This window comes from Paraburkholderia aromaticivorans (assembly GCF_002278075.1).
Lineage (GTDB): Bacteria > Pseudomonadota > Gammaproteobacteria > Burkholderiales > Burkholderiaceae > Paraburkholderia > Paraburkholderia aromaticivorans.
In genome coordinates this window covers 799,511-856,524 of sequence record NZ_CP022989.1, presented here as the reverse complement: position 1 = coordinate 856,524, position 57,014 = coordinate 799,511, and the positions used below count along the sequence as shown (strand labels likewise).

Here is a 57,014-nt window from a genome sequence, read left to right as displayed (position 1 = left end):
CCGCGCCAGCGTGACTCCACATGGACAGCACAACACTTTCCCAAACGCCCGGTAGCCGGGTCTCCCAGTACATCGCCCTGACGAAGCCGCGCGTCACGCAACTCGCCGTGTTCTGCGCCGTCATCGGCATGTTCCTGTCGACGCCAGGCATGGTGCGGTGGACCGTGCTGATCGGCGGCACGGTCGGCATCTGGTTGCTGGCCGGCGCGGCGTTCGCCATCAATTGCCTCGTCGAACAGAAAATCGACGCGAAGATGCGGCGCACCTCGTGGCGGCCGTCCGCGCGCGGTGAAATTACCACCGCGCAGATCCTGCTGTTTTCGGCCGTGCTCGGCGGCCTCGGCATGTGGACGCTGTACACGTTCGCCAATCCGCTCACCATGTGGCTCACGCTGGCCACGTTCGTCGGCTATGCCGTTATCTATACGCTGCTGCTCAAGCCTGCCACGCCGCAGAACATCGTGATCGGCGGCGCTTCGGGCGCCATGCCGCCGGCGCTCGGCTGGGCGGCGGTCACCGGCCACGTGCCGGGCGACGCGTGGATTCTGGTGCTGATCATCTTCGTGTGGACGCCGCCGCATTTCTGGGCGCTCGCACTGTATCGCCGCAAAGACTACGAAAACGCCGGCCTGCCGATGCTGCCGAACACGCACGGCGAGAAGTACACGCGCCTGCATATTCTGCTGTACACGGTGATCCTGTTCGCGGTCACCATGATGCCGTTCATCTCCGGCATGAGCGGCGTGGTGTATCTCGCTGCGGCCGTGCTGCTGGGCGCCGTGTTTCTTGCCTATGCGTGGAAGATCTATCGCGAGTACTCGGACGATCTGGCGCGCAAAACCTTCCGTTATTCGATCGTCTATCTGTCGCTGCTGTTTGCCGCGCTGCTGATCGACCACTATGCGCGCGTCCTGATCGGCGCGTAATACCATGCTCAATAACCGCTTCGCGCGTACGGCGCGCGCTGCCGTGATAGCTTGCGCGCTTGGTGGCGCCTTGCTGGTGACGGGCTGCGGCAAGCAGGCGCCGGCGTTTCAGAATCTCGACATCACCGGCAATACGCAATTCGGGAGCAACTTCTCGTTGCCCGACACGTCCGGCCAGATCCGCACCATGGCGGACTACAAGGGCAAGGTGGTGGTGCTGTTCTTCGGCTATACGCATTGTCCGGACGTTTGCCCGACCACCATGGCCGAACTGTCGCAGGCATTGCAGCAACTCGGCCCCGAAGACGCGAAGCGCGTGCAGGTGCTGTTCGTCACCGTCGACCCCGAGCGTGATACGCCGGCTCTGCTCGCGCAATATGTGCCGGCGTTCAACCCGACGTTCGTCGGCTTGCGTCCGGCCGATCAGGCGCAACTCACCAGGATCACGAAAGACTTCCGCGTCTACTACGCGAAGGTGCCGGGCAAAACGCCCGACAGCTACACGATGGATCACACGGCAGCGAGCTATGTGTTCGACACGGACGGCAAGCTGCGTCTGTTCGCGCGTGACGGTCAGGGCGCAACGCCGTGGGTGCACGATATCAAGCTGCTGCTGGACTGACGCTCCGATCCAGGCGGGCGCATCTCACATCGCGCCCGTTTTCAACGCTCCTCGCCGTACCGCTCTCAAGCCGGAATCGGCAGGTTCAACCCCGGCGCAAGCCGCGTCGTCTTGAACTCCGTCACCTCGTAACGCGCTAGGTTCTGTTGCGCGAACGGGTCGCTGGCGAGAATCGCATCCAGCTTATCGCGCTCGATCCGCACCGCCAGGATGATGCCGCCGTTGCGCGGCACTTTCGGTCCGGCGGCGACGAACACGCCTGCTTCAAACTGTCGCGCCAGAAACGCGCGATGTGCTTCCAGCGCGTCGTCGATGCGTTCGAGCAATGCGGTGTAGATGAGGTCGATGACGTACATGGTTGTTCTCTCGAGCAAGGGAATGATCCGCCGAAACGGGTGGCCGCAGCCCCGGATTATCGGCCAGAGCGCGATTCATTGCGCGCGATCAACCAGCGTGCATAGCGCCGGGCCACACCGGCGCTTCCCCTTCAGAGTCTCTCAAGTTGTCGGTAAATCATGCCGTTATCTCGCTAGCAATCGTTTGCGCACGCTGCCGAACCTAGTCCCTGCGATTGCGAACGAAACACGAATTACACGAAGAGAGACCACAACAATGTGCAGGATGAGTTTGAATCGCAAACTATGGCTGTCGCTCGCGCTCGTCTGGCTAGGACTGCTGGGTGTCGGGCTGTGGAGCGCGGTGGAAACGCGCGGCACCATGCTGGCCGAGCGCAAGGCCGGCATGGTGAATCTGGTCGATGCGGCGCAAGGCATCGTCAACGGCTATTACGCGCTCTCGCAAAGCGGCAGGATGAGCGCGGCGGATGCGCAGCGCGAAGCGCTCGCCCGTCTCGCGGCCATGCGCTACGGCGAGTCCGGCTATCTGTTCGTGATGGATTCGAAGCCGGTCGTGCTGATGCATCCCACGCTGCCGCAAATGACCGGCAAGGCCGTCGGCGACTTCAAGGATCCGGACGGCAAGCTGCTGTACGTGGCGATCGTCGACGCGGCCAAGGCAAGCGGACGCGGCTTCGCGCAGTATCGCGGGCGTCTGCCGCACAGCGAAACCGCCGTGCCGAAACTCAGCTACGTGGTGCGTTTCGCGCCTTGGGACTGGAACATCACGAGCGGCGTGTTCATCAAGGACATCGACACGGTGTACTACGAAACGTTGCTCGGCCACCTTGCCGTCGTGCTGGTGATCGGCGCGATCATCTCGCTGGCGATGGTGCTCATCATCCGCAACGTGCGCGCGAGTCTCGGCGGCGAACCGGATCAAGCGGCACGGCTCGCGGCAAGTATCGCGCAGGGCGATCTGACGCAAGCGGTCAGCGTTCGTCCGCACGACAAGACCAGCATGATGGCGGCCATGCATGAGATGCAGAACCGTTTGCAGCGAACCATCGGCGAGATTCGTCGCTCGGCGGAATCCATCGCGTCGGCTACGCAGCAGATTGCGGCGGGTAACGGCGATCTGTCGCAGCGCACCGAGCAGCAGGCCGCTTCGCTGCAAGAGACGGCGGCGAGCATGGAAGAGCTCACCGCGACGGTCAAGCAGAACGCCGACAACGCGCGGCAGGCGAGCGGACTCGCGCATAACGCGTCTGAAATCGCGACGCGCGGCAACGACGTGGTGAGCCGCGTGATCGGTACGATGGGCGAGATCAACGACAGTTCGCGGCAGATTGCCGACATCATCGGCGTGATCGAAGGCATCGCTTTCCAGACCAACATTCTTGCATTGAACGCAGCCGTGGAAGCGGCGCGCGCCGGTGAAGAGGGCCGCGGTTTCGCGGTCGTCGCGGGCGAGGTGCGCAGCCTCGCGCAGCGCTCGGGAACGGCGGCCAAGGAGATCAAGCAGTTGATCAGCGCGTCCGTCGAGCGCGTGCACAATGGCTCGGCTCTGGTGCAGCAGGCCGGCACGACGATGGGCGAGATTCTGCAAGCCGTGCAGCGTGTGACCGACATCATGGGCGAGATCGCGGCGGCATCCGAAGAGCAGAGCAGCGGCATTTCCCAGGTCGGGCGCGCCGTCACGCAGATGGACGAAGTGACGCAGCAAAACGCGGCGCTGGTCGAGCAGGCGGCGGCTGCGGCGGCTTCGTTGCAGGATCAGGCGGCGCGTTTGCGTGACTCGGTGAGCGCGTTTCGCGTGAACGGCGCGGAAGGTGCTTCGCCAAGTTCGGCTGCAGTGGCGGCGCGCAGAGTGACGGCTGCCGCGCAAGCCGCGGCCGTGCGCGAAGTCGGCGCGGTTGCGCAAGCGGCACCGGCATCGCCGCGAGCGCAACCGAAGCTGCCCGCACTCGCCGACGGGGCCGCGGCGCCGGTCGGCGCAACGCACGCGGCCGGCGCGAGCGCAAAGCCGGTTGCTGCGCCGCGTGCCGCGGCCGAAACAGTCAAGGCCACCCGGCCCGACGACGACTGGACCACCTTCTGATCGACCTGCGCGGGCCGCGCGCCGTTTTGACGCGCGCGCGGTCCTACGCCGCTCAACGCGCATAACCATATGCGATCGTGGTATTTCCCATCCCGCGAGGCATATGAGACCATTTGCGGTCCAGTTGGCGGCGCCTTGCCAAAAGCACCGTTTGCCGCCGGCTTCCACCCGAATCTGACATCGATCAGAAATCGATCAGTCGTCGACACCCGTCATCGACACCGTCATCGATTAGAAACAGCGAGAATCACATGCAGCGCAGAAACATCCTCAAAGCCCTCTCGGCAGTGGTCGCCAGCGCGGCGATCGTCACCAGCTTCGGCGCGCACGCCGACGACAAAGCAATCAAGGTCGGCACGATCAGCGGCCCGGACGCGCAGATCTGGGAAGTCGTCACGAAAGTGGCGAAGCGCGAAGGCCTGAACGTGAAGGTCGTCGAATTCAACGACTACGTGCAGCCGAATGCCGCACTCGACGCGGGCGATCTCGACGCGAACAGTTTCCAGCACCAGCCGTATCTGGATAGCCAGATCAAGCAGCGCGGCTACAAGATCGTCAGCGCCGGCCTCACGTACATTTCGCCGCTCGGCATCTACTCGAAGAAGCTGAAGTCGCTGAAGGACCTGCCGCAAGGCGCGAAGGTCGCAGTGCCGAACGACCCGTCGAACGAAAACCGCGCGCTGCTGTTGCTGCAAACGCAAGGCGTGCTCAAGCTGAAGGCCGGCGCGGGTACGAACGGCAACAATGCGACGCCGCTCGACGTGGCCGAGAATCCGAAGAAGATCAAGCTGGTCGAACTCGACGCCGCGCAACTGCCGCGCTCGCTGTCGGACGTCGAGGCCGCCGCGATCAACACGAACTTCGCGTTGGCCGCCGGCCTGCAGCCGACCAAAGATGCGATCGCGCTCGAAGACGTGCATAGCCCGTACGCGAATCTGATTGCCGTGCGCACGCAGGACAAGGACAAGCCGTGGGTCAAGAAGCTGGTTGCCGCGTATCAGTCGGAAGACGTGCGCCAGTTCATCAAGACGCAGTTCAAGGGTTCGGTGGTGCCGTCGTTCTAAGCAGCGACGCGTTTTACAGATCCAGCTCCCATCGCTCGATCGTCAGGTCCTTGCCAAAACGGAGCTCAGGCGCCGCGCTGGCAAGCCTGAAACCGGCGCGCTCGCACAGGCGCCGCGGTTGTTCCAGCGAGCTCGCCGTTGTCAGCGTGAGCTTCGTGTAGCCCGCGCGCCTCGCAAAGCGCATGCATTCGCTCAGCAACTGGGTGCCGATACCCAGCCGCTGCACATCCGGCTCGACCCACAGGAGCCGCACCCCCGCCACCGTCGTCGACACCGCGACGACGCAGACCGAGCCGACCACCATGCCTTCCTGATCGGCGACCCAGCACATCTCCCGCACCGGATCGCTGCGTTGCGTGTAATCGGCGACGACCCGCGCGAGCAGTCCTTCGAACGACTGATTCCAGCCGTATTGCGCGGCAAACCACTGCGCCTGCCGATGCACGAGCCAGCCGCAATCACCCGCGCGCGGTGGGCGGAGCATCACGAGTTCATGCTTCGGCTCGTTCCCGAGCAGCCGTTCGATGATTTTCATCGCGGCGATCAGCTGATCCTGGGAGAGGTCCGAGAGGCCGGCGAGCAATATCGACACTTCTTCGATCGCCGCGGTGTCGAGTGGCGCGTACGCCGCGTGGCCGGTGTCCGTGAGGGCGATCAGCGACTGGCGCGCGTCCGTGTCGGACGGGCGGCGCGTGATCAGATTGCGTCGTTCGAAACTGGTTAGCAGGCGGCTGAGATAACCGCTGTCGAGACCGAGGGCGCGCCCGAGCACCGAGGCCGTTTGCGCACGTCCGCGATGGAGCTCGTGCAGCACGCGTACCTCGGTCAGAGAGAACGCGCTTTTTGCCAAATGCTCGTGGAGTGCGCCAATGTGCTGGGTGTAGAAGCGGTTGAAATGGCGGACGGCCTGAGCGCGCCGCAGCGCCTCGGAATCTGTCAAATGCTGCTCCCCGGGGGAATTTTATGGCTTGCCATCCAGCACTATATTGGAACGCCCCTCTTTACAAAAGCCGTCCCGGCAAAGGGTTGCGCGAACTGGTATTTAAAAGGTATCGATCCTGCCGTATTTCCGCTGCGGTTAGAACCGCGGTTCGACCACCTGGCAGCCTTTCAGAGGGCGAATACGGGTAAGTCCTGGTTCCCTGAAACGGCGCTCCAGATGCTTCCGCGACCCCTTCCAGCCTTACCCGGCAAGGCTTTGCGCCCCATCGTACCAGCATGGAACCAGTTGATTGACTGGTATTATGTTGGTTATATAATGGGCTCTTATTTTTCGTAGGCCTACCTTTTCGCGACGGCCGCCGGAGTCCCATGGAAACTCGCTGGTCCGCACTGATGCCTGACGCCCGCAACGTCACGCCGCTCTATTTGCAGCTCGCGCGCAATCTCGCGACGGCGATCCACTGCGGCGTATGGTCCGCGGGTGAGGCGCTGCCCTCGGAGCGCACGCTCTCGGACGCCATTGGGGTGTCGCGCATCACGGCGCGCAAGGCAATCGAGCTGCTGGTCGAGCAAGGCCTGATCCGGCGTGCTCGCGGCGCGGGCAGTTTCATCACGCCGCGCGTCGAAGACCCGCTCTCGCGCCTCACCGGTTTTACGAAGAAGATGCAGCAGCGCGGGTTCCGGCCGGACTCGGTGTGGCTCGAGCGCGATATCCGCGCCGCCAACCGTGAAGAGCTGGTGCATCTCGGCCTGTCGCCCGGCGCGGCGGTGACGAGTCTGCGGCGCTTGCGGCGCGCGGACGGCATCGTCATGGCGGTCGAGCATTCGGCGCTGCCGGCCGCGATCGTGCCCGACCCGCAAGCCATCGGCGACTCGCTGTACAGCTATCTCGAACACCGCGGCGCGGCGGTCGTGCGTGCCTTGCAACACTTTCGCGCGGTCAACGCGTCGAGCGAGATCGCTGCGTTGATGGACATCGAACCACGCTCGGCACTGCTGGTCATTACCCGCATCGGCTATAGCGCCGACCAGCGCGCCATCGAGCTGACCGACACGTATTGCCGCGACGATTACTACGACTTCGTCGCCGAATTGCGCACCTGAGGGGCCCGGCCGGGCGGCGCACAGCCTGCACATTCAGGCGCGCGGCCGCCGTCAGGCGCCATTCAGTCACGCCCCGAATCACGCCTCACCAGAGAGACTCATGCTGACCGGAAACATACTCACCACCGATGGGTGGATTCACGGCACGCTCGAATACGAAAACGGCCGCATCACGGCGCTCACCGGCGAACGCGTCGATCCGTCGACCAATCACGCGCCGTACATCCTGCCCGGCTTCATCGATCTGCACGTGCATGGCGGCGGCGGCTCCGACGTGATGGAAGGCGGCAATGCAATCGAAACCATCACCCGCACGCATGCGCGTTACGGCACGACGAGCCTGCTCGCCACCACCATGACCGCGCCGCGCGACGAACTGATGAGCGTCGTCGCGGACCTCGGCCACAACGCGCGGATTCGCACGCCCGGCGGCGCACGCGTGCTCGGCGTGCATCTGGAGGGGCCGTATATCAATCCCGGCAAGCTCGGCGCGCAACCGGACGCGGCGGTCTCGGCGGTGATGGACGAAGTGCTGAAGTATCTGTCCATCGCGCCGATTCGCGTGGTCACGCTGGCGCCGGAAATTGCCGGCCACATGGAGATCATCTCCGAGATGGCGGCGCGCGGTGTGCGCGTGCAACTGGGCCATTCGCTCGGCACCTACGACGATGCCGTCGCCGCGCTCAAGCACGGCGCCTGCGGCTTCACGCATCTATTCAACGCGATGTCGCCGCTGCACCATCGCAATCCCGGCCTCGTCGGCGCGGCGCTCGCGCACGCCGAGTTCGCCGAAATCATTCCCGATCTGCTGCACGTGCATCCCGGCGCGATCCGCGCGGCCCTGCGCGCGATTCCGCGTCTCTACGTGGTCACGGACAGCACCTCGGCCACCGGCATGCCCGACGGCGAATACCGCCTCGGCAGCCAGCATGTGACGAAGTGCCTCGGCGGCGTGCGTCTTGCCGACGGCACGCTCGCCGGCAGCACCCTGACGATGGATCAGGCGCTGCGCAATCTTGTGTCGATCGGCTTGCCGATCGCCGATGTGTCGAACCGTTTGTCGCGCTACGCCGCCGACTACCTGGGCATTGAAGACCGCGGCCGTATCGCGCGCGGTGCATGGGCCGACGTGGTCGTGTTCGATCGTGAACTGGCGTTGAGCGCGACTTACGTCGAAGGAGAAGCAATTGTCGAATATGCTTAAAGAGGCGCTGGCGTCCGCTGAAACGGTCGCCGCGCAACTCACGGATACCTCGTGCGTCGAGGCGTTGGCGGCGAAGCTTGCGGAGCAACCGCGCCATGTCGCGCTGACGGTCGCGCGCGGCAGCTCCGACCATGCGGCGAGTTACTTCGCGAGCCTGACGATGAGCCGCCTCGGCGTGCCGGTCGCCTCGCTGCCCATGTCGGTCGCGACGCTCCAGCAAGCGCCGCTGCAGGTGCGCGATCAGCTCGCGCTGGCGTTCTCGCAATCGGGCAAGAGCCCGGATCTGGTCGGCACCATGGAAGCGCTGCGCAGAGCGGGCGCATTGACAGTGGCCGCCGTGAATGTGTCGGGCTCACCCCTGGCCGACGCGTGCGAATTCGAGTTGCCGCTCGTTGCCGGCCCGGAATTGAGCGTCGCGGCCACCAAGAGCTACGTCGCGATGCTGTCGATTTCCGCGCAGCTCGTCGCGCATTGGCAGAAAGACGCCGACCTGCTTGCGGCGTTGAAGACGTTGCCCGAAGCACTGCGAGCCGCGGGCAAGCTCGACTGGTCGAATGCCGTGGCGGAATTGCGCGGCGTGGAGCGCATGATCGTGATCGGCCGCGGTCTGGGTCTTGCCATCGCGCAGGAAGCCGCGCTGAAACTGAAGGAAACCTCCGGCATTCAGGCCGAAGCGTTTTCGAGCGCGGAAGTGCGCCACGGTCCGATGGAACTGATCGACCGCGACTACCCGCTGCTGGTCTTCGCACCGCGCGGCCCGGAACAGGCCGGCTTGCTGCAACTTGCGCGCGACATGCGGGCGCGCGGCGCCCGCGTGCTGCTCGCGGCGCCGGCCGACGTGTCCGAAGCGACGCTGCCGCTCGCCACCACCGCTCATGCGGCGCTCGACCCGATCGCCGCCATCCTGTCCTTTTACGTGATGGCCGCCGGCCTTGCCGCCGCGCGCGGGCGCAATCCCGATGCGCCGCGCCATCTCAACAAAGTCACCGAAACTCACTGACGAGAAATCAGATGCGACGTGTCGAGGAGTCCCGCTTGATGAGCCATTCTGAAGGCCATATTGTTTTACTCGCGCCCATGACCGGTCCGGTCGTGCCGCTCGCGAACGTGCCCGACCCTGTGTTTTCGGGCGGCATGTTCGGCGACGGCATCGGCATCGATCCGCTCGAGGGCCGCCTCGTCGCGCCGTGCGACGGCACCGTGACGCATCTCGCGCGCACCGGTCACGCGGTGACGCTGGCCACCGCCGAGGGCGTCGAGATTCTGCTGCACATCGGTATCGATACGGTCGCGCTGAATGGCAAGGGCTTTGCGCCGATGGTCGCGCAAGGCGCCCATGTGCGCGCCGGCCAGGTGCTGATCGAGTTCGATCAGGATCAGGTCGCGCTGAAGGCGCCGAGCCTCGTGTCGGTGGTCGCGATTGCCAATTCCGACGCGTTCGAGATCGTCGAGCGTGTGCAAGGCGGCCTGCTGAAGGCGGGCGAAACGCCGCTGCTGGTGCTGCGCGCGCGCAGCGGCGCGGCGGCCGAGGCGTCGCGCCAGGCCGGGGCGACGAACGTGACGGAAGAAGCCCGTCAGCAGGTCACGCTGGTCCACGCGGGTGGCCTGCATGCGCGTCCGGCGGCGCGTGCCCGTGAAGCCGCGCGCGGTTTCGATGCGCGCGTCGAAGTGCGCTACGAAGGGCGCAAGGCGGCGATCGAAAGCGTGGTCGGTTTGCTCGGACTCGGCGCGGGTGAAGGCGCGACTGTGGAATTGCTCGGCGTCGGTGCGCAAGCCAAGGCCGCGATCGAAGCCATCGCTCACGAACTGACGCGCGAAGCACATGGCGAAGCCGAAGAAAAACCCGCGCGCGAAAGCTCGCCTGCGCCGCAAGCCGTGGCGCGTCCGGCAGGCGAAGCGCTCGACCCGAATACGCTCGCCGGTGTCTGCGCCGCGCCGGGCATCGCGGTCGGCAAGCTGGTGCGCTGGGACGACGCGGACATCGATCCGCCGGAGAAGGCGAGCGGCACCTCCGCTGCGGAGAGCCGCCTGCTCGACAAGGCGATTGCGACTGTCGACGCGGACCTCGGCACGACCGTGCGCGACGCATCGCAGCGCGGCGCGGTCGGCGAAGCGGGCATTTTCGCGGTGCACCGCGTGTTGCTCGAAGATCCCACGCTGCTCGACGCCGCGCGCGATCTCATCAGCCTCGGCAAGAGCGCCGGTTTTGCATGGCGCGAAGCGATCCGTGCGCAGATCGCCATCCTGACGAATATCGAAGACGCGTTGCTCGCGGAACGTGCCGCCGATCTGCGCGACATCGAAAAGCGCGTGCTGCGCGCGCTGGGTTACACGAATGCCGCGGCGCGCACGTTGCCGGAAGAAGCCGTGCTCGCGGCGGAAGAATTCACGCCGTCCGATCTGTCGACGCTGGATCGCTCGCGCGTTACCGCACTCGTGATGGCGCGCGGCGGCGCGACCTCGCACGCGGCGATTCTCGCGCGTCAGGCGGGCATTCCCGCGCTGGTGGCAGTCGGCGACGCGTTGCACGCGATTCCCGAGGGCACGCAAGTGGTGCTGAACGCCACGACCGGTCGCCTCGAATTCGCACCGACCGCACTCGACGTCGAACGCGCGCGGCTGGAGCGCTCGCGTCTTGCCGGTGTGCGCGAAGCCAATCGCCGCACCTCGCAGCAAGCCGCGGTCACGTCCGACGGCCGCGCGATCGAAGTGGCCGCGAACATCGCCACGCTCGATGACGCGAAGACCGCCGTCGAAAACGGCGCCGATTCCGTCGGCCTGTTGCGCACCGAGCTGCTGTTCATCCACCGCGCCGCGGCGCCGACCACGGACGAACATCGTCAGAGCTACCAGGCAATCGTCGACGCGTTGAGCGGCCGGACCGCGATCATCCGCACGCTGGATGTCGGCGCGGACAAGGAGGTCGATTACCTGACGCTGCCGCCCGAGCCGAATCCCGCGCTCGGCCTGCGCGGCATCCGCCTCGCGCAAGTCCGCCCGGATCTGCTCGACGATCAGCTGCGCGGCCTGCTCGCGGTGCAACCGTTCGGCGCCGTGCGCATTCTGCTGCCGATGGTGACCGACGTCGGCGAATTGATCCGCATCCGCAAGCGTATCGACGAATTCTCCCGCGAGTCGGGCCGCACGGAGCCGATCGAAGTCGGCGTGATGATCGAAGTGCCGTCGGCGGCGCTGCTTGCCGATCAACTGGCGCAACACGCGGACTTCCTCTCGATCGGCACCAACGATCTGACGCAGTACACGCTCGCCATGGACCGCTGCCAGGCCGACCTCGCGGCCCAGGCGGACGGCTTGCACCCGGCTGTGCTGCGCTTGATCGCCGCCACCGTGCAGGGCGCCGGCAAGCACGGCAAATGGGTCGGCGTATGCGGCGCGCTGGCGGGCGATCCGCTCGCGATGCCGCTGCTCGTCGGTCTCGGCGTGACCGAGCTTTCGGTGGACCCGGTGTCGGTGCCGGGCATCAAGGCGCGGGTGCGCCGCCTCGATTATCAGCTGTGCCGTCAACGCGCCCAGGATGCCCTGGCGCTCGAATCGGCGCAGGCGGTAAGAGCAGCAAGCCGCGAAACCTGGCCTTTGGACTGAACCCCACACGGTCCGCAGCCGGCTTCGCTCAGTTATCAACCCGAGCTACAAGACGCGACGACGACGTTCGATAGCGACGTTCGACAAAGACGGTCAACAAAGACGTTCAACAAAGAGACAAAGGATTGGAGGTATCAATGGATGGGAATCCGTTTCTGAAGATTCAGCGGCTGGGACGCGCGCTGATGCTGCCGATCGCGGTGCTGCCGGTTGCCGGCCTGCTGCTGCGACTCGGCCAGCCCGATGTGTTCAACATCAAGATGATCGCCGACGCCGGCGGCGCGATCTTCGACAACCTGCCGCTGCTGTTCGCGATCGGCGTGGCGGTCGGTTTCGCGAAAGACAACAACGGCGTGGCGGGTCTGGCTGGCGCGATCGGTTATCTGATCGAAGTCGCCGTGATGAAGGACATCAACGACAAGCTCAACATGGGCGTGTTGTCCGGGATCGTGGCGGGTATCGTCGCGGGCTTGCTGTACAACAGGTACAAGGACATCAAGCTGCCCGACTACCTCGCGTTCTTCGGAGGGAAACGCTTCGTGCCGATTGTGACGGGGGTGGTCTGTCTCGCGCTCGGTATCGTGTTCGGTTATGTGTGGCAACCGGTGCAGGCCGTGATCGATACGGCAGGCCACTGGCTCACCACCGCGGGCGCGCTTGGCGCGTTCGTGTTCGGCGTGCTGAACCGTTTGCTGCTGGTCACGGGTTTGCATCACATCCTCAATTCGCTGACGTGGTTCGTGTTCGGCACGTTCACGCCGCCGGGCGGCGCCGCGGTGACGGGCGACCTGCATCGCTTCTTCGCGGGCGACCCGACCGCGGGCACCTTCATGACGGGCTTCTTCCCGGTCATGATGTTCGGCCTGCCGGCGGCCTGTCTGGCGATGTTCCATGAAGCCCCGAAGGAGCGCCGCGCGGTGGTCGGCGGCCTGCTGTTCTCGATGGCGCTCACGTCGTTCCTCACGGGCGTGACCGAGCCGATCGAGTTCAGCTTCATGTTCCTCGCGCCGGTGCTGTACGTGATCCACGCGCTGTTGACGGGCCTCTCGCTCGCCATCTGCTCGGCGCTCGGCATTCACCTCGGTTTCACGTTCTCCGCTGGTGCAATCGACTACGTGCTGAACTACGGCCTGTCGACGAGAGGCTGGTGGGCGATTCCGATCGGCCTCGTGTATATGGTGGTGTACTACGGCCTGTTCCGCTTCTTCATCCGCCGATTCAACATGGCGACGCCGGGCCGCGAACCGGCTGCAGCGGACGAACAAGTCGACTCGTTTGCCGCCGGTGGTTTCGTTTCGCCGGTCGCCGGTGCGGCTGTGCCGCGCGCGCAGCGTTATATCGCCGCGCTGGGTGGTGCGTCGAATCTGTCGGTGGTGGATGCCTGCACGACGCGTCTGCGTCTGTCGGTGGTCGATTCGAACAAGGTCTCCGAAAACGAGCTGAAGACGATCGGCGCGCGCGGCGTGCTCAAGCGCGGCTCGACCAACGTGCAGGTGATCATCGGACCGGAAGCGGATATCATCGCGGACGAAATCCGCACGGTGATCGCGCAAGGTGGCGGCGCGGTGAAGCCGGTGGTGGCTGCTGCGGCTCCGGCCGCGGCTCCCGCTGCGGCGGCCGCGCCGGTTGCGGCATCGGGCGCGCAAGGCGGCCCGCTCGATCCCGATCCGCTGCGCTGGCTCGCCGTGTTCGGCGGCGCGGGCAACGTGGTGTCGCTGGATGCGGTGGCGGCAACGCGTTTGCGTATCGTCGTGCGCGATCCTTCGTCGGTCGATCGTCAACGTCTGGCGACGCTCGATACGGCATGGGTCGCTGCGGACACGTTCCATATCGTCGTCGGCGATGCAGCGCAGCGCTACGCTGAAAAGCTGGCGGCGCGTCTGTCGCCGGGTTCGGACGCTGGCGTGGCGCCGCAGCCCGCGTAATTTTATCGTCGCTCAGAACCGCGCTGACTTCGGTCCGCCGCACGGTTCGCGAGCCACGATAGTCGAGAAGCCTCCGGAAATCCCGGAGGCTTTTTTTATGTCTGTCTTTGGCAGCTGGATGGCGGTGCGGCGCAGTAGCGCAGCGGCGGTCTATTCTGAAAATAATTGGGTAAGCTAACTAATGACATTCGAACGCCTTGTCATGCTGGCAACGCGTTTTCGTTCACGCTCAGGAGTTACCCATGTCAATGCGATCAGCAGTCTGCCTCATGTTGTTCCTGCCGGCTGGCGTTGCCTACGCCGGTGGCCAGTTCAATGTTCAATGCGCGTATTCGCATACGTTGCCGGACGATGCGATCGTCTTTCCCGGGCAACCCGGCCGAGCCATGGTGCACGATTTTTTCGGCAATACAGGCGCCGATGCGTACAGCACGTACTACTCGCTGAACGACAACAAGGTCACCACCTGCAATGCCGCGGCGGATCCTTCGTCGTACTGGGTTCCGCAGTTAAGACGCGCGTCGGGGATTGTCGTGCCGAGCTATCAGAAGACCTACTACAAGAACGACCAGCCGGTGATTCCGCTGCACACGATTCCCGCAGGGCTGGAAATGCTGGCGGGCGATCACCGTTCATCCGTGCCCAAGCCGCAGATCAACTATCTGTGCCGCGGCGGTTCATACACGCAAATCGCGCCGACTAGCTGCCCTGTCGTAACGGACAGCAGCGGCACTTACGCGCAGCTCGATATCTCGGTCCACTTTCCGGATTGTTGGGACGGCCGCACTCTGGTGCCGAACATGGCCAGCCACATCATGAATATGGCCTACCGGCAGGCCGACGGGAAATGTCCGGCTGCTTATCCGGTCAAGATTCCGGAATTGCAACTCAACGTTGCGTACGACCTCGGGCAGGATCCCGATCTCTCGACCGCGCAATTGTCGATGGATCCGATATTCGTGAATGGCACGTGGGTGCCGCAATGGGGAAGCCTATATACCGCGCACGCCGATTTCATCAACACGTGGAAGACCGATTCGCTGCAGTACGCGGTCGACAACTGCTCCAATGCGAATATCGCGTGTAGCAACAGCATCCCGACCTACTACTCGAAGGCCAGTGCCGACGTGTGGGTGGATGGCGGTGGCGTCACGCATGCGAGCGATAGCACGATGACTTCGGACGCCGGAAGCGTCGTGTTGATTAAATTCCCGACGCCTGCCAATCTGAAGGATTATCCGTACACCAACTCGTATCTGCAGACGCTGGCGCAGAACGTCACGGACACGAGTGCGGTGACGCTGGATATCTACGCGGCTTCCACGAACTGGGATGACACCACCCACCTGCCAACGGCTGCAGTCTGCAACACGAACCAGCGAATCGGCGGCATCTACCTGGATAATGCGTTGCAGCCGCGCATCAACGACATCACACGCTATGTCGCATCGCAAGTCGCGGCGGGATCGTCGCAAATGGGCGTGTGCATTCGCAATGCAACCGGCCGCACCATTCAGATCTCTTCACGCGACGGCGCACGAACACCTGCGCTATTCATGAAGTAATGCGGCCGGCGTGAAAAGCGGGCGCGCGCAGTATGCCGTCGAGTTGCGCAAACAAAAACGGCACCTCGAATTCTAGGTGCCGTTTCTCAGGTTGACCGGCGCACGACCGGTTGAGGATGCATCAATGCGTCTTATGCTTGCCTGCTTCCAGTGGCCGGCGCGATTCGAGCCACATCACATTGATGATGCCGAAGGCCAGCGCCACGCCGATCCCGAGAATCCAACTGAAATACCACATCACAAACTCCTGTTAAGCGTATGGTCGATCAATACATCGAATGGTGATTTTCTTCGAGCGCGGCGGCGGTCACCTTGCCGCGCATCACGCGATACACCCAGCTCGTGTAGATCAGGATGATCGGCAGGAACACGATCACGGCGATCAGCATGATCTGCAGCGTCATGCGGCTCGAGGTCGAGTCCCAGACGGTGAGGCTGCTGCGGCCGTCGAGCGAGGAGGGCATGATGAACGGGAACATCGAGAAGCCCGCTGTCAGGATCACGCCGATGATCATCAGCGAGGTCGCGAGAAACGCGCTCTTTTCAAAGCGCGAACGCGCGAGCAGCGCGGCCAGCACGCCGCCCACCACACCCGCGACGGGCGCGGCCGCCATCCACGGATAGGTGGCGTAGTTGGTCAGCCACAGGCCCGGTGCGCCGATCACGCTTTTCAGCAGCGGGTTGGCGACCGTGTCGAGCGGCGCCTCGTTGATCAGCTGATAGCCGCCGATCATCGTGGCGATCAGCGCGCCGGCAATCAGGAACAGCACCACGGCCGAGAACGACGCGATGCGCAGCGCCAGCGACGCGCGCGCGGCCACGATATCGTCCGCCTTCATCTTGACGAAGGCGGCGCCATGCGCGGCCAGCATCGACACGCTGACGAGCCCGCACAACACCGCGAACGGGTTGAGCAGCGCGAAGAAGCCGCCGTGGTAGGTCACCCGCAGGTCGGTATCGAACGAGAACGGCACGCCTTGCAGCAGGTTGCCGAACGCGACGCCGAACACCAGCGCCGGCACGAAGCCGCCGGCGAACAGCGCCCAGTCCCACGCGCTGCGCCAGCGCGGATCCTCACGCTTGCTGCGGTAGTCGAAGCCGACCGGCCGGAAGAACAGCGAGAACAGCACGAGCAGCATGGCGAAGTAGAAACCGGAGAACGAGGCCGCGTACACCAGCGGCCACGCGGCGAACATCGCGCCGCCGGCGGTGATGAGCCAGACCTGGTTGCCTTCCCAGGTCGCGCCCACGGTGTTCACGACGATGCGCCGCTCGGCGTCGGTCTTGCCGATGAACGGCAGCAGAATCGCCGCGCCCATGTCGAAGCCGTCGGTGAGCGCGAAGCCGATCAGCAGTACGCCGATCAGCACCCACCAGATCAGTTTGAGGCTTGCATAATCCATGATGATGTTTCCCTTGAAACCCGGTGGCGGCCAGTCAGGCGAGCGTGTTGGTCGGCAGCGGCTGGTTCAGCGGCCGCTCCGGCGACGGTTGTTCGTGGTGATAGCGGCCCGTGTGCAGCGACGAGGGACCGAGCCGCGCGTACTTGAACATCAGCATGATTTCGATGATGAACAGCACCGTGTAGAACACCACGAAGCCCGCGATACTCAGATACAGGTCGCCCGCGGTCAGGCTCGAGGCCGACAGGCTGGTGGGCAGAATGCCCGCGATGGTCCACGGCTGGCGGCCCACCTCGGCGACGATCCAGCCGAATTCAGCCGCGAGCCAGGGCAGCGGAATCGCCCACAGCGCCCAGCGCAGGAACCAGCGGCGCTTTTCCAGCAGCAGCGAGCGCTGCGCGCAGAACCAGAACGCCAGCACGAAGGTGGCGAGGAACAGGATGCCGAGGCCCACCATCAGGCGAAACGAGAAGAACACGGGCGCCACGGGCGGGATCGTTTTCTTCGCGGCCTGCGCGATCTGATCCGGCGTGGCGTCGGTGACGTTCGCGGTGAACTGCTTGAGCATCAGGCCATAGCCCAGATCCTGCTTGTGCGCGTCGAAGGCGGCTCTGGCTTCGTCGGTGACGTCGCCCTGTTTCAGCTTCTGCAGCGCGGCGTAGGCCAGCATGCCGTTGCGGATGCGCGCCTCGTTGCGCACCATGAGGTCCTTCAGGCCGACCACGGGTTCGTCGAGCGAGCGCGTGGCGATCAGGCCGAGCGCGTAAGGGACCCGGATCGCGTAGTCGGTGCGCTCTTCCTTCTGGTTCGGAATCCCGATGATCGTGAACGGGGCCGGCGCGGGGGCGGTTTCCCATTCGGATTCGATCGCGGCGAGCTTGACCTGCTGGACTTCGCCGGTGCGGTAGCCGGATTCGTCGCCGAGCACGATCACGCACAGCGTGGACGCGAGGCCGAACCCGGCGGCGATCGCGAACGAGCGCAGCGCGAATTCGGTGTCGCGGCGCTTGAGCAGATACCACGACGACACGCCGAGCACGAACATCGAGGCCGTCACATAGCCGGCCGAGACGGTGTGGACGAACTTGACCTGCGCGACCGGATTGAACAGCACGGAGAAGATGCTGTCGAGTTCCATGCGCATGGTCTGGTAGTTGAAGGTGGCGCCGACCGGATTGTTCATCCAGCCGTTGGCCACCAGAATCCACAGCGCCGACAGGTTCGAGCCGAGCGCGACGAGGAAGGTCACGGCCACGTGCTGGACCTTGGAGAGCCGCTTCCAGCCGAAGAAGAACAGCCCGACGAAGGTCGACTCGAGGAAGAACGCCATCAGGCCTTCGACGGCGAGCGGCACGCCGAAGATGTCGCCGACATAATGCGAGTAGTAGGACCAGTTGGTGCCGAACTGGAATTCGAGCGTGAGACCGGTGGTGACGCCCATGGCAAAGTTGATGCCGAAGAGCTTGCCCCAGAACTGGGTCATGTCCTTGTAGATCTGCTTGCCGGTCATCACGTAGACCGACTCCATGATGACGAGCAGCCAGGACAGGCCGAGCGTGAGCGGGACGAACAGGAAGTGATAGAGCGCCGTGATGGCGAACTGGAGGCGCGACAGTTCTACGACTTCGCTAACGGGCATGTTGATCACCTTGGGACGGATGCGAAGCAGGCACGGACAGCAGCGCCTGCGCGACTTGCTCAGGCGGGAGCGACATGTGCTCCGCCTGTGGATGATTGAAGAAGGTGTATTTGAGCGCCATCAGCAGTGCAAATTTGACGGCGAGGACGATGGCGATATCCCGCGCCAGCGTCGGACCGCGCACCCAGCCGTGGAACCTCTTGCGCAGGCTCGGGCGGCGGACGGTAGGGCGATTGAGGGCTATGGTCATGATCGGTAGAAGGCCACTTCACACCGGTGAATCCGGCTGGCGCCAAACCGCGTCAACGGTCTGGCGAGTGCATCCCGATTCTAGGAGTAGAACCTCGCGCGCAACGGTTCGGTGCTGCGGCATTGGGTCGCGAGACTTGCTCCGTTTAGCCAGTATTGCTATCTGCTTTGTGTTACGTCAAGAAATGCGTCGACCGTGCATTCTGTCGCGTGAATGCGCGCGCGTGCGCCCACGCAACCACGTAAGCGAAAAAAAACCCGCCGTCTTACGAGGGCGGGGCTTGGCGGCTGGCTGCCGCGCGCCGGGCGAACCGGCATGCTGAAATACTTCAGGCTTTACGCATATTCGGTGAGTGCGCCGCGCATCTTCTTCATTGCGCTCGCCTCGATCTGGCGAATACGTTCGGCGGATACACCGAACTCGTCGGCCAGTTCGTGCAGCGTCGAGCCACCCGAGCCGTCGTCTTCCACCTTCAGCCAGCGTGCCTCGATGATACGGCGGCTGCGGGCGTCGAGTGCGTCCAGCGCGCTCGCGATACCGTCGCTTTGCAGCTTGTCGCGCTGACGCGAGGCCAGCACGGCCGTCGGTTCGCTATGCGAGTCGGCCAGATAGGCGATCGGCGCGTACGACTCTTCGCCGTCTTCGACCTGGCCTTCCAGTGCGATATCGCCGCCCGAGAGGCGCGTTTCCATTTCGGACACTTCTTCGCGCTTCACATTCAGCTCTTTGGCGAGACCTTCGATCTCGTCCGGCGTGAATGCGCCCAGACCCTGTTTGTGGCTGCGCAGGTTGAAGAACAGCTTGCGCTGCGCCTTGGTCGTGGCGACTTTCACCATCCGCCAGTTGCGCAGAATGTATTCGTGGATCTCGGCCTTGATCCAATGCATGGCGTACGACACGAGGCGCACGTTCTGCTCCGGATCGAAGCGCTTCACGGCCTTCATCAGGCCGATATTGCCTTCCTGGATCAGGTCGGCGTGCGGCAGTCCATAGCCCAGATAGTTGCGCGCGATCGACACGACCAGCCGCAGATGCGACAGGACGAGACGGCGTGCGGACTCGAGGTTGTCCTGCTCGCGAAATTCGGTGGCGAACTGGCGTTCTTCCGCCGGCGTCAGCATCGGAATCCGATTGACGGCCTGGATGTAGGCGTCGATATTGCCCAGCTGACCGGGCAGCAGAGAGGAATGCGAGAGCGCCAGTGCACCTGCCGAAGCGGCCTTAGCCGACGACGGGCTCAAAGTACTCGGAAGGGTCATTGCATGGCTCACGTAAGAAACTCCTTTGGAATCAGACAAAAGCTTGTTCAGGTAACGACTCCAGCGTTGGATGTTAGCACTCTGATTTACCGAGTGCTAATACTTAGAGGGCGTAGGGCCATCTAGGTTCCGCAAATTCCTATTGAAATTCACAATTCAATAGCCATGGTACGCCTTCTTGAAGAGCTCTGCGCGCGGCGTATAAGTTACCTGTCAGATCGACTTGTTGATAATAAGTGACCGATTTTTTCAGTATTGGAAGTGACTAATTGCGAAAAATGGTATTCCTTCATACGATCCACCAAATTTGGATTGACTTTAGAATACGCAAAACTGTTACGAATTGTTCAGCGGGCGGCGAAAAACGGGTGTTAGATGGACAACAAAAAGAATGCTTTGCGTGGTCTGGCGCTAAAAATCACGGCTGCGGCCGTGCTGGTGGGAACCTCGGGATGGGCGTTGGCCGGCCAGTTCGGCGTGCAGGTCGCCGGTGGACTGGGGGATCGCCACGTCAAGAAACTCGATCTGGGAATCGTTTGGGATCCGGATCTGACCTGGTGGCAGATCGGTGACTGGCATTTCTCGCTGGTCGGAGAGGCGCATGTGGCATGGTGGCACACCGACGAAGGCGACGTGCACGAGAATATCGGCGAAATCGGCGTGACGCCGATCATACGTTTCATCAAGGAATCGGGTCCGATCCGCCCGTACGCCGAAGTGGGCGCGGGCATCCGCGTGCTCTCGAGTCCGCGGCTTTCTTCGACCTTCACGCTGGGCACGGCGTTCCAGTTCGCCGACATGGCCGGCGTGGGCATGCAATTCGGCAACCGCCAGCAGTACCAGGCGGGCTATCGCTTCCAGCATATTTCGAACGGCGGTATCAAAGAGCCGAATCCTGGTATAAATTTCCACCAGCTATATCTGCAATATAACTTCTGACGACCGTGGCCACGTTCGGCTCATCGGTGCGAGGGGCTGAGCGATGGCGGCAAAGACAATCGAAGCGATACGCGAGCTCGAACGAGAGCGTTTTCGTGCAATGGTCGACGGCGACGGCCAATCGCTCGACACGTTGCTCGCGGATAACGTGAGCTACGTTCACACGAACGGCAAGAGGGAAACGAAGCGGCAGTTCATCGACGGGATTATTGCGGGCCGCCGCCGCTATCGGCAGATCGAGGTGCAGTCGCAAGACGTGCTGCCGGTCGGGCGGGAGACCTGCGTGGTCACCGGCCGGGCGCTGATCGAAATGGAAGCGAATAACGGCGCTCTGCTGTTCCCGATCGCCTACACGGCGATACATACGCAGGCAGACGGACAATGGCGCCTGATTGCCTGGCAGGCTACGCGTTGCGCAATCGAGTGAGCCTTGTGAGCTCACGCTAACGGACCGGTTGCGCCGTGTGGGCGTCCGGCCGCCACAAGCATACGGGTCGCGCGCTTGTGGCTCGGCGTGTGGTTCGCTGACGGTTCGTTCGTGATGCCCTTCTGCCTCGCGCCCGACTCTTACGCCCGACTCTTACGCCCGACTTTCACGTCCGACTCTCACGCCGTCACGCTCTCCTCATTCACCCCGCTCCACTCGCGACGCTCCGCCGCCCCGGCCCCAGCCGACGTCTCCGGCATCGCCGCGCGTTGTCGCGCCACCACCTGTGCCGGCGTCACCGCATCGCCCGCATACGGGTGCCGCGGATCTACCGGCAACCGGTTGCAGCGCTCCACCACGCGTCGCACCGCCGCGATATCGGAGAAATCGAGCCCCGTATCGACACCTTGGGCATCCAGATTCATCGCGAGCGTGACGAGATCGAGATTGCCGGTACGCTCGCCGTTGCCGAACAGACAGCCTTCGACACGATCCGCGCCCGCCAGCAGTGCCAGTTCCGCGGCGGCTACCGCGGTGCCGCGATCGTTATGCGGATGAACCGACAGCACGATGCTGTCGCGATAGCCGAGGTTGCGGTCCATCCATTCGATCTGATCGGCGAACACGTTCGGGGTCGCGGCTTCCACGCTAGCGGGCAAGTTGACGATCATTTTGTGGCTGCGCGTGGGGCGCCACGTCTGCGCCACCGCGTCGCAGACCTCGCGCGAGAACGGCAGCTCGGCGGTGTTGAACGTCTCGGGTGAGTACTGGAAGGTCCAGTGTGTGCCGGGCCGCGCTTGCGCGTGCGCCTTGATGATGTGCGTGCCTTCCACGGCCAGCGCCTTGATCCCGGCCTTCGACTGGTTGAAAACGATCCGCCGAAACGTCGGGCAGATCGCGTTGTACAGGTGCACGATCGCGCGCGGCGCGCCTTCCAGCGCTTCGAATGTGCGCGCGATCAGCTCTGCTCGCGACGGCATGAACACTTCGATGGTCACGTCGTCAGGAATGCGTTTTTCCTCGATCAGCTTGCGAACGAAATCGAAATCCGTTTGCGATGCCGACGGATAGCCGACCTCGATTTCCTTGAAGCCGATTGCGACCAGCATCTCGAAGAATTCGAGTTTTTGCGCGGCGTTCATCGGTTCGATCAACGCCTGATTGCCGTCGCGCAGATCGGTGCTCATCCAGACCGGCGCGTGGTTGATCGTGCGGCTCGGCCACTTGCGGCCGGACAGTCGTACAGCGGGAAAGGGGCGGTATTTTTCAGCGGGGTTGCGCAACATGGTGAGCCTCGTTCGTTGTGTCTTCGTTGTGTCGTATGCAGGAAGGGGGTGGCGTCGGGCGGCTGGCGGACTGCCACGGGTGCACGGTCCGCCAACCGGTGGCTAGCGGCAGCAACGAACGGGCGCGAACGAACAGCGTCAGCGTGACGGCGAAAACGGACGTGGATAAGGCCCATGCGGCGTGCATTTGATCCTCGCGCTTCGTCCGCGCGGTAAACGGACGAATGCAAACGGCTACAGGTGGTGAAGAACTACGCTTTGGGGGATGAAACAGGAACGGCGGGAAGGACCGGACGAAGGCAACGCGGTTGCCAGCGCTCGGCGCTACGCCTGACTTACGCCAGGTGTAGCGATAGCGGCCGTGCTAGACGGCCGGAGGCAATTCGGAGGGAGTTCGGAACGGAACGCATGGGTCTAATGTATGACGGCGCGCGATGGCGTGTCAACCCGCGCCTGCCGCACGGTGCGACGCCAAGCGCGGCGCAGCGCGCACGCCGTGCCCGTCACAGCGGCATTCGCGCGACGTCCACGATCAGTTCGACCTGCCGCTCGATCGCGCTCGGCACGGGCGCCTCGCCACGGAGCACTGCGCTGATCCAGGCGGCCGTCGTCGGCGCGTCTTTCGCCTCGGGCAAGTCGACTTCCGGCGCATCCGGCGACGAGCGTTCATGCGGCACGCGCGTTTCGCAGATGCCGTCGTGCAGCCAGTCGACCTGCACCTGACGTCGCGTATCCGCGACCGCTTCGCCTTCAGTGCCACGTGCAAGCAGCGCGCCGCCCACCGCCGCGTCCGGGTGCGTGTTGAACAACTGCGTGAGACTGTCGCGATACGGCGGGTGCGTGTAGTTCACGAGACGCAGTCCCGCGGGCGCGAACGGTTGCAGGATTTTCACCAGCGTGTGCGTCGAATTGCGCACGCCCATGCGCCGGCGCAGTGCCAGAAGACGCGCGAGCTTGGGAGCGAGCACGTCGATCGGCGCAAACGCAAGACGGCGCTCGGCGAGACCGTCTTCGATGTCGGCGTGGGATCGCGCGTGGGGGATTTGCAGGTGCGTGAAGATTTCCGCGCTCGTCACGCGGCCCGGATCTTCCGTTACGCCATGCACCAGCACCGGCACGCCTTCACGCGCCAGCAGCAGGGCGAGCAGCGGCACCAGATTGGGCTGCTTGCGCGCGCCGTTGTAGGTGGGTATCGACACCGGCCGAAACGCGCCGTGCGGCAAATGGACCGGCTCGAACGACGCATGTGCGCCAGCCAGCATCGCGGCGAGTTCGTCGGCTGTTTCGCCCTTCACGCGATATGCGAGCAGCACCGCGCCGAGTTCGAGATCGGCCACGCGGCCGTCGAGCATGGCGGTGTAGAGCGCGCGCGTATCGTCGGGAGTCAGCGCGCGGGCGCCGTTGGGGCCGCGGCCGATCTCCTTGATGAAGCGGGCGCAGGGGAAGGGAAGGGCGGTGTCGGCGGAGTCGGTCATCGGGCGCAGGGGGACGTATTGGCCTGCCGCCTCGGAGCGGTCGGCCACGGTATTCAAGGGATGCTGTTCGATGTGAGTATCGCATCTAAAGCAGTCCGGCGAGACACCACACGCGCGGCGCCGGCCTTGCCGGCCCATACCGAACTGCCGCGCGCGGCGCTTTGCAGCGCGTTACACTCGATGTTTTATTGCCGCGCTGGCGGCAGAGATCAACGAACGGAGAACGGGATGAGTTACGTATTTGCACCGGCGCCGGTGGTCGCGGTGCCGGTTGTGGGGTCCAGCGAGCAATTCGCGGTGCGTCGCATCTACTGCGTGGGCCGCAACTACGAGGCCCACGCGCGGGAGATGGGACACGATCCTGACCGCGAGCCGCCGTTCTTCTTCACCAAGCCGGCTGACGCCGTGCTATACGTCGCGCCCGGCGCAACCGGCGAGTTTCCTTATCCGTCGCAGTCGAAAAATGTCCATTTCGAAATGGAAATGGTGGCGGCGATCGGCAAAGGCGGCAAGAACATCGCGGCCGGGAGCGCGCTCGATCATGTCTACGGTTACGCGCTCGGTCTCGACATGACGCGCCGCGACCTGCAGGCCGAAGCGAAAAAGCTCGGCCGTCCCTGGGATACCGCGAAGGGCTTCGATCACTCGGCGCCGCTCGGCCCGATTCATCCGGCGGCGACGGTCGGTCATGTCGGCAAGGGCGCAATCTGGTTGTCGGTGAACGGCGAAGAAAAGCAAAGCTCGGACGTGTCGCAACTGATCTGGTCGGTGGCTGAGACGGTCGCTTATTTGTCCACGCTGTTCGAACTGCAACCCGGCGATCTGATTTTCACCGGCACGCCGGAAGGCGTCGGCGCGGTGGTGCCGGGCGACCTGATGAAGGGTGGCGTGGACGGGCTCGGCGAACTCAGCGTGCGCGTCGTCTGACGGCCGGGTGGGGGAGACAGACAACATGAAGCTCTACAGTTATTTCCGTAGCTCGGCGTCGTATCGCGTGCGCATTGCGCTGAACTTGAAGAATCTGCCGTACGACTACGTGCCGGTGCACCTCGTGCGGGACGGCGGCGAGCAGTTGAAGCCCGAGTACCGGAAGGTGAATGCGGACGGCATCGTGCCGACTTTCGTCGACGGCAATCACTTGATGGGGCAGTCGCTGGCGATCATCGAGTATCTGGAAGAGACGCACCCTGAGCCGCCGCTGCTGCCCGTCACGCCGGCCGATCGTGCGCATGTGCGCGCGCTGGCGTTGCAGGTGGCATGCGAGATTCATCCGCTGAACAATCTGCGTGTGCTGAAGTATCTGAAGCACACCCTGCGTCTGGACGACGACGCCAAGGACGCGTGGTACCGGCACTGGGTGGAAGCCGGTTTCGCAACCTTCGAAGCACAACTGGCAGCCGATTCGCGCACCGGCAAGCTATGTTTTGGCGATACGCCGACGATCGCCGACACCTGCCTGATTCCGCAAGTGTTCAACGCGCAACGCTTCAAGGTCGACACGGCGAAGTTTCCGACCATCCAGCGCATCTATGATCACGCCATGCAACTCGACGCTTTCGCCCGCGCGGCGCCCGGCGCACAGCCCGACGCCGAGTGATCCGGCGTGATCCGGCCGGCGGCATGAAAAATGTCCGCTGTCAAGCCTTTGATGCGGACAGGCAGCAACATGAAAGGTCTTGTGGGGCAATAGGTTAGGCCAAAAATCGACCGTTGCGCGCTCCTACTGCTTTTTAGGCTAGGTGCCACATAGGCGCTTTGCGGTGGCAAGTGTAGGGGCACTCCGGCGAGCCGGGGCGCATCGCTGTTGTAGCTTCTAGCCTGGTGCAATCCACTCCAAAAGCGAAAGCGCAGCCCGTAGGCTGCGCTTTCGTCGTGATGAACCAACAAAATCAGGCCTGTTTCGGTTGCACGGCCTTCGCCGCCGCCACTGCTCCTTTCCTGAATCCTCGATCCCCAGCCATGAACGCCTCCAGCATGTGCGGGATGAGCGTCGCAGCATCGACCGCCTCGCCGTAGGTCTGCGCGTGCAGCGCGGCGTAGCGGTCGAGGTCGGCCCGCAGGCTGGCCGGACACGCGAAGGTCAGCTTCGTGGACTCCAGTTTCGGCAGTGGCCCGAGCCGCAGCTTCTTGCCCGTGCTCATCGCATCGCCCCCCTGTTGAAGAACATCGGCTGGTACGGTCGCAGCACCAGGTCACGCTTGACGATGATCCGCACCGGCAGGCCCGGCCGCTCGGTCAAGGTCGGCTGGATGTTCATGTTGCGCCGGGTCATCTCCTGGCCGACCTGATTGATGCTGTCCTGCGCGCTGTCGCGCCCCGCGATCACGATGCGGTTGCCGTCCTGCCGGTTCTCCGGCGCGGCCAACTCGGCACCCACGCCCAGTAGCGTCGTCAGCGCCGCGCCGGCGACGATGCGGCTCCAGTGGTAGTCCACGCCATCTTCGAGGCCGGAATAGCCGGCCGGGTCGGTGCCCACAAGGTTGTCGATGGTCAGCGAAGACGTGTCCGGCAGGATGATCCGGTTCCACACCACCTGCACGCGACTCTGCCCGTAGCTGACCTGGCTGTTGTATTTGCCCATGATGCGCGAGCCTTGCGGGATCAGCAGGAACTTGCCTGTGGCCGAGTCATAGACCGGCTCCGTCACCGTGGCGATCACGTCGCCCGGCAAGTCCGACTTGATGCCCGTGACGAGCGCCCCGGCGATCACCGTGCCAGCCATGACCTGATACGGCGATGCCGGCATTTGCAGGTTGCCGGAATTGCGGGTTTCCGTAGAACCGCCTTTCAGGAACGCCTCCTTCTGGTCTTGCCGGTTCTGCGTGGCGGTCGGGTCGGCGGGCTGGGCCGCTGTCGAGGCCGGCCCGGCCGCCAGCGGGTCGAAGGCGCTGCCCGGCGCAGCCGCAGGGGTTTGGGCCGTGGCTGGCGCTGCGGCCTTGCCCTGCTGGCCCGAGCGGAAGAACACCGATGAGGCCGCCGCGGCGTCGGCCTCCTTGCGCAAGGCGTCCTCTGGGTCGTGGCCGGGCGGCGCATAGGTCGGCGTTACCGGCTGCTGCGAGGCCACGATGGCGGGGCCAAGGTCGCCCGGCAGCGGCGGCCCCAGCTCGGGCACCTTCTGCGGCAGCTTCGAGTAGTCCGAAGGCAGGCCGTCCAGCCCTTCGGACTTGCTCACGCGATCGACGTTGTAAAGCTCGGTCTGCTCGCCCGCGCCCCGCCGGTGCGGCTGCAATGACCAGATAGTCGCACCCAGCACGGCGACCGACAGGCCGCCCATGAGCATCGCCAGCGTGCGCCGGTTCAGGCGAGTGACCGGGCGCGGCTGGGCGCGCAGCGCCACCGCCTCGGGCGCGACCTTGCCCGCCTGCGGCGCGGCACGGTCGGGGGTGTCGTCCTTGCTCATGGTCAGTTCCTCCGGGTGCCGTCCGTGCGCTCGATCCGCACCACGTCGCCCTTGTCGCCGCCCAGGCGCAGCTCCGCCGCGCCAAAGAGGCGATCCACGATGTAGTACGGCGCGCGGAAGCGGTAGTTCACCAGTTGCCCGTCGCCCTGCGCACCGATCACGAACAGCGGCGGCAGCTCGCCTTGCGCGATGCCGGCGGGGAACTGGATATAGACCTTCTCGCCGTCATCGAAGGCGCGCAGCGGCTTCCACGGCGGATTGCTGCCGCTGACCGCGTAGCGGAAGCGGATCTTCTCCAGCGACAAGCCGGTATCAACAGGCGCGGCGGTGCTGGCCGCCTGCGCCTGGCGCTGCAAGGCCAGCATCTTGTCCTTCGGGTACTCCCAGGAAACCGAGGCCATCCATGTCTTTTCGGTCGAGGTCAGCTCCAGCAGGTAGGTGCGCCGGCTGGTGGTGATGACCAGATTCGTCTTGAGGCCCGAGCGGATGGGCTTGACCATCACGTTCACGCGCAGCGCATCACCGCTGCCGCTGGACGTGTCGCCCACGATCCAGCGCACCGTGTCGCCCGCGGCGACCGTCACCAGTTCCTCGCCGGGCTGGAGCGCGATCACGGTCACGCGGCCCACGGCCGCATAGACCTGATACAGCGCGCCATCGGTGAAGGGCCACACCTGAATCGCATTGACGTAGCCCTCGCGCGTGGGCGCGATGCGCGCCTCGGCATTGGCACGCGAGACGCGCACAGTTTCGTCGGCCGGTTCCGGCACGGGCTTGGCGGCCTCGGCTTCGGGCAACGGCTTCAACTGCGCCGGCAGCGCCAGCGGCTCGGGCACCTTGACCACTTCCACCGGCGCGGGCGGCTCCGGCAGCGGCTGGGCCTGCACCGGCTCATCGAGCGAGATGGCCGGCGGCGGCTTGCCCTGTGTGGCGCAGCCCGCCAAGGCAACGAGCATCAACGGCAAAGCGTAAAAGCGGAAAGACAGGTTCATGGTTTTGCTCCTTCGGAAGAATCCAGCTCACGGCTCCACGACAGGCCGTTGACGTAGATGCCCAGGGGGTTCTTGCGCAGGCGCTGTTCGGTGCGCGGGGTCTGCTGCACGATGGAAATCACGGCGTTCCAGCGTTCAGTGCCCGCCGCGGCGCCGTTGACGAAGCGCCGTTCCGTCCAGCGCACGTTGAAAGACGTGTCGCTGGCGCGGGTCACGCTGGTTATCTGCACCGTGACGGATTCCTTGCCGATACGCGCGAACGGGTCGTTGGTGCGCGCGTAGTCGTTGAGCACCACGGCGCCCTTGTCGGTGGTGTAGTCGTAGGCGTCGAGCCAGTTCTGGCGCACGACAATGGGGTCGATGGACAGCGAGCGCACCAGCTCGATGAAGCGGCCCAGGTGGTAGGCCACTTGTGCATCGCTGGGCCGGTACGGCGTGGCGGCTTCGCCGACGGCGCGCACTTGGCCCGCGTTGTCCACCTCCACCACGTAGGGCGTGACGATGGATTGCGCGGAGCGCCACACCAGGCCGCCGGCCATCAGCAGCGCCAGCAGCAGGCAGCCGAAAGCCATCAGCCGCCAGTTCTTCGCTTGCACGCGGGACGAACCGATGCGCTCGTCCCACACTTGCGCGGCGGATTGATACGGGGTCGCAGGCTGCGGCGTGTCGGCATAGCGCACCTGCGGGCGTTTGAATCGCATGGGTGTTCTCCTTGAAGATCAGGAATCGGAATCGCGCAGGCTCGGCCCTTGGCTGGAACTGCCGCCGTCGCCACCGCGCAGCGTGTGGGCGGCGGTCGTCGCGGCATGGGTGAGCTGTTGGCGTCGGTGCAGGCGCTTGGCCCAGGCCGGTTGCTCCTGCGGTGCTGACGGCGGCGCATCGCCACTCGCTGGGGACGCGGCTGCTGGCGCATCGGTGCTGAACGCAGCGGCAGCGCGATCGCGGATCGAGCGCGCGCCTTGCGCCACCTTCTGCCCGGCCGCCTGTGCGCCGGTCTTGGCGACGTTGCCCACGCCGGCGGCTGCGCCCTTGAGGCCGCCGCCAGCAGAAGCGGAACCAGCCTGAAACGCGGACTTCGCGCTGCTGGCGGCCCCGGCGGCGGCACGCGCGCCGCTACCGGCCAGCTTGGCGGCAGCCGGGGCCATGCGCGCGCCGGCAGCGACGGCGCCACCAACGCCCGTGGCCGCAGCGCCCACGGCAACGGCGGTGCCGGCCGCGCCCAGCACGGCGCCGGCCATCGCGCCCGCGCCGAGTTGCGGGCCGCCCGATACCAGCCCGGTCGCAATGCCTGGCCCGAAGATGCCCAGCGCCAGCAGGGTCAGCGAGGCCAGCATGACGACGACCGAATGGTCGATGGACGGCTCGGCCGGTTGCACCTGAAACTCGGCGAACAAGCCCGAGCCGATGCCCACGATGACGGCCAGCACCAGCACCTTGATGCCCGACGACACCACGTTGCCCAGCACCTTTTCGGCGAGGAACGCGGTCTTGTTCCAAAGGGCGAACGGCACCAGCACGAAGCCCGCGAGCGTCGTCAATTTGAACTCGATCAGCGTGATGAAAAGCTGGATCGCCAACACGAAGAAGCACAGCAGGACGATCAGCCAGGCGAGGAACATTACGACGATGGGCGTGATGTTCACGAACACCTCGGGAAAGCCCGCCATGTCGCCGATCTGATCGAGGATCGGCGCTCCGGCGTCGATGCCGATCTTGGCCAGCCTTCCCGGATGCAGGAAGTTCTCCATGCTCAAGGTCGAGCCGCTGGCCGTCAGGCCCAGCCCGGCGAAGGAGCGGAACACGATGCCGGCCAGCCAGTTGAAGTTGCCGATGATGTAGGCGAAGGCACCGACGTAGAGCACCTTGCGGATCAGCTTGGCGATCACGTCTTCGCCCTGGCCGGTGGCATGGCTCATCGCCCAGAACAGCCCGGCGATCGTCATGTCGATGACGATCAGCGTGGCGGTCAGAAACGCCACCTCGCCATGCAGCAGGCCAAACCCCGAGTCGATGTAGCGCGAGAACGTATCGAGGAAGCGGTCGATGATGGTTACGTCATTCATGGCGAGTTCTCCTGCCCAGGCCCGTTGTCATCGGCAGCGGGTTCATCGAAGCTGGGTGGGATCGGCGGCAGGTCGGCGAGCGTCTGGTACTCGCCGGGGCCGGCCTTGCCGGAGAGAAAGCGGCGCAGGTCGGCTCGGGCCACCTGCGCGCAGAACGCGCCGCCGTGCTCGCCCGCGCGGCATTGCGCGCGTAGCGCGTGCAGCCGGGACGGGTCGGCGGCCAGCGCGTCCACCGAAGGCGGCCGGCCGCACCCGGCCAACAGGGAAGCGAGAGCGAACAGGACGGGCGCGTTCTTCATGGCCGCACCCGTCAGGGGTTGTAGAAGTTGACGGGCTGCGGCGTGTACGGCGTGCCGCTGCCCAGGAAGCGCCGCGTCACTTCGCGCCCGCGCTCGGTGGCTGCGGCCTGCCGCGCCAGCTCCAGTGCGGTGGCTCGGTCTTGCGTGATCTGGAGCCGCTGCGACTGGATCGACTGCTTGGCCTGCAAGGCGAGCAACTGGTTCATGGCCTGCATCGCCTGCAACGCGCCTTCGGCCGATTGGCTCTTGCCCACGAGGTCGGCCAGCACGGTTTCGTCAACGCCCAGGTTCTGCGACACCTGCGCCTGCATCTGCATGGTGGTCTGCAAGCCGTTGAGCGTGTTCTTCCAACGCTCCTGCGTGTCGCGGTACATCTGGTCGCCACTGACGGTGGCCGCGTACTGCTCGGGGTACAGGCGCGCGAACTCCTGATCCAGATTCGTCACGTCGTAGGCCAAGCCCTTCGCCTGGGCGATCAGCCGCTCGGTCGTCGCCAGGTTGGTGCGCAACTGGCCGACCACGCTGGACGGCAGGCTGGCGAGGTTGCGCGCCTGGTTCATCAGCATCTGCGCTTCGTTCTGGAGCTGCTGGATCTGGTTGTTGATCTGCTCCAGCGTGCGAATCGCGGTCAGCGTGTTCTGCACGAGGTTCGTGGGGTCGATCACGACCCATTGCGCGTGTACGGTGGAAACGGTGCAAAGCATGGCCGCGACGGCAGCGGCGATGAGTCGCTTTTTCATGGCTGGTTCTCCTGTGGGTAGTCGGCGGTACGGAGGAAATCCGGCGTGAGGCCGGAGAACAAGGGCAGCAGGTCAGCCGCCCAATCGAGGCCGCGATGGCGCAGCCAGGCGCCGGCGAAACCGGGGGTACCGGCGTCCAGCCGCACGCGGTCTATGTCGAGCTGGTCTTGCGGCGTGGAAGCGCCTACGAACGCGAGCGCAGCCGCCCCCAGGTCGAGGTCGAACAGGCGGTTTCCGAGGCGGGATTGGTAGTAGTAGTCGCGCTTCGGAACTGCCGTGGCGACGATTTCGATCTGGCGGTTGTTGAGGCCGAAGCCCTGATAGATCGTCTTGATCTGCGGCTCGGTCGCCTGCGGGTTCGGCAGGAAGATGCGGCTCGCGCAGCTTTCGACGATCGCGGGCGCGATGCTCGAATCCTTGATGTCCGCGAGCGACTGCGTGGCGAAGATGACGCTGACGTTTTTCTTGCGCAGCGTCTTGAGCCATTGGCGGATGCGCGCTGCAAACACTGGGTCATCGAGAAACAACCAGGCTTCATCGAGGATCAGCAGCGTGGGCGCACCGTCGAAGCGTTCATCGAAACGCGCAAAGAGGTAATGCAGCACGGCCATGACGGCGGCCTTGCTGTGCATCAGCTCCTCCATCTCGAAACCCTGCACGTCCGCCATGCCCAGCCGGTCGTGGTCGGCGTCCAGCAGCTTGCCGTGTGCGCCGCCCAACACATAGGGCGACAAGGCTTGGCGCAGCGCGTTCGATTGCAGCAGCACTGACAAGCCGGTCATGGTGCGCTGCTCCACCGGCGCACCAGCGAGGCTGCCGAGTGCCGACCAGATAGCCGCCTTCTCGTCCGGGCCGACGGCCACGCCTTCGTGCAGCAAGCGGCCTTCGATCCATTCGGCCGCCCAGGTGCGGTAGCCGTCGCGGTCAATGCGTGCCAACGGCTGGAAGGCGATTTCGCCATCCATGCCCAGGTCGTAGTGCTCGCCGCCCAGCCCGAGAACAGTGGCGCGCATCGAGCGCCCCATATCGAACGCGAAGATGCGCGAGCCGCGATAGCGGCGGAACTGCATCGCCAGCGTGGCAAGCAAGACCGACTTGCCCATGCCCGTCGGGCCGGCGACCAGCGTGTGGCCCACGTCGCCGATGTGCGTCACCAGCCGGAACGGCGTCGCGCCATCGGTGCGGGTGACGATCAGCGGCGGGCCGTCCAAGTGGTCGTTCTTCTCCGGCCCGGCCCATACCGCCGACACCGGCATCATGTGCGCCAGATTGAGGGTCGAGATGATCGGCTGCCGGACATTCGCATAGGCGTTGCCGGGAAGCGAGGACAGCCACGCATCCACGGCATTGAGCGTTTCGGGGATGGTCACAAACCCGCGCCCCTGGATGACGCGCTCCACCATCCGCAGCTTCTCGTCGGCTGCGCCGGCGTCCTCGTCCATGACGGTGACGGTCGCCGTCAGGTAGCCGAAGGCGACTTGATCGCTGCCCAGCTCCTGCAAGGCGGCATCCGCATCGGCGGCCTTGTTGCTGGCATCGGTATCGACCAGCGGGCTTTCCTGCTGGAAGATCGTTTCGCGCAGCAGCGCGATGACGTTCTTGCGCTTGGCGAACCACTGGCGGCGCAGACGCCCCAATTCCCGTTCCGCCTCGGATTTGTCGAGGCACAGAAAGCGCGTACTCCAGCGATACCCAAATCCCAGGCGGTTGAGGTCGTCCAGAATCCCCGGCCAGGTCGAGGTCGGAAAGCCCCGCACCGACACCACGCGCAGGTGCCGGTCGCCCAGCATGGGCGCCAGGCCGCCGACCAGCGGCGAATCAGTCAGTAGCGCGTCGATGTGGAACGGCACTTCGGGCACCGCCAGCCGATCGCGCCGCGTCGATACCGTGGCGTGCAGGTACGTCAGCGTCTGGCTGTCGTCCAGCCAGGAGATTTCCGGCATCACGCCATCGAGCAGATCAAAGACCCGATCCGTCTCCGCCACGAAGGCGGTCAGGCGCTCACGCCAGTCCACGCCCTCGGTGGGCCGGTTCTCGTACAGCATTCCCGCTGCACGGGCACGCGATTCTTCGGGCGGCAGGTACACCAGCGTCAGGTGATAGCCGCTCTCGAAGTGGTTGTCGGATTCCTCGAACGCTGCACGGCGTTCCTCGTCCACCAGCCACGAAAGCGGCTCGGAAAACTCGGAGTGAGGATAGTCGGCGGCGGCGCGGCGCTCGGCCTCGATGAACAGCGCCCAGCCCGAACCCAGCCGGCGCAGCGCGTTGTTCAAGCGCGCCGACGTGGCGATCAGCTCGCCTTGCGTGGCGCTGTCGAGGTCAGGACCGCGAAACCGGGCCGTGCGCTGGAAACTGCCGTCCTTGTTCAAGACGACACCCGGCGCGACCAGCCCGGCCCAGGGCAGCCAGTCGGCGAGCAGCGTGGGCCGCTGGCGGTATTCGGCGAGGTTCAGCATGGCATCACCTCACACGTCCAGCAGCGGGCGATGCTTGACGTGCCGCGCGAAGACCTGCATGAACTGCGGATCGACGCGCGCCCCCCAAACCGCCAGCGCATGGCCGACGATCCAGAGCACGGCACCGGGAATCCAGAGTTGCAGGCCCAGCCCGACAGCGGCGGCCAGCGTGCCGTTGGCGATCGCCACGGTGCGCGGTGCGCCGCCCAGCAAGATCGGCTCGGTGAGCGAGCGATGCAAAGGCACCTCGAACCCTGCCGCGAAGCTGTCCGGGCCGCTCATACGACAGCCCCGCCGGAGAAGCTGAAGAACGACAGGAAGAAGCTCGAAGCCGCGAACGCGATGGACAGGCCGAACACGATCTGGATCAGTTTGCGGAAGCCGCCCGACGTGTCGCCGAAGGCCAGCGCGAGGCCCGTGGCGATGATGATGATGACCGCGACGATGCGCGCCACCGGCCCTTGGATCGACTCCAAGATCGACTGCAGCGGCCCTTCCCACGGCATCGAGGAACCTGCGGCCTTTGCCGTCCCGGCCATGAACAGCATTACCGCAGCCATCATCATTCCCTGCTGTGCAGGGCGAGCCAGGCGGCGCAGTCGGGCAAGGCCGGACAGGCGCGAAGGCGGATTTACGGAAATACGGAAAGCAGGAACGTGCATCTGCGTCATGGCAGTTCTCCAGGGTGGTTGAGGGACGGGGAAGAAAGGTCGGACTGCGATGGCAGCTCGGGAAACGGCGCGGCCAGAGCGTCCGCCAGTTGGTAGCCCACGCCATCGAAGCCGACGACGCGGGCGATGCTCTCGATGCGGCGCTTGCGCCCGCGCCCGGCGATATGGATCACCACGTCCACGGCTTCGGCGATCAGCGCACGGGGCGGGTTCACCGCCACTTCGAGAATCAGTTGCTCCATGCGCAGCAGCGCGCCCAGCGCGGAGCCTGCGTGGATCGTGGCGATGCCGCCGGGGTGGCCGGTGCCCCACACCTTGATGAGATCCAGCGCCTCGGGGCCGCGCACCTCGCCGACGACGACGCGATCCGGCCGCAGACGCATGGATGAGCGCACCAGCTCGGTCATGGACACCACGCCGGAACGCGTGCGCAGCGGAACGTGGTCGCGGGCCGCGCATTGCAGCTCCACCGTGTCTTCGAGCACTAGCACGCGGTCGCCGGTAGCGGCGATTTCAGCGAGCAAGGCATTGGCGAGCGTGGTCTTACCGCTGCTGGTGGCCCCGGCGATCAGGATGTTCTTGCGCTCGCGCACCGCGCGAACGAGAAAGGCCGCCTGGGCGGCGGTCATCATTCCGTCCACGACGTACCGCTCCAGCGGGATCACGCCGATGGCGCGCTTGCGCAGCGCAAAGGCAGGCCCCGGCGCGGCGGGCGGCAAGATGCCCTCGAAGCGTTCGCCGGTTTCGGGCAGCTCGGCGGATAGCAGCGGCTGGCCGCGATGCACCTCCGCGCCGACGTGAGCCGCGACTAGGCGGATGATTCGCTCGCCATCCGCTTCGGGCATTTCCACGCCCATCGGCGCGCGGCCCGAGGACAGGCGATCCACCCAAAGGGTGCGATCCGGGTTGAGCATGATTTCCACCACGTCGGGGTCTTCGAGCGCGGTGGCGATCAGCGGCCCCATTGCCGTGCGCAGCATCTGGATGCGCCGGTCGAGCGACGTGGCGCTCATGGATTGGGGAACTGCGCTCATGACGCACGCTCCTGCGCTTCTGTGGCTGCCGCCGCGTCCTCCATCCGTACCGGATCAGGATGCAGTTCTTCCACTACGTCACGCACGAGGCTTCGCCCGCGCAGCAGGTGGCGACCAAGCTGCTCCACGAACTGCTCGAAGCGCGCTTTGCCCTGGGCGCGCGCTGCCTCTTGGTGCGCCTCGGGAACCGGCATGCTGACCGTGAGGTAGTAGCGGATGAACAGCGCCAGCGTTTCGATGGCGATGTTCTGGTCGCGCTCCATACGCTCGGCCTGGCGCGACAGGCGATCCAGCCGCTTGGCGATGGCCGCCTCGCGCTGGTCGGCGGCATCGGGCGACAGCCAGGACGCCAAGGCGGCAGCGACGATGCTGGATTTGGACACGCCTTTCTTGGCGGCCAGTTCGTCGAGCCGCTGGGCGTGCTCGGGCTGGATAAAGAGATTCAGGCGATAACTTGAACGATGTGGGCTCATAGTTCGATTCCATCGTTGGGGTCGAGGGATGCCAGCCGGGCCGTGCGCTGCATGGCCGTATCGAGCTGGCGAGGAAGGGGAAGCGGCAGGTCGTCGTCGTCATCGAGCAGCCCGAGGTCGGCCGCGGGTGCGGCTTGCTCGGGGTCGTAGGCGACGGCCTCAGTTAGCTCGGGCTGGCGGCGCGGGCCGCCGTCGTCGGCCGTTCCCAGGTGCTCCAGGCCATCGGCGGATGCCGTGGCCGGTGCGGCAGGCGTCGGCGGAATCGCCAGGCCACTCCAGTCGTCAGCGCGTGCCGGAGGAACATCGGCATAGCGCCCTGGACTGGACGCTGTGGCGAGCGCAGGCGGCGACAGAACGCGCCGCTTGAAGTTGGCGTCGGCGTAGTAGCGCAGCTTCTTGGCCCTGATCGGCGCCACGCTCGACACCATCACCACGGCTTCGTCGGGTGGTAGCTGCATGACTTCGCCCGGCGTGAGCAGCGGGCGGGCCGTTTCCTGCCGCGACACCATGAGGTGCCCCAGCCACGGCGCGAGGCGATGGCCCGCGTAGTTGCGCTGCGCGCGCAGCTCGGTCGCGGTGCCCAGCGTCTCGGAAATGCGCTTGGCCGTGCGTTCGTCGTTGGTGGCGAACGTCACGCGCACATGGCAGTTGTCGAGGATCGAATGGTTCTGCCCATACGCCTTGTCGATCTGGTTGAGCGACTGCGCGATGAGGAAGCTGCGGATGCCGTAGCCCGCCATGAAGGCCAAGGCCGTCTCGAAGAAGTCCAGGCGCCCGAGCGCCGGAAACTCATCGAGCATCAGCAGCAGCTTGTGGCGGCGCTCGATGCCATCGCTGCCGTCGAGTGATTCGGTGAGCCGCCGCCCGATCTGGTTGAGGATCAAGCGGATCAGCGGCTTCGTGCGCGAAATGTCCGAAGGCGGCACTACGAGGTACAGCGATACCGGGTGCTCGGCGGAAATGAGGTCTGCAATGCGCCAGTCGCAGCGCGACGTGACTTCGGCCACCGTAGGGTCTCGGTACAGGCCGAGGAACGACATGGCGGTGGACAGCACGCCCGAGCGCTCGTTGTCGCTCTTGTTGAGCACTTCGCGCGCCGCAGAGGCCACCACCGGATGCGGGCTTCCACCGTTCCCGTTCATCAGGTGGGGCGTGGTCATCATCCGGTGCAGGGTCAGCTCGAAGGGACTGGCCGGATCGGAGAGGAAGTTGGCGACGCCGCGCAGCGTCTTGTCTTCGCCCGCATACAGAACATGCAGGATGGCGCCCACCAGCAGCGCGTGCGAAGTCTTCTCCCAATGGTTGCGCTTCTCCAGCGCGCCTTCGGGATCGACCAGAATGTCCGCGATGTTCTGCACGTCGCGCACCTCATGCGCGCCGCGCCGCACCTCCAGCAGCGGGTTGTAGGCCGCCGACTTCGCATCCGTGGGGTTGAACAGCAGGCAATGCGAGAAGCGCGAGCGCCAGCCGGCGGTGATCTGCCAGTTCTCGCCCTTGATGTCATGGACGACGGCGGACGCGGGCCAGGAAAGCAGCGTTGGCACCACCAGGCCGACACCCTTGCCGCTGCGCGTCGGCGCGAAGGTCAGGACGTGTTCCGGGCCTTCGTGGCGCAGGTACTGGCGGTCGTGCTGGCCGAGGAACACGCCGGCCGGCTGCGTGAGGCCCGCCTTGCGAATGTCCTCCGCGTTGGCCCAGCGGGCCGAGCCGTAGGTGGTGACGAGGCGTGATTGGCGCGAGCGCCAGATCGACATGCCGATGGCGACCAGCACAGCGACAAGGCCGCTGCCGCCGGCAAACGCACCGCCGATGTCGAAAACACGGGGCGCGTAGGCGTCGAAGAAGAACCACCACTCGAACAACCGCCACGGGTGGTAGATCGGCGTACCCAGGAAATCAAACCAGGGCGAGCCAAGGCGTAGCTGATAGCCCAGAGCGGCGGCTGTCCATTGCGTGGCGCTCCAGACGCCAGCGATCACGATGCCGAATACCACGGCGATCTGACCGAACAGTACGTTCGTCCCTTGCATGACCTTGCCTCCGATTTCTCCTGCGCTGATTCCTCATGGGAAAAGCGGCACAAGGGCGTGCCGCAGGCGTCAGGATCGGTGTCAGGTCAGTGCCGGTCAAAGACCGTTTCAGGCAGAAAGATCGAGCAAAAGGAAAGAATTCGTGAAGCGGCGAGTCAAAGAAAAACGCCACAAGAACTGGCGCATTGCGGCGTGTTGAGAAAAATAAGGCTCTGTTGAATTTCAAGTGGGTTGCGGGGCATGAGGATTGATGGCCTGGAAGTCGAGCTTGCCGGCGATCAGGAAGATGACGGTTCTGATGGTGGCCAGGCGCACGAAGCCACGGGCGCGGCGCTTGGCGGCCTGGAACAGGCCGTTGATGGCCTCCAAGAAGCCGTTGGTCTGGCGGGTCTGCGCCCAGGCGACGATGCCCTCCAGGTGGCGACGCACGAGCGCGGCCACCTCCTTCATCGGTTCAACCTTGGAGTGCATGACGCAAGTGCACCAGTGCTGGAGCATGGTGCGCACGACGTTGATCTGCTTGCGCTCGAGGATCTCTCGCAGCTGCTCCTTGTAGACCCAGGCGCGGGCCGTGCGCACCGTGGTCATTCTGGCGATCAAGGCGTCCAGATCGGCGGCGGCCTCGGGCCTGAGGCGGCTGCGATCCTTCAGCAGCGACCAGCGCAGACCCTTGAGCGACTTGTCGCTGCGCTGCTCGATGCGGCGCATCTTGTCCACCGCCGCACTGGCATGCCAGACAACGTGGAACTTGTCGAAGGTGATGCGGGCGTTGGGCAGGAACTCAGTGCAGCCCTTGATGAAGGCGGGTGACATGTCGATGCTCACCGAGGTGATCTGCTCGGCCGGGCAGCCGTGCGCAGCAAGGTCCGCTGCCAGCGCTTGGAGCGTCTTGGCGTCACGGCCCTCGGTGACGAACAGCACCCGGCGTGCGGCGGCGTCGGCAGCCAAAGTGGCGTAGTCGTGGCCTCGGGCACGCGAGGTCTCGTCGATGGCCAGAGCCGTGACCTGGCTGAAGTCGGCCAGGCCCAGGGCGATCTCAACGTAGCGCTCGCACACGGCCATCACCCGGTGGGCCGACTCGCCCACGATGCGCGCCACGGCGGCAAACGGCATCTGCTGCGCCAGCATCAGGATCAGCGCCTCGAACAGCAGCGTGAAGGTATCCGTCCGGCCAACTCACCTGGACGGATTTGCATTCCTTTGATCTGGCGCGCTGCTACGGGGCTGCCGCAAGCTTCCAGCGATGCGGCAGCAACTCATCAATGCGGCTGGCCGGGTGCGTGGGCAGGCGCTCCAACACGTTCTTGATGTAGGCGTAGGGCTCATGCCCGTTGATGCGCGCCGAGTGCAGCAGGCTCATGATGGCCGCCGCCCGCTGGCCTGCGCGCAGGCTGCCGGCGAACAGCCAATTCGAGCGGCCGATGGCGATGGGCCGGATCTGGTTCTCCACCCAGTTGTTGGAGATCGGCACATCGCCGTCCTGCACGAAGCGCGTGAGTTGCGTCCAGCGCTTGAAGCTGTAGTCGATGGCCTTCATCGTGGCCGAGCCCGGCGGCACCAACTGCCGCTGTCTGAGCAACCAGCGATGCAAGACCGCTAGCACCCGACGTGACTTGCGCTGCCGTATCTTCCTTCGCTCATCGCCAGGCAGTTCCTCGATCTCGCGCTCGATCCTGAACAGCACCTGGAAGTAGCGCAGCGCTTGGTGGCCGACCGCGCTGGCGTGGTTGGCCCACAGGTCGTTGAATTTCCTGCGCGCGTGCGCCATGCATTGCGCCGATGTCACGCCCTTGGTCGTCGTGGCGGTGTAGCCGCCAAAGCCGTCGGTAACCAGCGTTCCCTGCCAGGCTCGCGGGGTGTCGAGCTTGAGGAACTGCTGAACGTTCTCGCCGCTGCGGCCCTCGGTGAACTGGAAGACCACGGCCTTCGTCGCGTTCAAGCTCGTGGTGCAGTACGACCAGATGTAGGCCTTGTGCGTCTTGCCGTCGCTCAGGTGCTTGGGCTTGAGCATGGCCACCGGCGTCTCGTCGGCGTGCAGCACCGCATGGCGGCGCAACTCGTCGGCCAGCGCGTTGACCAGCGGCTGCAATTGCGCCCCGCACTCGCCGACCCACTGCGCCAGCGTCGAGCGGGCGATCAGGTGGCCGGCGCGCTCGAAGATGGCTTCCTGGCGGTACAGCGGCAGGTGATCCAGGAACTTGGCAACCAGCAGGTGCGCCAGCAGGCCGGCGCTCGGGATGCCCTTGTCGATGACGTGTGCCGGCACCGGCGCCTGAACAATCCGCTCGCAGCAGCGGCATGCCCACTTGCCACGCACATGGCGCTCGACGCTGAACACGCCGGGCTGGTAGTCCAGCCGCTCGGCCACGTCCTCGCCGAAGCGCTGCAGGGGCTGCCCGCAATTGCAGGTGGTGTCCACCGGCTCGTGCAGCACGTCGCGGCGCGGCAGATGCGCTGGCAACGGGGTGCGCTTGGGCGTCTTCTTCTCGGTCTTGTCCTTGGCCTTGTCGTCGGCCTGGCCCTGCTCGCGTTCGATCTCCCGTTCGAGTTCGGCCAGGTCGGCGTCCAGCGTCTCCTCCAGCAGACTCCTTTGCTCGGGTGCCAGGCTGGCAGCGAAGCGTTCGCTGGTGGCGGCGAACTTCATCCGCTTGAGCACGGCCATCTCGTGCGTGAGCTTGTCGATGAACGCCTGCTTGAAGGCGATCTCGGCGTCGCGCTGCTGGATCTGCGCCAGCAGCGACTGCACGGCCTGGCGCATCTGCGGCTGCAGGGTGTCCAGTTGCTCGGCGCTGATCATGGACGTGATCCTGCCGCGCCGAAGCGCCCTGCGCATCGGCACATCCGGCAATTGCAAGGGTGGTTCAGATCACACGGATGATCCCCGCATCGCCCAGCCGCTGCCAGGGCAGGCCCAGCACCAGGGCATCGAACTGCGGCCGCGTCAGCTGCAGCGTGGCGCTGGCGTCGGCGGGCCAGACGAACTTGCCGGCGTTGAGCCTGCGAGCGGCCAGCCACACGCCGATGCCGTCGTGCACCAGCACCTTCATGCGGTTGGCGCGCCGATTGGCGAAGAGGTAGGCATGGTTCGGGTGCGCAGCGCCGAAGACGCCGACCACGCGGGCGAGTGCGGCCTCGGTGCCCAGGCGCATGTCCAGGGGCTGTACGGCCAGCCACACAGCATCGACCTTGATCATGCGCGTCTCAAGCCAGTACGTCGCGCAGCCAGGCGGCGCTGCGCGCGTCCATCGGCAGGCTGGCGCTGACACTGGTGGTGCCGCGGCGGATCTCCACCGTGACGCGTTCGGATGCCGAGGGGGCAGCGCTCGGCTCGGGCGCGGCAGGTGTTCGATCACCGAAGTCGGCCAGCGTCACCGGCACGAATGCGGGTGGGCTCATGGCGGCCTGGGTGCGCGTCGCCGCGGATGCATCGTCGGCCATCTCCGACTCGCGCACCCAGCGTCGCAGCATGTTCGCGTTCAGGCCGTTGGCAAGCGCCACTGCGGCGACCGAGCCATGGCCTTGGCGGGCCATCGCGATGACATGCGACTTGAACTCATCGCAGTGCCGCCGCCAGCTCCGCTTGGGTGGCCGCGCCACACCGGGATCGGGTTGGGAAGTGTCCATGTGTCCACGCATTTGTTCGTGGACACAAGCATCCAGGGCCGGCTGCGGCAATTCAAGGTGGGTTGGCCGGACGGTTACGCGTGAAGCCCGACAGGCGCCCGGCAAAGTCCGGCTCGACCAGGCGCACCGAGCCGTTGGGCAGCTTGACACGAGGCGTGCGCACCTGCAGGTGGCATTCGTGCTGGAAGAAGTTCAGGTGCCGATAGGTCTTGGTCACGGTGTCGTGCACCGGGTGCGCACCTTCGTGTCCGGAGATCGTGAAGCGCGTGCCCGGCTTGAAGTCGATCAGCACCGTCAGCACCTTGGCCGCTTCGTCGAACTCCACCGTGTCCACCACCCAGGGCTGGGCAATCCCCAGCGCCACCTCAAACAGCTTGGCCGTCATCACTGCCCCCCGCTTCTATGCCCACCAAGGCCCAAGATTACCCACTCGGAATTCAAGAGAGGCAAAAATAATGAGGTGATGCGGCTAAGGAAGGTCTGAACAAGTGCATGTTTCTTGCATGAGGCACAGGGTCACGCAGCGGAGCCACATCGATGAGCCAGATCAGTTTCTCGGACGCGGAGCAAGCGGGCAAGAGGAAGAAGACGCGGCGCGAAGTCTTCCTCGGCGAGATGGAAGTGGTGGTGCCGTGGAAGGCGCTGCTCAAGGTGATCGAGCCGCACTACCCGGTGGCGGGTCGGGGCCGCAGGCCGTATCCGCTGGAGGCGATGCTGCGAGTGCACCTGATGCAGAACTGGTTCGCGCTGAGCGATCCGGCGATGGAAGAGGCGCTGTACGAGATCGCCTCGCTGCGCACGTTTGCCGAGCTGGATCTGGCGGCGATCCCTGACGAGACGACGATCCTAAACTTCCGCCACCTGCTGGAGGCCAACGACCTGGCCGAGGACATCCTCAAGACGGTCAACGCGCACCTGGCCCGCAAAGGCCTGCTGCTCAAGCGCGGCAGCATCGTGGACGCCACGATCATCGCCGCGCCGAGTTCGACCAAGAACGCCGAGGGTGGGCGCGACCCCGAGATGCACCAGACCCGCAAGGGCAAGCAGTGGCACTTCGGCATGAAGGCGCACATCGCGGTGGATGCCGACAGTGGTCTGGTTCACACGGTCACCACCACGGCGGCCAACGAGTCCGACGTCGAACAGATCGGCGATCTGCTGCATGGCAAGGAACAAGACGTGTGGGCCGACTCGGGCTACCGGGGCGCGCAGCGCCGAGTGACCCGAGATGATCGGCACTGGCACATCGCCGGCCGGCCCAGCGACATGGCCAAGCTGCCCGAGGGGCGTGCGAAGCAGAGGCTCAGGAAGCAGGAGTACCGCAAGGCCAGCGTGCGCGCAAAGGTCGAGCACCCGTTTCGGGTCATCAAGTGGCAGTTCGGGCTGGTGAAGGTCAGGTTCCGGGGGTTGGCGAAGAACACGGCCCACGTGGTCACCCTCTTCGCGCTGTCGAACCTGTGGATGGCGCGCAAGAAGTTGATGGCGATGGTGGGAGTCGTCCGCCTGCAGATGGCATGACGCACGAACAACGCGGCGCGATGCGCCCAAAATCCTCGAAGCGCCGGCACTCTTCCGGGCCGAACCAGTTCGCACGGCTCAATGCCATCGCGTTCTTGCCCTGTTCAGACCTTCCCTAACCGCCAACAGTCAGAACTTCGGCGATTCTTTCGGTGGCGCGTACGGGGTTTCGCCGTCGCCATAGAACCGCTTGCGCGTGGCTTCGGCGACCCGGTTGCACAGAAGGTCACCCAACTTGGGGCGGCCGGCTTTGCATTGCCGCCGCAGCTCCTTGAGCCGTTCGGGGTTGGCTGCCAGTTCTTCCACCGTTGGAATGCTGACCTCTGAGACGGCGGCCTTTTGAGGCGTCTCGGACTGGCCGCAGGCTGTCAGGGCTGCCACGAACAGGAAGGGGATGATCTTCTTCACGGCCTCGGTTCCTCCGGTGGATCGGGATGGAGGTCCGGTATGGGCCCGGGCGACTCCGGTGACTCGACGGCCTGCACGCGCTCAATGAACCGCGCCAGCACATCGGACGAGTTGCCTTCGAGACGCAGCAGGTAAGTTGTCAAAGGCGGCACGCGCGATGCCAACGGCCGGGCCACGACGCCAGGCTCGCGATTGGCAGCAATGCGTGCGGCGCCGACCAGTCCCAGCGCGAAGCCGGCTGATACCAGGGCCATCATCAGGTCAGTGGATGCCACCCGCTCTGCAATCAGTGGCTCCATATCCGCGCGGCGTAGCACCCGCTCAACGTGCTTGGCATGGCCTTCACATGCCTGTGGATCGCACAAGACCAACGGATAGCGCAAAAGTTCGTCTAAAGGAATGCGCTTATGTGCCAGTAGGGGGTGCCGAGCGGGCACTGCCACTATCAGCGCATCGCTCCAAGCGGGCACGGAAACGATGCCATTGCCAACTTCGTTGGACTGGGCGAACCCTACGTCATAGAGATCGTCATGTAGCCCTTTGATCTGCTGCGACAGCGGCACCTCGAAGAGGCGAATCTCGACCTCAGGTTCTTCTTGGCGACAAAGTACAAGCAAAGCGGATAGGCGCGACAGCGTGATACCGTCGGACAGAGCCACGCGCAGTTGCCTGTGAAAGCCATTGGCTGCCGCTTTCACGCTGTCACGCGCTTGTTCCAAGGCAGCAAACACGCGACGCACGTGCTCAAGGAACAGATTCCCGGCTCGGGTTAGCCGCGTGCTGCGTGTGGTGCGAGCAAACAAAATCACGCCTAGTTCTTCTTCCAGTTCCTTGATGGCGCGCGATAGCGGCGACTGCTCGATATACAATCGCTCGGCGGCGCGGGCGAAGTGGAGTTCTTCGGCCACAGCCAGAAAGCAGCGCAAATGACGAAGTTCCATATCCCGTTCCTCACTAGGTGACTGGCAAAGCCTTGTGGTGATGCATGGCCGAGTGACCTGCCCCAACGCGCGCATTGCCTTCGATAAGTTCTACTTCGTTGCCCACGCCACAAGCGATGTTGACTAGACGCCTCACCTTGGACAGAAGATCGAACCGGATCTCGAGGGCTCATGCTGGGCGTTGATCAGAGACCGCATCCGCCAGCCCGCCTTCCTACGGGCCGATCTGAGCAGCCTCATCACCCAAGTTGCGACCAAGCGCACGGCGCGCGAGCCTTTACCGAAAGCGGCTGCACGAGTTCCCCGTTCGGAAGCAGACCATCGTTGCGTGCGAGATGCGCACCCAGTGGTACACGACCTTCATGCGCTCCGGGGTTGAGCCGAGGAGGGGCGCTTGTCTGATCCGCAAACATTTCGAGGACATCGTTGCCTAGACGCAAGTCCGTCAGACCAACGGCTTCTTCCATGCGGCTAAGCGCAAGGCGCGCGTCTACCCGCTTCGCCACCAGGTGAACCGTATTCTTCCTGAGCACAGGCAAGCACAACTTCGTTCAGATAGGCCCGCAACTGCTTAACCCACGCAAAGTCGGAAAGAGTCTGTAGCGAAAGAGCCCTTGATTCACCTCCAGACTTGCTTGGGTAAACTGAAAATCCTTTCAAATTGGTATGAATTTCTCGCCGTCACCCACGCAGGGCGTTGACGAAAATCCTCGGCAGCTTGGTCCAGCTGGGTTTGAACTGGAAGTCGGTCAAGAGACGGCCAATCACATCTTGCCGCCGGTTCGTGATGAACCAAGGTGGCCGAGGAAGGAGCGTTGGATGCAGTGAGAGCAGACTGCGAGGGAATGGTCGCCATGGGGCGGATATGACGGTACGCTCCGTTCCTTCAAGCATGAACGAGTTATGTACCGTCCCAATACCAGATTGCGGATCGCGCGACGACCCTCCGGGAAATCCTCCCCAGGGGCAGGGTGCAAGCAGAAATCCCAATCCGGTCCAAGCATTCACGGCGATGGTGCCGTAGCGCAGCTTTTGAAGCAGTTCTTCGAAGCGTTGACGACCGATCTCTCGCACAGTCTTGGGGTGAATCAGAATATTTGCCCCCAGGGTGCCGTACAAACGGTCATTAGCGTACGCAATGGCTGATTCAAGGTACGACCCCGCATCTTTATATTCGAAGGACTTTATTGCTAACGCCGTGCCGAAGACTTCGTGCTGCGCCAGCCATGGCTCATCGCCCCGATCCATGTTCGCAAGAATGCACGCAGGCGCAAGCAGACCACGGTCGATCGCATCCGAACCTCCGGCGTGGGCGGCAAACTCTTCGATGCGCTGCTCGTTGCCAGGGTAGTAGGCCTCCCGCTGCCCGAAGCGCGACATGACATTGGACACAGCAGCCAAAAGTTTGTCCGTGTGTCGCCAGCCACGAGGCACGATCAAGGTTTGGCACGCCACGCAGTTAAAGCCGGAGTTGTGCAACTTGTGCGTTGCTATCTGTTCGGCCTGAAAGCGGATGTCCGCGTTCGACCACGGCCCGGGCACCACAATGGTGGGGCAGACTGCGCCCAGTTCGGACGTGATCTTTCGATGGTTCTTCGGTGTATTCGCGGCCTTGTTGCGTGCGCCTTCTTCTCCGATGCCCCAGACGATGGCATCGTGGGTGGCCTTTGCGCCGGTGATGTGGATTTCCTCTACCAGCGGATGCTCGCACAGGTAGGCACCCACGGCGCCATCGCCGCGAATGATGCGTAGCGCGTCGCATTCGATCAGGGGCCGCAGGGCTGCCTTGAGATAGTCGGTCAGGTAGTCGTTGACCGGATTCATCTTCAGCAGAACCACCTGGTTTTCGATAAACAGCTTCTGAAATGCATCGAGAGGCGAGATGGCCGCGATGTTGCCTGCCCCCAAGACTAGGGCCACCTTACCGCGCCGCTGTTCGGGAGGGATGTCATAGGCGACCGCCGCATGTTGAGCGAGACTGGCCTCGGAGATTCCCTTTTGCATCCAGACTTCAGCTGAGACCCCGGATAGGAGCAACCGATCCCAGATCGAATGGGGCAGAACTCTAACCGCCAATTGCCCATTCTTGAGGTGGCCCAAGGGCAAGTGCTCAAGATATTCCTTTCTATCAATGGCACCGAGTGTCTGCATCAACCCGTTGCAGGCGCCCATGAGGGCGTAGGGGCCGGAGAGCCATTCCTCCCCGGCCAGCGGCGATGCATGCGGAATGCGCTTCTTCCGGGCAGCTGTCTCCGCCCACCCCTGCGCAACCTGCATCAGCGCTGGCTTGATGCGGCCGAGAATAGCAATCCGATCGGCGACCGAGGTTTTTGCCCAGTGGTGCTTGGCCCCATCCAGTGCCTGCAAGTCCTGATCCAACAGGGCCTGAATATCGAAATTTGGGAGAGCGGCCCCCATCACTGCGTGCTCTCCGTGGTATTGCCGGTCAGGAGGCTGCCGTAGGCTTCGCGGAGCCTGTTCTTGAGCACCTTCCCCGTGCCACTGAGTGGCAGCACATCAACGAAGACGGCTTTGTCGGGGATCTGCCAGTCCGGCAGGCGTCCTTTGAAGCAGGCCAGAAGGTCCGCTTCGGACACATTCGCGCCTTCCTTTTTCACGGCGACCAGAACCGGTCGTTCGTCCCACTTCGGGTGGGGCACGCCGATGGCCGCCGCATTGGCGATGGCAGGATGTCCGATAGCGATGTTCTCGATCTCGACCGATGAAATCCACTCTCCACCAGACTTGATGATGTCCTTGGCGCGGTCGCGGATGACCATATAGCCGTTGACATCAAGCGTTGCTATATCACCGGTGTCGAACCAGCCATCACTGGTCAGCGCACTGGATTCGGCGCCGAAGTAGCTGCTGACGATCCAGTGCCCCCTGATCTGTAGTTTGCCCGGGGATTTGCCGTCGTTCGGCAAGACTGCGCCGCCGTCATCGACCACGCGCAGCTGAACGCCGTAGGGTGGTCGTCCCTGCCCCAGTCGCACTTCGCTCTGCCGCTGAGGATCAAGATGGATGTGGCGAGCCAGTGGTTGATTCAGGGTGCCCAGCGGGCTCGTTTCGGTCATGCCCCAGGCATGGATCAGTTCGACACCGAACTCGTCCCGGAACGCGGCGAACATCGACGGCGGCAGTGCCGCGCCGCCAACGATGGTGCGTTTCAAGCTTTTGGGCTTGGTGCCGCGCGCCCTCAACGCCGCCAGCAGTCCCATCCAGATCGTGGGAACGCCAAGTGCCAGACCGACTTCCTCGTCGTCGATCAGGGTGGCGAGACTTGGGCCGTCAAGGTTCGGGCCAGGCAATACCAGTTTCGCTCCCTGCGCCGCCGCAATGTAGGGCACTCCCCAGGCGTTGACGTGAAACATGGGAACAACCGGCATGACAGCATCGCGGGCCGAAACGCCAATGCCGTCCGGGCTGTTGCCCGCCAACGCATGCAGCACCGTGGAGCGGTGGCTGTAAAGCACACCCTTCGGATGTCCCGTAGTGCCGGAGGTGTAACACAACGAAGAAGGTAGATCCTCGTCAATGCTCGGCCACGGGTAGTCGGCGTCGCCCGAGGCGACCACCTCGTCGTAGAACTGCAAGCCATCCAACATGCCCGATGCCTCCTCATCGCGTGGCCCCATGAGAATGACATGTTTGACGGTGCTCAATGCCGACCGAAGCTTGGCCACAATGGGCAGAAAGGTCCGGTCGATGAACAGCACCTGATCATCGGCGTGGTTGACGATGTAGATCAGGGTTTCGGCGGACAGGCGCGGATTGACTGTGTGGCACACCATGCCCGCGCCGGAAACGCCATAGTAAATTTCCAAATGTCGCCGATTGTTCCATGCAATGGTCGCGCAACGCTCGCCCGATTGCACGCCCAGCTTGGCCAGCGCTGACGACAGGCGTCGCGCATTGATCTCGACTTGACCCCAGGTCGTGTGTTCGATCCCGCCCGTGGTGTTGACGGAAACGACTGGCGTATCGGCATGGTAACGCGCAGCATGGGCGATGAGACTGGAGACGAGCAAAGGCTCGCGCATCATTTTTCCGAGCATTTTTCTACTTTCTTTCAGAATTGGTATTTGAGGCCGACGTCGACAACCAGAGGATTGAGGCGAATGGAGACTGAAGTAGACGGTCCACCAAGCGCAAGCATCGTGCCAGCGGCCTTTAAGAGGTTTTTCTATTGGTATGCAAGAAGTAATGCACCAGATTTACCTGAGGAGTGCGCTCTCGTATGCTTGGCGTTCGTTCTTTCGGGAAATCTGGGCTGGGTGTCCATGTGCTCGTTTAATGAGGTCCGCAGCCCTCTCGGCGATCATGATCGTTGGCGCGTTGGTGTTGCCGCTGATCAAAGTCGGCATGATGGAGGCATCGACGACACGCAAACCTTGCAGACCATGTACCTTCAGCTCCGCATCGACCACGGCCATTGGGTCCACACCCATCTTGCAGGTGCCGACCGGGTGGTAAATGGTGTCGGATCGATCTCGAATGAGCTGGCCCCATTGCGCATCACTCATGCCATCGGTAACGCCGAACAATTCGCGCCCACGGTACTTGGCCAAGGGGGATGCCAGCATTATCTCTCGTGTGGCCTTGGCCCCTTGGACCAGGAGCTTCACGTCACGCTCGTCAGACAGGAAGCGCGGATCAATTCCTGGGTCGTCCAGCGGGTTGGGTGATTGCAAGAACACCTCGCCACGCGAGTAAGGGCGCAGATTGCAGACGTGGCACGAGAAACCATACCCAACATGCAGTTTGCGCGCGTGGTCGTCCACGATCGAGATCACGAAGTGCAGTTGCAAATCCGGCCGATCCACGTCAGGGGCGCTCTTGAAGAATGCGCCGCCCTCGGCAAATGGGGTGGCAAGCATGCCGCTGCCATCCTTGCGCCAACTGGAAATGTGGCCCAGCATGTCCACTGACCCTTTGAGTCCGATGCCGAAGTTGTCAGTGTCCTGGGAGGTGTAGGCCAGAATGAAATCCAGGTGATCCTGCAAGTTCTGGCCAACACCGGGCAACTCATGCACCATGCGGATGCCGTGATGGGTGATGTCTTCCGGGCGCCCGACGCCGGACAGCTGAAGAATCTGCGGTGAACCAAAGGCGCCGGCAGCCAGAATGACCTCCCGCTTGGCCCTGACCTCGTGTTCGGCACCGCCGGCATGGTAGGCCACGCCCACGGCGCGCTTGCCCTCGAAGATGATCCGGCTGGCGCGGGTATTCGTCTTGATCGTGAGATTCGGCCGTTGCCCCCGCAGAGGATGCAAGTATGCGGCTGCAGCGGAGCAACGCTCGCCTCGGCGGGCAGCATCGTGGAATTGCGTGACCTGATACAAGCCAACGCCTTCGTTGTCTCCATCATTGAAATCGGCACGAAACGGAATGCCGCGCTGCTTGGCTGCCTCAATGAACGCAAGCGTGATCGGCCTGGGGCTACGCTGCTCGGACACATGCAAAGGTCCATTCCCGCCATGGAGCTTGCTCGCTCCACGCTCGTTGTTCTCTGCCTTCAGGAAATACGGCAGCACCGAGTTCCAGTCCCACCCTTGACACCCCAGGTCGGCCCAGTGATCGTAGTCCTGACGCTGTCCACGGACATAGAGCATGGCGTTGATGGCCGAAGATCCGCCAAGGGCGCGGCCCCGCGGTTGATAGCCCCGCCGACCATTGAGGTTCGGCTGAGGTGCGGTGTTGAATGCCCAGTTATTGATCTTGCCCTTGCCTGGCATCATGACCACCGTTCCAGCTGGCATGCGGACGACCAATGAGTCGCCTTGTCCGCCCGCCTCAAGCAGGCAAACACTGATGCGGGAGTCTTCGCTCAGCCGCGAGGCCAAGGTGGCGCCGGCAGAGCCGCCGCCTAAGATGATGTAATCGAAATTCATAAGAGCCCACGAAGGAGCCGATGGCTCCGAATTGAAAGAAGGGAGTGGAAGGAGCAGCGAGCGTGTTCAGCCAGCCGCCAATTCCTTGTTCCATTGGCGTGGGTCGTAGAAACGCAATGCCTTCAGGCCACTTTTCTGGTTTGCACGCAGCGCCAACTCCCTCTCCTCTGGCGTGGCGTAGTGCCGATCCCACTCCATGAGCTTGGGGATCATCATTCGCTGCCAAAGCGGCGGAATCATCGTCAGCAGTATCGTGGTAAGGTAGCCAGCGGCCATTGTCGGGGCCTCCGGCAAGGGCATCAAGTTCTGGTAAGGCACCTCGCCTTGGGCATGGTGGTGCGAATGCCGACTTAGATTGAACATGGCCCAGGAACTCATTCTGGCATTGGTATTCCATGAGTGCCGTAGTTGTACAGCCTGATCGGGAGCGCGCACCATGCCGTAATGCTCCATGTAGTTCACGATTTCGAGCAGGGATTTTCCCCACAGCGCGCTGCCGGTAAATCCAAGCACGCCGATCCATCCCGCCATCCAGTAGGCGATCGCCACGAGCACCGCACTCATGAGCAATCCGCGGATATAGGCGTTGCGCAAGGAGATCACCGGAAGATGCTTGCGCTTGAGGCGTTCGGCTTCGATGCGCCAGGCGCTGGCGTTGCCGCGAATGGTGGAGATTACGATGTGCTGATACACATTGCGTCCTCGCGGGGCCGTGGCCGGATCATGCTCGGTCGACACATAGCGGTGATGCCCGTAGACATGCTCGATGGCGAATCCCACGTCGAAGCTGAAAGACAGCAGCCAACGGCCAATGAACATCGAGACCGGCTCCCAAGTGCGATGCGTCAATTCGTGCGCCGTGATCGTTCCCAGCACGCCAATCACGAAGCCAGTCAATATGCCTCCAGTGAGGTGGTGCCAAAAGCCCGTCGCCTCCCGGGCGGCCAGAACGTCATAGTGGGTGAGATGGGCTACCCATGCGCCGAATCCCAACGGATCACCGGAAGAAAGCGTCCAGATGTAGGCAAATACGATCAGCGCCACCAGGGGCAGGATGAACCACAGTTGCACCGTGAGAATCCACGGTGATTTGTATTTTGGCGTTCGGGTATCGTTGCCCAACAGCGCATCACCGCCAACGTAGAAGGCGAGAAAGCCGAGCAGCCCCAAACTGGTGTAGGCGCCGCCCGCCAGAATGGAGACCAAAGCACCGATCCCCGCCCCATGCAAAAGGAAGAACTTCAGATAGTCCAAGATATTGGCTGGCACACGCTCAACGGTAGGCAAGCCGACAGCGCCGTAGAAGCCGGTGTGGAGCTTGGGCGCCTGATCGACGAAGCGGTCCGCGTGCAAATTCGTGTCTGCAATACCACGCTGGCGCAGGACGGCGATGGCCGAGTCGATCATGGCCGGCGGGCCGCACAGATAAGCCGACGTGGCGCCCCCAAGCAGTTCTGGAATGTGCTCCGTCACCAAGCCAGTGCGCCCGTCCCAGGGCGATGAAGGGTCGGCCTCGGACAGAACCGGCACGAACCGGAAGTTCGGCCAATCCTTTTCGTAGGCTGCCATCTCGTCGAGCGCGTACAGATCCTTCTGGCTCCGAGCGCCAAACAGCACCGTCACCGGCCGCGTGTCGCCCGAGCGCTTCATGTCTTGAAGCATCGCGAGGATGGGCGCCAAGCCGCTGCCACCAGCCACCATAAGGACTGGCCCCCGGCCCGGGCGCATGTAAAAGTGACCGCCGGGGCCGCGCACGGCGACCGATTCGCCCACATGCGCCTGGTCCACGAGATGCCCGGACACCCGCCCCCCCGGCACACGGCGCACCGTGAAACTCACTTGGCGATCATTGCCAGGTGCGGCCGAGAATGAATAGCTGCGAGGAGCATCCCACATCGAAGTCAGCGTGACCTCTGCAAACTGGCCGGCACGATAGCGAATCGGCGTGTCCAGTTGAATGTCGATTCTCGCGATGTCGTGAGTCAGCATTTGCTTGCCGACGATCACGCCCTTGACCGGAGGGCCATCGATCGCACCCTCCCGATCCAGCTCGATCTTCACATCGCTGCGCAGGCGGCTCTGGCAGGCCAATATGAACCCGTCGGAGATTTCCCTCTCCGTCAGCAGGTACGCCGTCTCGGTCAGTTCGTCAACCTTGCCGCTCTTGAGCTTGCACTTGCAAGTCCCGCAGCCGCCGACACGACAGATGGAGGGAATGTTGATGTTCTGGCGTTGCGCTGCCTCCAGCAAAGTTTCATCGGGCTCGACGGTGATGGTCTGCCCGTTTATCTCCGCTTGGTGCAAGCTTCTTCCGTGAAGAAAATTCATCGCAATTGTCTCCTAATGAATGTTTTTTTCCTTTTTTATTAGACTTCGCCACCACTTTCTGTCGCAAGCGCATAAACTGACAAACATGGTGCATTTCTTGCCAAGCACCTGCCGCTACGTGTAGGATCGTTTTGATAGTCATCAGAGGAAGAAGGCTGAGGAGCGTGTCGGACTCCTCAGGGCGGCCACCGGCCGGCACAAGAACATGGAGCGAGACAACCGTGAACCCAAAAACTGTTCGAGTCACCTACCTGCGGCAAATTGCAGATCAAGCGGCTGAACTGGGCGTGGATACCGTGGCGTGGCTGGCCATTTCCGACCTCAAGCAAGATGATCTTGCCGATGCGTCGGCGGTAGTTGCCGTCGAAAAGTTTGGAGAGCTGATCACCCGCGCCGTCAGTCTGTCGCGTGAGACGGGCTTCGGGGTATTGGCTGGGCGTCGTTTGCTTACAGCAACCCATGGTGTCCTCGGCATGGCGGCTGCGGCAAGCCGCAGCATCCGTGAAGCCATGCAAATCGTCGAGCGTTTTGTCTGCATCCGAACGGAGGCTATCAGTATTCATACCCGCGAGGTAAATGGAAGTCTGGAGGTCTGGTTTGAACCGGCGATCGGTCTGGGTTCTGCAAGCAACACGGTGACGGAAATCGCGATGGTTGCAGTCAAAAATATCGCCGACGACATATTTCTGAGTCGCAGTGCCTGCAATATGGCTTACTTTCAATTTCCTGAGCCGCCTCATGCGGCACTGGCACGCGGCGTTTACGGCTGCGCAGTTCGATACAATCAGAAATGGTCAGGTTTATCTTTTGATATTTCTGCTGCCGAAGAAGTCACCCAGAAATACGATCCATTGGTTCTAACAGAGGCAGTACGCTTCTGCGTCGAAGAGTTAAATGAAACTGGAGATAACAGGAGCGCAGGCTCGAAATTGGAGAAAATTGTTCTAGAACGGCTTCCGCCAATTCCTCATCTCACCGTATGTGCACGGCTGCTGAGCACGACGCCTCGGACACTTCATCGGCGCTTGATCGAAGAAGGAACCACTTACCGTGAAATAGTGGAATCAATTAGGCATCGCATGGCGTTAAAACTGCTCAGAAAAGGGTCTTCCATCAAAGAAGTGACCTATTTCTTGGGCTATGCGGACATCGCCAGTTTCAGGCGCGCATTCCGGCGCTGGGAAGGTATGGCGCCGTCGGATTGGTCGGCAAGAGTGCAAGAGCCGGCGGGTGAATCCAGGTAATTGATGGCTCTTGGAATGTGAAGGATATGCTTGATGACACACCAGAAAAGTTCGTGCGACTGAACTATATTCGGCCAAATTTTTGCCGAATATTTTGATCAAGTGTAGAGCCAGCAGATGCCCCGTGCGCGTGCGATGCTTTCTTGATCGAAACATTGCAGGCCTTCGGTATCGAATGGAAAAAAACGTTTTGTCCATCGTCTCAAACGATAGCAGGCCCGCGTTTACGCCCGATCTCCCAACATACCCCGCTACCGCGCACTATGGCCGCAAGCGGCTGCCCCAGGCGCTGTTCAATTACCGGTTTCCAGGGCACCAGGCTGAATCCTATGCCATCGTCCAGCATCGCGTAGCGCCCACTGGCGAGCATGACGCTGCGGCGGTAGATGCCGGCCACGCGCTGCCCGTCGGCCACCGGGCGATGCTCCAGGCCGGTTTCGCCGGCAATGTCCTTCGCGGCCTGCGCCAGTTCCCGGTTGCGCAGCATGCCCAGCAGGTTGCGCGCCAGGATCACACGCTGCCCGCGCCGCTCGGCCAGCCCCTGTTCGGCCAGGAAGTCGGCGCGCTGCTGCATCGCCTGCTTGGCCTCCGCGCCAAAGCCCAGGTCGCCCAGGCCCGAGCCGCCGCCGATCAACTGCTGGTCGAGCCAGGTGGCCCCGATCACGCGTGCCTGCCGCTCGATGGGCAGGTGCGATTTCAGCTCCACGGCCACGCCGCCCAGGCGTTGCGCGTCGTAGCGCTGGCCCTGCTCGGGCAGGTCGCCCGGCACCTTCCATAGCCCTTCCGCCACACGCTCCACGATGCCCGCCCGGCGCAGAGCTTCCAGGCGGCGGACATGGGCCGCCACAACTTCCTGCGGGTCGCGGCCCGGTACGACCTGGCCCTGCGCGATGGCGAGGTGGTGGTCGGTGCGGTACAAGCCATCGCTCGCCAGCGCGGCGATGTTCCTGTCGGCCGCGCGCACATCGGCCGATCCCTTCACCTCCACTACGGCCCCGGTCGGATAGTTCGCCAGCTCGTCGCGGGCGTTGAGCGCGACGTAGTGGGCCTTGCCGTCCACGCCGTCTATGACCAGATAGCCCCGGTCGCGCAACTCGTCGGCCAGCCCCTTCGCGGCCACGCGGCCGAGGATGGTTCGGCCGTCGTCCCCCGGCTCGAACACCGCCAGCTCGCGCGGCTCGCCGCGCATGGCCCGCTGCATCGTGCGGATGATGTCGCCGCGCTCGCCCAGGGCGCACAGGGTCTTCTCTGCATCGGCATGGACGGCCCAGGTGCCCGGCCGCGTCTCGTCGGCCAGGCCCAGGCGCTGCAAGCGTTGCAGGCGGCCGATCAGCAGCAGGCGCCGGCGCTGCAAGCGGGGTTCGTTGAGCCGTTCGGTATGCACCAGGCCATCGCCGCCGGCCTCGCCCATTTCTCGTTTGAGGGTGCGATCCAGGCTCGTCCACCGCTCTTGCTCCACCTCGCGCTGCAAGGTCTGCTGGATCTCCAGCTCGGTGCGCGGCCCCAGCCATTCGGTCGCCAGCTCGGCGGCGCGGTGGCGGAAGCCAACGGCGATGTAGTCGCCCGCGATGATGAGGTCTTTGCCCGTGTCGTCGCGCCCGCGCACGACGATGTGCGTGTGCGGGTTGTCGGTGTTCCAGTGGTTCACGGCCACCCAATCGAGGCCCGTGCCCAGGTCGGCCTCCATACGCTGCATCAGGTGCCGCGTGTAGGTGCGCAGGTCTTCCAGCTCCGCGCCATCCTCGGGCGAGAGGATGAAGCGGAAATGGTGCCGGTCGTCGGCGCAGCGTTCCTTGAAGGCGTCGAGGTCGGCCATGTCTGTCTGCGGCCTATAGGCTTGGCCCGGCTCGCCGTCGCGACCCACGCCATCGCGCTCGATGTAGCGCAGGTGCTTGGCAAGCGACTGCGGGCTGGCCCGCTGGTGATTCACCAGCAGCGTCTTGATGGTCACGCGCCGGGACATCGGCGTCAGCTTCGCGCCCGCAAAGCGCGCCGCCGTATGGCCGCGCCCCAGGCGCGATCCGGGCCGTTGGCCGGTGCCGCCCGCCGAGCCAGGACGGCGCACCGTGGACTTGCCGCTGCTGGCCTTGCCCGTCTGCTTGAGCACCTTGGAAACGAAGCTCTGCCCCTGGCCCTTGCCCCGGTTCTTCGGGGCCTTTGGAGGGTTCGGGTGCACGCGGAAATCGTCATCGCGGCGGTCGCTCATGGCTGTGCTCCCTGCAAGCTCTGGCGTGTCCTGTCGTGCGAAGCACGCGGACATGCCTGCATTGGCGCGGGCCTCGCGCCATACGCGGCACGGCGGCGAAGCCGCTCCGTGCCGCGCCACCCCCACGTGCAGACTGGCTTTCGACGCGGCCCGGTGCCGCGTCCTTTTGTCTTGCCTTCCGCATTTGCCTCCCCCTGTCCCCCAGGTTCTCGATCCCGGCAACTGCGGCCCGGTGGCAAGGCTGCACCAGCAGCCAGCGCACCGGCGAACACGGCAATGGCCGCAGGCCAGCCGTGTTCGAGGCAAGACGCCTGCACGTGGGACGGCTGCGCCGGAGGCAGCGCGAAGTGCAGCGCGGATGCGCTCGCACTGCACGCGCGACGACATGACAACGGCCAGCAGAACGACACGCCCGATAGCACGATGATGCGCAGCGAATCGGTGGCCATCATGGGCGCGACTCCAGCCAGACGGGGCGCGCAACGCCGATCACGGAAGCTGCGCTGACCGGCCCGAAATACCGGCTATCGAACGACGCCGGATTGGTCACGCTGAGGAGGAACAGCTCGCCATGCCGCAAGCGGTGGCATTGCTGCCGGGATGGCAGCGGCCGGCCCCAGCGAT

50 protein-coding genes and 3 pseudogenes (2 of these 53 running past the window's edge) are annotated in these 57,014 nt (G+C 64.1%); 18 read left to right on the top strand and 35 right to left on the bottom strand.

The features are described 5' to 3' along the window. The 3 genes in view from CJU94_RS03800 to CJU94_RS03790 are tightly spaced (at most 6 nt apart) and all read left to right on the top strand, a layout consistent with a single transcriptional unit that may run on beyond the window. Window positions 1-14, top strand: partial view of a COX15/CtaA family protein gene (locus tag CJU94_RS03800; RefSeq protein ID WP_095417577.1) — the final stretch only. The gene continues 1,096 nt to the left of window position 1, outside the view; only the last 14 of its 1,110 coding nucleotides appear in the window; its start codon lies off the left edge, out of view; the stop codon is at window positions 12-14. A 6-nt stretch (window positions 15-20) separates the two neighbouring features. Further along, window positions 21-926, top strand: a complete 906-nt coding sequence (gene cyoE / locus CJU94_RS03795; RefSeq protein ID WP_095417576.1) for a heme o synthase — start codon at window positions 21-23, stop codon at window positions 924-926. A 4-nt stretch (window positions 927-930) separates the two neighbouring features. Beyond that, window positions 931-1,548 (top strand): SCO family protein, encoded by a 618-nt coding sequence (locus tag CJU94_RS03790; RefSeq protein ID WP_095417575.1) that lies wholly within the window; start codon window positions 931-933, stop codon window positions 1,546-1,548. Between the two features lie 65 nt (window positions 1,549-1,613). Here CJU94_RS03790 and CJU94_RS03785 read toward each other — a convergent pair whose 3' ends face one another. Then, window positions 1,614-1,904, bottom strand: a complete 291-nt coding sequence (locus tag CJU94_RS03785; protein WP_095417574.1) for a YciI family protein — start codon at window positions 1,902-1,904, stop codon at window positions 1,614-1,616. Window positions 1,905-2,169: 265 nt separating this feature from the next. Between CJU94_RS03785 and CJU94_RS03780 the strand changes: the two genes are divergently transcribed. Together CJU94_RS03780 and CJU94_RS03775 are read left to right on the top strand one after the other, a co-directional pair. Then, entirely contained in the window at window positions 2,170-3,984 is a 1,815-nt protein-coding gene (locus CJU94_RS03780) for a methyl-accepting chemotaxis protein (protein ID WP_167397513.1), read from the top strand. A gap of 251 nt (window positions 3,985-4,235) precedes the next feature. Beyond that, window positions 4,236-5,048: a MetQ/NlpA family ABC transporter substrate-binding protein gene (locus CJU94_RS03775; RefSeq protein ID WP_095417572.1), complete on the top strand. Its 813-nt coding sequence runs from the start codon at window positions 4,236-4,238 to the stop codon at window positions 5,046-5,048. 13 nt (window positions 5,049-5,061) lie between these two features. On the opposite strand, the gene CJU94_RS03770 is transcribed toward CJU94_RS03775, so the two are convergent. Continuing rightward, window positions 5,062-5,970, bottom strand: coding sequence for a bifunctional helix-turn-helix transcriptional regulator/GNAT family N-acetyltransferase (locus CJU94_RS03770; RefSeq protein ID WP_244220939.1), 909 nt, complete (start codon window positions 5,968-5,970; stop codon window positions 5,062-5,064). On the opposite strand from CJU94_RS03770, the gene CJU94_RS41685 reads away from it, so the two are divergent. From CJU94_RS41685 to CJU94_RS03735, 7 genes are all read left to right on the top strand, one after another. Then, window positions 5,854-6,327 carry a hypothetical protein gene (locus CJU94_RS41685; protein WP_244220983.1) on the top strand — a complete coding sequence of 158 codons (474 nt, stop codon included), beginning with the start codon at window positions 5,854-5,856 and terminating at the stop codon, window positions 6,325-6,327. The genes CJU94_RS03770 and CJU94_RS41685 overlap by 117 nt on opposite strands. Before the next feature lie 32 nt (window positions 6,328-6,359). After that, entirely contained in the window at window positions 6,360-7,094 is a 735-nt protein-coding gene (locus CJU94_RS03760; RefSeq protein ID WP_095417569.1) for a GntR family transcriptional regulator, read from the top strand. Window positions 7,095-7,194: 100 nt separating this feature from the next. Continuing rightward, window positions 7,195-8,298, top strand: a complete 1,104-nt coding sequence (gene nagA, locus CJU94_RS03755) for an N-acetylglucosamine-6-phosphate deacetylase (protein WP_095417568.1) — start codon at window positions 7,195-7,197, stop codon at window positions 8,296-8,298. Then, complete coding sequence (locus CJU94_RS03750) at window positions 8,282-9,298, top strand: SIS domain-containing protein (protein ID WP_095417567.1); 1,017 nt, start codon at window positions 8,282-8,284, stop codon at window positions 9,296-9,298. Before nagA ends, CJU94_RS03750 begins: the two co-directional genes overlap by 17 nt. A gap of 38 nt (window positions 9,299-9,336) precedes the next feature. Then, window positions 9,337-11,901 carry a phosphoenolpyruvate--protein phosphotransferase gene (gene ptsP / locus CJU94_RS03745; protein WP_208645344.1) on the top strand — a complete coding sequence of 855 codons (2,565 nt, stop codon included), beginning with the start codon at window positions 9,337-9,339 and terminating at the stop codon, window positions 11,899-11,901. A 137-nt stretch (window positions 11,902-12,038) separates the two neighbouring features. Next, window positions 12,039-13,826 (top strand): N-acetylglucosamine-specific PTS transporter subunit IIBC, encoded by a 1,788-nt coding sequence (nagE, locus tag CJU94_RS03740; protein WP_095417565.1) that lies wholly within the window; start codon window positions 12,039-12,041, stop codon window positions 13,824-13,826. A 242-nt stretch (window positions 13,827-14,068) separates the two neighbouring features. After that, a complete protein-coding gene (locus CJU94_RS03735) occupies window positions 14,069-15,391 on the top strand; it encodes a DUF1996 domain-containing protein (protein WP_095417564.1) in 1,323 nt (440 codons plus the stop codon). A 121-nt stretch (window positions 15,392-15,512) separates the two neighbouring features. On the opposite strand, the gene cydX is transcribed toward CJU94_RS03735, so the two are convergent. From cydX to rpoH, 5 genes are all read right to left on the bottom strand, one after another. Further along, window positions 15,513-15,629 carry a cytochrome bd-I oxidase subunit CydX gene (gene cydX / locus CJU94_RS03730; protein ID WP_095417563.1) on the bottom strand — a complete coding sequence of 39 codons (117 nt, stop codon included), beginning with the start codon at window positions 15,627-15,629 and terminating at the stop codon, window positions 15,513-15,515. 28 nt (window positions 15,630-15,657) lie between these two features. After that, window positions 15,658-16,794 (bottom strand): cytochrome d ubiquinol oxidase subunit II, encoded by a 1,137-nt coding sequence (cydB, locus tag CJU94_RS03725; protein WP_095417562.1) that lies wholly within the window; start codon window positions 16,792-16,794, stop codon window positions 15,658-15,660. Window positions 16,795-16,828: 34 nt separating this feature from the next. Continuing rightward, window positions 16,829-18,433 carry a cytochrome ubiquinol oxidase subunit I gene (locus CJU94_RS03720; protein ID WP_095420207.1) on the bottom strand — a complete coding sequence of 535 codons (1,605 nt, stop codon included), beginning with the start codon at window positions 18,431-18,433 and terminating at the stop codon, window positions 16,829-16,831. Further along, window positions 18,423-18,683, bottom strand: a complete 261-nt coding sequence (gene cydP / locus CJU94_RS03715; RefSeq protein WP_095417561.1) for a cytochrome oxidase putative small subunit CydP — start codon at window positions 18,681-18,683, stop codon at window positions 18,423-18,425. The genes CJU94_RS03720 and cydP overlap by 11 nt, the downstream gene beginning before the upstream one ends. 335 nt (window positions 18,684-19,018) lie before the next feature. Then, window positions 19,019-19,954 carry an RNA polymerase sigma factor RpoH gene (rpoH, locus tag CJU94_RS03710; RefSeq protein WP_007179432.1) on the bottom strand — a complete coding sequence of 312 codons (936 nt, stop codon included), beginning with the start codon at window positions 19,952-19,954 and terminating at the stop codon, window positions 19,019-19,021. A gap of 363 nt (window positions 19,955-20,317) precedes the next feature. Between rpoH and CJU94_RS03705 the strand changes: the two genes are divergently transcribed. Together CJU94_RS03705 and CJU94_RS03700 are read left to right on the top strand one after the other, a co-directional pair. Then, window positions 20,318-20,881, top strand: a complete 564-nt coding sequence (locus CJU94_RS03705) for an acyloxyacyl hydrolase (protein ID WP_095417560.1) — start codon at window positions 20,318-20,320, stop codon at window positions 20,879-20,881. A gap of 43 nt (window positions 20,882-20,924) precedes the next feature. Continuing rightward, complete coding sequence (locus CJU94_RS03700; RefSeq protein ID WP_095417559.1) at window positions 20,925-21,308, top strand: nuclear transport factor 2 family protein; 384 nt, start codon at window positions 20,925-20,927, stop codon at window positions 21,306-21,308. 287 nt (window positions 21,309-21,595) lie between these two features. Here the strand turns inward: CJU94_RS03700 and CJU94_RS03695 are convergent. Continuing rightward, window positions 21,596-22,594: pseudogene (locus CJU94_RS03695) on the bottom strand (2-isopropylmalate synthase); the annotation flags it as partial. A gap of 503 nt (window positions 22,595-23,097) precedes the next feature. Beyond that, on the bottom strand, window positions 23,098-24,069 hold the full coding sequence (ybiB, locus tag CJU94_RS03690) for a DNA-binding protein YbiB (RefSeq protein ID WP_095420206.1): 972 nt from the start codon (window positions 24,067-24,069) through the stop codon (window positions 23,098-23,100). 228 nt (window positions 24,070-24,297) lie between these two features. On the opposite strand from ybiB, the gene CJU94_RS03685 reads away from it, so the two are divergent. Next, entirely contained in the window at window positions 24,298-24,996 is a 699-nt protein-coding gene (locus CJU94_RS03685) for a fumarylacetoacetate hydrolase family protein (protein WP_095417557.1), read from the top strand. Window positions 24,997-25,021: 25 nt separating this feature from the next. Then, window positions 25,022-25,666 (top strand): maleylacetoacetate isomerase, encoded by a 645-nt coding sequence (gene maiA, locus CJU94_RS03680; RefSeq protein WP_095417556.1) that lies wholly within the window; start codon window positions 25,022-25,024, stop codon window positions 25,664-25,666. A 292-nt stretch (window positions 25,667-25,958) separates the two neighbouring features. On the opposite strand, the gene CJU94_RS03675 is transcribed toward maiA, so the two are convergent. The 18 genes and pseudogenes from CJU94_RS03675 to CJU94_RS03590 form a co-directional block, all read right to left on the bottom strand. Beyond that, window positions 25,959-26,210 carry a DUF2274 domain-containing protein gene (locus CJU94_RS03675; RefSeq protein WP_024100052.1) on the bottom strand — a complete coding sequence of 84 codons (252 nt, stop codon included), beginning with the start codon at window positions 26,208-26,210 and terminating at the stop codon, window positions 25,959-25,961. Continuing rightward, on the bottom strand, window positions 26,207-27,469 hold the full coding sequence (locus CJU94_RS03670; protein ID WP_024100053.1) for a TraB/TrbI/VirB10 family type IV secretion system protein: 1,263 nt from the start codon (window positions 27,467-27,469) through the stop codon (window positions 26,207-26,209). Before CJU94_RS03670 ends, CJU94_RS03675 begins: the two co-directional genes overlap by 4 nt. Before the next feature lie 2 nt (window positions 27,470-27,471). Continuing rightward, the gene (gene trbG, locus CJU94_RS03665) at window positions 27,472-28,461 is read right to left on the bottom strand and encodes a P-type conjugative transfer protein TrbG (protein WP_024100054.1); all 990 of its coding nucleotides are present in this window, start codon (window positions 28,459-28,461) and stop codon (window positions 27,472-27,474) included. Continuing rightward, window positions 28,458-29,162 carry a conjugal transfer protein TrbF gene (gene trbF, locus CJU94_RS03660; protein WP_024100055.1) on the bottom strand — a complete coding sequence of 235 codons (705 nt, stop codon included), beginning with the start codon at window positions 29,160-29,162 and terminating at the stop codon, window positions 28,458-28,460. The genes trbG and trbF overlap by 4 nt, the downstream gene beginning before the upstream one ends. A gap of 18 nt (window positions 29,163-29,180) precedes the next feature. Then, window positions 29,181-30,524: a P-type conjugative transfer protein TrbL gene (gene trbL, locus CJU94_RS03655; RefSeq protein WP_024100056.1), complete on the bottom strand. Its 1,344-nt coding sequence runs from the start codon at window positions 30,522-30,524 to the stop codon at window positions 29,181-29,183. Further along, window positions 30,521-30,823 carry an EexN family lipoprotein gene (locus CJU94_RS03650; protein WP_024100057.1) on the bottom strand — a complete coding sequence of 101 codons (303 nt, stop codon included), beginning with the start codon at window positions 30,821-30,823 and terminating at the stop codon, window positions 30,521-30,523. The genes trbL and CJU94_RS03650 overlap by 4 nt, the downstream gene beginning before the upstream one ends. Window positions 30,824-30,834: 11 nt before the next feature. Beyond that, window positions 30,835-31,563: a P-type conjugative transfer protein TrbJ gene (gene trbJ / locus CJU94_RS03645; RefSeq protein WP_024100058.1), complete on the bottom strand. Its 729-nt coding sequence runs from the start codon at window positions 31,561-31,563 to the stop codon at window positions 30,835-30,837. Next, complete coding sequence (gene trbE, locus CJU94_RS03640; RefSeq protein ID WP_024100059.1) at window positions 31,560-34,019, bottom strand: conjugal transfer protein TrbE; 2,460 nt, start codon at window positions 34,017-34,019, stop codon at window positions 31,560-31,562. Before trbE ends, trbJ begins: the two co-directional genes overlap by 4 nt. Before the next feature lie 9 nt (window positions 34,020-34,028). Then, window positions 34,029-34,301 (bottom strand): VirB3 family type IV secretion system protein, encoded by a 273-nt coding sequence (locus CJU94_RS03635; protein WP_024100060.1) that lies wholly within the window; start codon window positions 34,299-34,301, stop codon window positions 34,029-34,031. Then, a complete protein-coding gene (locus CJU94_RS03630) occupies window positions 34,298-34,690 on the bottom strand; it encodes a TrbC/VirB2 family type IV secretion system protein (protein WP_024100061.1) in 393 nt (130 codons plus the stop codon). Before CJU94_RS03630 ends, CJU94_RS03635 begins: the two co-directional genes overlap by 4 nt. Beyond that, entirely contained in the window at window positions 34,687-35,724 is a 1,038-nt protein-coding gene (gene trbB / locus CJU94_RS03625; protein WP_024100062.1) for a P-type conjugative transfer ATPase TrbB, read from the bottom strand. Before trbB ends, CJU94_RS03630 begins: the two co-directional genes overlap by 4 nt. Further along, the gene (locus tag CJU94_RS03620; protein WP_024100063.1) at window positions 35,721-36,197 is read right to left on the bottom strand and encodes a CopG family transcriptional regulator; all 477 of its coding nucleotides are present in this window, start codon (window positions 36,195-36,197) and stop codon (window positions 35,721-35,723) included. Before CJU94_RS03620 ends, trbB begins: the two co-directional genes overlap by 4 nt. Next, window positions 36,194-38,227, bottom strand: coding sequence for a conjugal transfer protein TraG (locus tag CJU94_RS03615; RefSeq protein WP_024100064.1), 2,034 nt, complete (start codon window positions 38,225-38,227; stop codon window positions 36,194-36,196). Before CJU94_RS03615 ends, CJU94_RS03620 begins: the two co-directional genes overlap by 4 nt. 222 nt (window positions 38,228-38,449) lie before the next feature. Then, a pseudogene (locus CJU94_RS03610) lies at window positions 38,450-39,400 on the bottom strand (ISL3 family transposase); the annotation flags it as partial. Window positions 39,401-39,443: 43 nt separating this feature from the next. Continuing rightward, window positions 39,444-41,024 (bottom strand): IS66 family transposase, encoded by a 1,581-nt coding sequence (tnpC, locus tag CJU94_RS03605; RefSeq protein WP_024100066.1) that lies wholly within the window; start codon window positions 41,022-41,024, stop codon window positions 39,444-39,446. Window positions 41,025-41,088: 64 nt separating this feature from the next. Continuing rightward, window positions 41,089-41,421: an IS66 family insertion sequence element accessory protein TnpB gene (gene tnpB, locus CJU94_RS03600; RefSeq protein WP_024100067.1), complete on the bottom strand. Its 333-nt coding sequence runs from the start codon at window positions 41,419-41,421 to the stop codon at window positions 41,089-41,091. 7 nt (window positions 41,422-41,428) lie between these two features. Further along, complete coding sequence (locus CJU94_RS03595) at window positions 41,429-41,851, bottom strand: transposase (protein ID WP_041025200.1); 423 nt, start codon at window positions 41,849-41,851, stop codon at window positions 41,429-41,431. A gap of 79 nt (window positions 41,852-41,930) precedes the next feature. Then, a pseudogene (locus tag CJU94_RS03590) lies at window positions 41,931-42,236 on the bottom strand (ISL3 family transposase); the annotation flags it as partial. Between the two features lie 152 nt (window positions 42,237-42,388). Here CJU94_RS03590 and CJU94_RS03585 point away from each other — a divergent pair. Continuing rightward, window positions 42,389-43,369, top strand: coding sequence for an IS5 family transposase (locus tag CJU94_RS03585; protein ID WP_024100070.1), 981 nt, complete (start codon window positions 42,389-42,391; stop codon window positions 43,367-43,369). Window positions 43,370-43,498: 129 nt separating this feature from the next. Here the strand turns inward: CJU94_RS03585 and CJU94_RS03580 are convergent, their stop codons facing one another. The 6 genes from CJU94_RS03580 to CJU94_RS03555 form a co-directional block, all read right to left on the bottom strand. Beyond that, window positions 43,499-43,777 (bottom strand): EexN family lipoprotein, encoded by a 279-nt coding sequence (locus CJU94_RS03580; protein ID WP_024100071.1) that lies wholly within the window; start codon window positions 43,775-43,777, stop codon window positions 43,499-43,501. After that, window positions 43,774-44,718: a LysR family transcriptional regulator gene (locus tag CJU94_RS03575; protein WP_024100072.1), complete on the bottom strand. Its 945-nt coding sequence runs from the start codon at window positions 44,716-44,718 to the stop codon at window positions 43,774-43,776. The genes CJU94_RS03580 and CJU94_RS03575 overlap by 4 nt, the downstream gene beginning before the upstream one ends. A 681-nt stretch (window positions 44,719-45,399) precedes the next feature. Continuing rightward, window positions 45,400-47,136, bottom strand: a complete 1,737-nt coding sequence (locus CJU94_RS03570) for an aldehyde dehydrogenase family protein (protein ID WP_024100073.1) — start codon at window positions 47,134-47,136, stop codon at window positions 45,400-45,402. Then, window positions 47,136-48,776: a long-chain fatty acid--CoA ligase gene (locus CJU94_RS03565; RefSeq protein WP_024100074.1), complete on the bottom strand. Its 1,641-nt coding sequence runs from the start codon at window positions 48,774-48,776 to the stop codon at window positions 47,136-47,138. The genes CJU94_RS03570 and CJU94_RS03565 overlap by 1 nt, the downstream gene beginning before the upstream one ends. A 159-nt stretch (window positions 48,777-48,935) precedes the next feature. Continuing rightward, window positions 48,936-50,612 (bottom strand): GMC family oxidoreductase, encoded by a 1,677-nt coding sequence (locus tag CJU94_RS03560; RefSeq protein WP_041025201.1) that lies wholly within the window; start codon window positions 50,610-50,612, stop codon window positions 48,936-48,938. A gap of 66 nt (window positions 50,613-50,678) precedes the next feature. Beyond that, window positions 50,679-52,940, bottom strand: a complete 2,262-nt coding sequence (locus tag CJU94_RS03555; protein WP_024100076.1) for a fatty acid desaturase — start codon at window positions 52,938-52,940, stop codon at window positions 50,679-50,681. 221 nt (window positions 52,941-53,161) lie between these two features. Here CJU94_RS03555 and CJU94_RS03550 point away from each other — a divergent pair, with 221 nt between their 5' ends. Then, on the top strand, window positions 53,162-54,184 hold the full coding sequence (locus tag CJU94_RS03550; RefSeq protein ID WP_079280739.1) for an AraC family transcriptional regulator: 1,023 nt from the start codon (window positions 53,162-53,164) through the stop codon (window positions 54,182-54,184). A gap of 202 nt (window positions 54,185-54,386) precedes the next feature. On the opposite strand, the gene CJU94_RS03545 is transcribed toward CJU94_RS03550, so the two are convergent. Beyond that, entirely contained in the window at window positions 54,387-56,390 is a 2,004-nt protein-coding gene (locus tag CJU94_RS03545) for a relaxase/mobilization nuclease domain-containing protein (protein ID WP_024100077.1), read from the bottom strand. A 448-nt stretch (window positions 56,391-56,838) separates the two neighbouring features. Continuing rightward, window positions 56,839-57,014: the 3' end of a S26 family signal peptidase gene (locus CJU94_RS03535; protein ID WP_011517538.1), read on the bottom strand. The gene runs 412 nt beyond the window's last position; only the last 176 of its 588 coding nucleotides appear in the window; its start codon lies off the right edge, out of view; its stop codon occupies window positions 56,839-56,841.

Excerpts from the sequence above, each read along its gene's own strand:
- ptsP (WP_208645344.1), top strand. The coding sequence starts at position 9,337 with ATGAGCCATTCTGAAGGCCATATTGTTTTACTCGCGCCCATGACCGGT.
- trbL (WP_024100056.1), bottom strand. The coding sequence starts at position 30,524 with ATGAATGACGTAACCATCATCGACCGCTTCCTCGATACGTTCTCGCGC.
- CJU94_RS03585 (WP_024100070.1), top strand. The coding sequence starts at position 42,389 with ATGAGCCAGATCAGTTTCTCGGACGCGGAGCAAGCGGGCAAGAGGAAG.
- CJU94_RS03785 (WP_095417574.1), bottom strand. The coding sequence starts at position 1,904 with ATGTACGTCATCGACCTCATCTACACCGCATTGCTCGAACGCATCGAC.
- maiA (WP_095417556.1), top strand. The coding sequence starts at position 25,022 with ATGAAGCTCTACAGTTATTTCCGTAGCTCGGCGTCGTATCGCGTGCGC.
- CJU94_RS03555 (WP_024100076.1), bottom strand. The coding sequence starts at position 52,940 with ATGAATTTTCTTCACGGAAGAAGCTTGCACCAAGCGGAGATAAACGGG.
- CJU94_RS03570 (WP_024100073.1), bottom strand. The coding sequence starts at position 47,136 with ATGGGGGCCGCTCTCCCAAATTTCGATATTCAGGCCCTGTTGGATCAG.
- nagE (WP_095417565.1), top strand. The coding sequence starts at position 12,039 with ATGGATGGGAATCCGTTTCTGAAGATTCAGCGGCTGGGACGCGCGCTG.
- CJU94_RS03675 (WP_024100052.1), bottom strand. The coding sequence starts at position 26,210 with ATGAGCACGGGCAAGAAGCTGCGGCTCGGGCCACTGCCGAAACTGGAG.
- CJU94_RS03760 (WP_095417569.1), top strand. The coding sequence starts at position 6,360 with ATGGAAACTCGCTGGTCCGCACTGATGCCTGACGCCCGCAACGTCACG.
- cydX (WP_095417563.1), bottom strand. The coding sequence starts at position 15,629 with ATGTGGTATTTCAGTTGGATTCTCGGGATCGGCGTGGCGCTGGCCTTC.
- CJU94_RS03545 (WP_024100077.1), bottom strand. The coding sequence starts at position 56,390 with ATGAGCGACCGCCGCGATGACGATTTCCGCGTGCACCCGAACCCTCCA.
- tnpC (WP_024100066.1), bottom strand. The coding sequence starts at position 41,024 with ATGATCAGCGCCGAGCAACTGGACACCCTGCAGCCGCAGATGCGCCAG.
- CJU94_RS03635 (WP_024100060.1), bottom strand. The coding sequence starts at position 34,301 with ATGAGCGGCCCGGACAGCTTCGCGGCAGGGTTCGAGGTGCCTTTGCAT.
- CJU94_RS03720 (WP_095420207.1), bottom strand. The coding sequence starts at position 18,433 with ATGCCCGTTAGCGAAGTCGTAGAACTGTCGCGCCTCCAGTTCGCCATC.
- trbB (WP_024100062.1), bottom strand. The coding sequence starts at position 35,724 with ATGAGCGCAGTTCCCCAATCCATGAGCGCCACGTCGCTCGACCGGCGC.
- CJU94_RS03670 (WP_024100053.1), bottom strand. The coding sequence starts at position 27,469 with ATGAGCAAGGACGACACCCCCGACCGTGCCGCGCCGCAGGCGGGCAAG.
- CJU94_RS03780 (WP_167397513.1), top strand. The coding sequence starts at position 2,170 with ATGAGTTTGAATCGCAAACTATGGCTGTCGCTCGCGCTCGTCTGGCTA.
- CJU94_RS03735 (WP_095417564.1), top strand. The coding sequence starts at position 14,069 with ATGTCAATGCGATCAGCAGTCTGCCTCATGTTGTTCCTGCCGGCTGGC.
- CJU94_RS03775 (WP_095417572.1), top strand. The coding sequence starts at position 4,236 with ATGCAGCGCAGAAACATCCTCAAAGCCCTCTCGGCAGTGGTCGCCAGC.
- trbF (WP_024100055.1), bottom strand. The coding sequence starts at position 29,162 with ATGCGATTCAAACGCCCGCAGGTGCGCTATGCCGACACGCCGCAGCCT.
- CJU94_RS03560 (WP_041025201.1), bottom strand. The coding sequence starts at position 50,612 with ATGAATTTCGATTACATCATCTTAGGCGGCGGCTCTGCCGGCGCCACC.
- CJU94_RS03575 (WP_024100072.1), bottom strand. The coding sequence starts at position 44,718 with ATGGAACTTCGTCATTTGCGCTGCTTTCTGGCTGTGGCCGAAGAACTC.
- cydB (WP_095417562.1), bottom strand. The coding sequence starts at position 16,794 with ATGGATTATGCAAGCCTCAAACTGATCTGGTGGGTGCTGATCGGCGTA.
- tnpB (WP_024100067.1), bottom strand. The coding sequence starts at position 41,421 with ATGATCAAGGTCGATGCTGTGTGGCTGGCCGTACAGCCCCTGGACATG.
- CJU94_RS03705 (WP_095417560.1), top strand. The coding sequence starts at position 20,318 with ATGGACAACAAAAAGAATGCTTTGCGTGGTCTGGCGCTAAAAATCACG.
- trbG (WP_024100054.1), bottom strand. The coding sequence starts at position 28,461 with ATGAACCTGTCTTTCCGCTTTTACGCTTTGCCGTTGATGCTCGTTGCC.
- CJU94_RS03650 (WP_024100057.1), bottom strand. The coding sequence starts at position 30,823 with ATGAAGAACGCGCCCGTCCTGTTCGCTCTCGCTTCCCTGTTGGCCGGG.
- nagA (WP_095417568.1), top strand. The coding sequence starts at position 7,195 with ATGCTGACCGGAAACATACTCACCACCGATGGGTGGATTCACGGCACG.
- CJU94_RS03700 (WP_095417559.1), top strand. The coding sequence starts at position 20,925 with ATGGCGGCAAAGACAATCGAAGCGATACGCGAGCTCGAACGAGAGCGT.
- CJU94_RS03565 (WP_024100074.1), bottom strand. The coding sequence starts at position 48,776 with ATGCTCGGAAAAATGATGCGCGAGCCTTTGCTCGTCTCCAGTCTCATC.
- cyoE (WP_095417576.1), top strand. The coding sequence starts at position 21 with ATGGACAGCACAACACTTTCCCAAACGCCCGGTAGCCGGGTCTCCCAG.
- CJU94_RS03685 (WP_095417557.1), top strand. The coding sequence starts at position 24,298 with ATGAGTTACGTATTTGCACCGGCGCCGGTGGTCGCGGTGCCGGTTGTG.
- CJU94_RS03630 (WP_024100061.1), bottom strand. The coding sequence starts at position 34,690 with ATGACGCAGATGCACGTTCCTGCTTTCCGTATTTCCGTAAATCCGCCT.
- trbJ (WP_024100058.1), bottom strand. The coding sequence starts at position 31,563 with ATGAAAAAGCGACTCATCGCCGCTGCCGTCGCGGCCATGCTTTGCACC.
- CJU94_RS03595 (WP_041025200.1), bottom strand. The coding sequence starts at position 41,851 with ATGGACACTTCCCAACCCGATCCCGGTGTGGCGCGGCCACCCAAGCGG.
- CJU94_RS03790 (WP_095417575.1), top strand. The coding sequence starts at position 931 with ATGCTCAATAACCGCTTCGCGCGTACGGCGCGCGCTGCCGTGATAGCT.
- ybiB (WP_095420206.1), bottom strand. The coding sequence starts at position 24,069 with ATGACCGACTCCGCCGACACCGCCCTTCCCTTCCCCTGCGCCCGCTTC.
- CJU94_RS03620 (WP_024100063.1), bottom strand. The coding sequence starts at position 36,197 with ATGAGCCCACATCGTTCAAGTTATCGCCTGAATCTCTTTATCCAGCCC.
- CJU94_RS03615 (WP_024100064.1), bottom strand. The coding sequence starts at position 38,227 with ATGCAAGGGACGAACGTACTGTTCGGTCAGATCGCCGTGGTATTCGGC.
- cydP (WP_095417561.1), bottom strand. The coding sequence starts at position 18,683 with ATGACCATAGCCCTCAATCGCCCTACCGTCCGCCGCCCGAGCCTGCGC.
- trbE (WP_024100059.1), bottom strand. The coding sequence starts at position 34,019 with ATGCTGAACCTCGCCGAATACCGCCAGCGGCCCACGCTGCTCGCCGAC.